The sequence below is a fragment of the Clostridium sp. FS41 genome (genome assembly GCF_000954015.1).
GTDB classification, from domain to species: Bacteria; Bacillota; Clostridia; order Lachnospirales; family Lachnospiraceae; genus Enterocloster; species Enterocloster citroniae.
In genome coordinates this window covers 57,672-115,342 of the sequence record NZ_JYHN01000025.1, presented here as the reverse complement: position 1 = coordinate 115,342, position 57,671 = coordinate 57,672, and the positions used below count along the sequence as shown (strand labels likewise).

At 51.6% G+C, this 57,671-nt stretch carries 47 protein-coding genes (2 of these 47 cut by a window edge); 14 read left to right on the top strand and 33 right to left on the bottom strand.

What is annotated here, in order from left to right:
• From CLFS41_RS28885 to CLFS41_RS03605, 7 genes are all read right to left on the bottom strand, one after another.
• Window positions 1-1,142 carry the 5' portion of a hypothetical protein gene (locus CLFS41_RS28885; protein WP_052665602.1) on the bottom strand. 208 nt of this gene lie to the left of the window's left edge, so the window shows 1,142 of its 1,350 coding nt (coding positions 1-1,142); the start codon lies at window positions 1,140-1,142; the stop codon falls past the left edge of the window.
• Between the two features lie 231 nt (window positions 1,143-1,373).
• Complete coding sequence (locus CLFS41_RS28880) at window positions 1,374-3,467, bottom strand: InlB B-repeat-containing protein (protein WP_052665601.1); 2,094 nt, start codon at window positions 3,465-3,467, stop codon at window positions 1,374-1,376.
• 894 nt (window positions 3,468-4,361) lie between these two features.
• Window positions 4,362-5,750 carry an NADPH-dependent glutamate synthase gene (gltA, locus tag CLFS41_RS03625; protein ID WP_045091480.1) on the bottom strand — a complete coding sequence of 463 codons (1,389 nt, stop codon included), beginning with the start codon at window positions 5,748-5,750 and terminating at the stop codon, window positions 4,362-4,364.
• Window positions 5,750-6,640 (bottom strand): sulfide/dihydroorotate dehydrogenase-like FAD/NAD-binding protein, encoded by an 891-nt coding sequence (locus CLFS41_RS03620; RefSeq protein WP_007868924.1) that lies wholly within the window; start codon window positions 6,638-6,640, stop codon window positions 5,750-5,752. Before CLFS41_RS03620 ends, gltA begins: the two co-directional genes overlap by 1 nt.
• Before the next feature lie 38 nt (window positions 6,641-6,678).
• Entirely contained in the window at window positions 6,679-7,593 is a 915-nt protein-coding gene (locus CLFS41_RS03615) for an aldose 1-epimerase family protein (protein ID WP_045091479.1), read from the bottom strand.
• A 138-nt stretch (window positions 7,594-7,731) separates the two neighbouring features.
• Window positions 7,732-8,223: a dihydrofolate reductase gene (locus CLFS41_RS03610; RefSeq protein WP_045091478.1), complete on the bottom strand. Its 492-nt coding sequence runs from the start codon at window positions 8,221-8,223 to the stop codon at window positions 7,732-7,734.
• Window positions 8,220-8,717 carry a dihydrofolate reductase gene (locus CLFS41_RS03605; RefSeq protein ID WP_007868932.1) on the bottom strand — a complete coding sequence of 166 codons (498 nt, stop codon included), beginning with the start codon at window positions 8,715-8,717 and terminating at the stop codon, window positions 8,220-8,222. The genes CLFS41_RS03610 and CLFS41_RS03605 overlap by 4 nt, the downstream gene beginning before the upstream one ends.
• Window positions 8,718-8,870: 153 nt before the next feature.
• Here CLFS41_RS03605 and thyA point away from each other — a divergent pair, with 153 nt between their 5' ends.
• Window positions 8,871-9,701, top strand: coding sequence for a thymidylate synthase (thyA, locus tag CLFS41_RS03600; RefSeq protein ID WP_045091477.1), 831 nt, complete (start codon window positions 8,871-8,873; stop codon window positions 9,699-9,701).
• 52 nt (window positions 9,702-9,753) lie between these two features.
• Here thyA and CLFS41_RS03595 read toward each other — a convergent pair whose 3' ends face one another.
• The 4 genes from CLFS41_RS03595 to addB are packed head-to-tail and all read right to left on the bottom strand — an operon-like array spanning window position 9,754 to window position 18,564.
• Window positions 9,754-10,278 carry a hypothetical protein gene (locus CLFS41_RS03595; RefSeq protein ID WP_007868944.1) on the bottom strand — a complete coding sequence of 175 codons (525 nt, stop codon included), beginning with the start codon at window positions 10,276-10,278 and terminating at the stop codon, window positions 9,754-9,756.
• Between the two features lie 16 nt (window positions 10,279-10,294).
• Window positions 10,295-11,239: a ketopantoate reductase family protein gene (locus CLFS41_RS03590; RefSeq protein WP_045091476.1), complete on the bottom strand. Its 945-nt coding sequence runs from the start codon at window positions 11,237-11,239 to the stop codon at window positions 10,295-10,297.
• Between the two features lie 19 nt (window positions 11,240-11,258).
• Window positions 11,259-15,032 (bottom strand): helicase-exonuclease AddAB subunit AddA, encoded by a 3,774-nt coding sequence (addA, locus tag CLFS41_RS03585; protein WP_045091475.1) that lies wholly within the window; start codon window positions 15,030-15,032, stop codon window positions 11,259-11,261.
• Window positions 15,013-18,564 (bottom strand): helicase-exonuclease AddAB subunit AddB, encoded by a 3,552-nt coding sequence (gene addB / locus CLFS41_RS03580; RefSeq protein ID WP_045091474.1) that lies wholly within the window; start codon window positions 18,562-18,564, stop codon window positions 15,013-15,015. The genes addA and addB overlap by 20 nt, the downstream gene beginning before the upstream one ends.
• Before the next feature lie 73 nt (window positions 18,565-18,637).
• Here addB and CLFS41_RS03575 point away from each other — a divergent pair, with 73 nt between their 5' ends.
• Window positions 18,638-19,075, top strand: a complete 438-nt coding sequence (locus CLFS41_RS03575) for a hypothetical protein (RefSeq protein WP_007868952.1) — start codon at window positions 18,638-18,640, stop codon at window positions 19,073-19,075.
• A gap of 77 nt (window positions 19,076-19,152) precedes the next feature.
• Here CLFS41_RS03575 and CLFS41_RS03570 read toward each other — a convergent pair whose 3' ends face one another.
• The 5 genes from CLFS41_RS03570 to CLFS41_RS03550 all read right to left on the bottom strand — a co-directional run bounded on the left by CLFS41_RS03570 (window position 19,153) and on the right by CLFS41_RS03550 (window position 24,992).
• Window positions 19,153-19,446, bottom strand: a complete 294-nt coding sequence (locus CLFS41_RS03570; RefSeq protein ID WP_040417322.1) for a hypothetical protein — start codon at window positions 19,444-19,446, stop codon at window positions 19,153-19,155.
• Window positions 19,447-19,451: 5 nt separating this feature from the next.
• Window positions 19,452-21,866, bottom strand: a complete 2,415-nt coding sequence (locus CLFS41_RS03565; RefSeq protein WP_045091473.1) for a ribonucleoside triphosphate reductase — start codon at window positions 21,864-21,866, stop codon at window positions 19,452-19,454.
• 314 nt (window positions 21,867-22,180) lie between these two features.
• On the bottom strand, window positions 22,181-23,458 hold the full coding sequence (gene hflX / locus CLFS41_RS03560; RefSeq protein ID WP_040417325.1) for a GTPase HflX: 1,278 nt from the start codon (window positions 23,456-23,458) through the stop codon (window positions 22,181-22,183).
• A 1-nt stretch (window position 23,459) separates the two neighbouring features.
• Entirely contained in the window at window positions 23,460-24,446 is a 987-nt protein-coding gene (locus CLFS41_RS03555) for a tetratricopeptide repeat protein (RefSeq protein ID WP_007868964.1), read from the bottom strand.
• A gap of 6 nt (window positions 24,447-24,452) precedes the next feature.
• On the bottom strand, window positions 24,453-24,992 hold the full coding sequence (locus CLFS41_RS03550; protein WP_330363696.1) for a hypothetical protein: 540 nt from the start codon (window positions 24,990-24,992) through the stop codon (window positions 24,453-24,455).
• 161 nt (window positions 24,993-25,153) lie between these two features.
• Between CLFS41_RS03550 and CLFS41_RS03545 the strand changes: the two genes are divergently transcribed.
• A complete protein-coding gene (locus CLFS41_RS03545) occupies window positions 25,154-25,402 on the top strand; it encodes a helix-turn-helix transcriptional regulator (RefSeq protein WP_007868982.1) in 249 nt (82 codons plus the stop codon).
• 151 nt (window positions 25,403-25,553) lie between these two features.
• Window positions 25,554-25,880 carry a helix-turn-helix transcriptional regulator gene (locus CLFS41_RS03540; protein WP_007868984.1) on the top strand — a complete coding sequence of 109 codons (327 nt, stop codon included), beginning with the start codon at window positions 25,554-25,556 and terminating at the stop codon, window positions 25,878-25,880.
• Window positions 25,881-26,024: 144 nt separating this feature from the next.
• Here CLFS41_RS03540 and CLFS41_RS03535 read toward each other — a convergent pair whose 3' ends face one another.
• The 6 genes from CLFS41_RS03535 to rbr form a co-directional block, all read right to left on the bottom strand.
• Window positions 26,025-26,648 (bottom strand): manganese efflux pump, encoded by a 624-nt coding sequence (locus tag CLFS41_RS03535; RefSeq protein ID WP_007868987.1) that lies wholly within the window; start codon window positions 26,646-26,648, stop codon window positions 26,025-26,027.
• Window positions 26,649-26,712: 64 nt separating this feature from the next.
• Window positions 26,713-27,501 (bottom strand): SMC-Scp complex subunit ScpB, encoded by a 789-nt coding sequence (gene scpB / locus CLFS41_RS03530; RefSeq protein ID WP_347467485.1) that lies wholly within the window; start codon window positions 27,499-27,501, stop codon window positions 26,713-26,715.
• Between the two features lie 18 nt (window positions 27,502-27,519).
• The gene (locus CLFS41_RS03525; RefSeq protein ID WP_007868994.1) at window positions 27,520-28,314 is read right to left on the bottom strand and encodes a segregation/condensation protein A; all 795 of its coding nucleotides are present in this window, start codon (window positions 28,312-28,314) and stop codon (window positions 27,520-27,522) included.
• A gap of 135 nt (window positions 28,315-28,449) precedes the next feature.
• Window positions 28,450-29,328 carry a metallophosphoesterase gene (locus tag CLFS41_RS03520; RefSeq protein ID WP_007868997.1) on the bottom strand — a complete coding sequence of 293 codons (879 nt, stop codon included), beginning with the start codon at window positions 29,326-29,328 and terminating at the stop codon, window positions 28,450-28,452.
• Window positions 29,329-29,344: 16 nt separating this feature from the next.
• Complete coding sequence (locus CLFS41_RS03515) at window positions 29,345-30,016, bottom strand: HAD family phosphatase (protein WP_045091471.1); 672 nt, start codon at window positions 30,014-30,016, stop codon at window positions 29,345-29,347.
• 185 nt (window positions 30,017-30,201) lie between these two features.
• Entirely contained in the window at window positions 30,202-30,801 is a 600-nt protein-coding gene (gene rbr / locus CLFS41_RS03510) for a rubrerythrin (protein ID WP_045091470.1), read from the bottom strand.
• A gap of 166 nt (window positions 30,802-30,967) precedes the next feature.
• On the opposite strand from rbr, the gene CLFS41_RS03505 reads away from it, so the two are divergent.
• The 6 genes from CLFS41_RS03505 to CLFS41_RS03480 all read left to right on the top strand — a co-directional run bounded on the left by CLFS41_RS03505 (window position 30,968) and on the right by CLFS41_RS03480 (window position 38,425).
• The gene (locus CLFS41_RS03505; RefSeq protein ID WP_045091469.1) at window positions 30,968-31,477 is read left to right on the top strand and encodes a helix-turn-helix transcriptional regulator; all 510 of its coding nucleotides are present in this window, start codon (window positions 30,968-30,970) and stop codon (window positions 31,475-31,477) included.
• A 191-nt stretch (window positions 31,478-31,668) separates the two neighbouring features.
• Window positions 31,669-32,781: an extracellular solute-binding protein gene (locus CLFS41_RS03500; protein WP_007869008.1), complete on the top strand. Its 1,113-nt coding sequence runs from the start codon at window positions 31,669-31,671 to the stop codon at window positions 32,779-32,781.
• Window positions 32,782-33,021: 240 nt separating this feature from the next.
• On the top strand, window positions 33,022-34,122 hold the full coding sequence (locus CLFS41_RS03495; RefSeq protein ID WP_045091468.1) for an ABC transporter ATP-binding protein: 1,101 nt from the start codon (window positions 33,022-33,024) through the stop codon (window positions 34,120-34,122).
• Entirely contained in the window at window positions 34,119-35,783 is a 1,665-nt protein-coding gene (locus tag CLFS41_RS03490; protein WP_007869013.1) for an iron ABC transporter permease, read from the top strand. The genes CLFS41_RS03495 and CLFS41_RS03490 overlap by 4 nt, the downstream gene beginning before the upstream one ends.
• Window positions 35,784-35,907: 124 nt before the next feature.
• Complete coding sequence (locus CLFS41_RS03485; RefSeq protein ID WP_007869015.1) at window positions 35,908-37,635, top strand: histidine kinase; 1,728 nt, start codon at window positions 35,908-35,910, stop codon at window positions 37,633-37,635.
• On the top strand, window positions 37,628-38,425 hold the full coding sequence (locus tag CLFS41_RS03480) for a response regulator (RefSeq protein WP_045091467.1): 798 nt from the start codon (window positions 37,628-37,630) through the stop codon (window positions 38,423-38,425). The genes CLFS41_RS03485 and CLFS41_RS03480 overlap by 8 nt, the downstream gene beginning before the upstream one ends.
• Before the next feature lie 20 nt (window positions 38,426-38,445).
• Here the strand turns inward: CLFS41_RS03480 and CLFS41_RS03475 are convergent, their stop codons facing one another.
• From CLFS41_RS03475 to CLFS41_RS03465, 3 genes are all read right to left on the bottom strand, one after another.
• The gene (locus CLFS41_RS03475) at window positions 38,446-39,219 is read right to left on the bottom strand and encodes a suppressor of fused domain protein (RefSeq protein ID WP_045091466.1); all 774 of its coding nucleotides are present in this window, start codon (window positions 39,217-39,219) and stop codon (window positions 38,446-38,448) included.
• 51 nt (window positions 39,220-39,270) lie between these two features.
• Window positions 39,271-40,416 (bottom strand): diguanylate cyclase, encoded by a 1,146-nt coding sequence (locus CLFS41_RS03470; protein WP_045091465.1) that lies wholly within the window; start codon window positions 40,414-40,416, stop codon window positions 39,271-39,273.
• A 121-nt stretch (window positions 40,417-40,537) separates the two neighbouring features.
• A complete protein-coding gene (locus CLFS41_RS03465; RefSeq protein WP_007869024.1) occupies window positions 40,538-41,365 on the bottom strand; it encodes a MerR family transcriptional regulator in 828 nt (275 codons plus the stop codon).
• A gap of 118 nt (window positions 41,366-41,483) precedes the next feature.
• Here CLFS41_RS03465 and CLFS41_RS03460 point away from each other — a divergent pair, with 118 nt between their 5' ends.
• Window positions 41,484-42,812, top strand: coding sequence for an MATE family efflux transporter (locus tag CLFS41_RS03460; protein ID WP_045091464.1), 1,329 nt, complete (start codon window positions 41,484-41,486; stop codon window positions 42,810-42,812).
• Between the two features lie 57 nt (window positions 42,813-42,869).
• Here CLFS41_RS03460 and CLFS41_RS03455 read toward each other — a convergent pair whose 3' ends face one another.
• From CLFS41_RS03455 to CLFS41_RS03425, 7 genes are all read right to left on the bottom strand, one after another.
• Window positions 42,870-43,646, bottom strand: a complete 777-nt coding sequence (locus CLFS41_RS03455; protein WP_007869029.1) for a response regulator — start codon at window positions 43,644-43,646, stop codon at window positions 42,870-42,872.
• Window positions 43,647-43,708: 62 nt separating this feature from the next.
• Window positions 43,709-45,403 (bottom strand): histidine kinase, encoded by a 1,695-nt coding sequence (locus CLFS41_RS03450; protein ID WP_045091463.1) that lies wholly within the window; start codon window positions 45,401-45,403, stop codon window positions 43,709-43,711.
• Window positions 45,400-46,446, bottom strand: a complete 1,047-nt coding sequence (locus tag CLFS41_RS03445; RefSeq protein ID WP_045091462.1) for an extracellular solute-binding protein — start codon at window positions 46,444-46,446, stop codon at window positions 45,400-45,402. The genes CLFS41_RS03450 and CLFS41_RS03445 overlap by 4 nt, the downstream gene beginning before the upstream one ends.
• 125 nt (window positions 46,447-46,571) lie before the next feature.
• On the bottom strand, window positions 46,572-47,648 hold the full coding sequence (locus CLFS41_RS03440) for an ABC transporter ATP-binding protein (protein ID WP_007869034.1): 1,077 nt from the start codon (window positions 47,646-47,648) through the stop codon (window positions 46,572-46,574).
• 15 nt (window positions 47,649-47,663) lie between these two features.
• The gene (locus CLFS41_RS03435; protein WP_007869037.1) at window positions 47,664-49,376 is read right to left on the bottom strand and encodes an iron ABC transporter permease; all 1,713 of its coding nucleotides are present in this window, start codon (window positions 49,374-49,376) and stop codon (window positions 47,664-47,666) included.
• Window positions 49,377-49,516: 140 nt separating this feature from the next.
• Window positions 49,517-50,713, bottom strand: coding sequence for an ABC transporter substrate-binding protein (locus tag CLFS41_RS03430; protein WP_045091461.1), 1,197 nt, complete (start codon window positions 50,711-50,713; stop codon window positions 49,517-49,519).
• A 130-nt stretch (window positions 50,714-50,843) separates the two neighbouring features.
• On the bottom strand, window positions 50,844-52,151 hold the full coding sequence (locus tag CLFS41_RS03425) for an MATE family efflux transporter (RefSeq protein WP_045091460.1): 1,308 nt from the start codon (window positions 52,149-52,151) through the stop codon (window positions 50,844-50,846).
• A gap of 140 nt (window positions 52,152-52,291) precedes the next feature.
• Between CLFS41_RS03425 and CLFS41_RS03420 the strand changes: the two genes are divergently transcribed.
• The 3 genes from CLFS41_RS03420 (at window position 52,292) to CLFS41_RS03410 (ending at window position 56,753) form a co-directional block, all read left to right on the top strand.
• Window positions 52,292-53,083 carry a MerR family transcriptional regulator gene (locus CLFS41_RS03420; protein ID WP_007869044.1) on the top strand — a complete coding sequence of 264 codons (792 nt, stop codon included), beginning with the start codon at window positions 52,292-52,294 and terminating at the stop codon, window positions 53,081-53,083.
• 185 nt (window positions 53,084-53,268) lie between these two features.
• Window positions 53,269-54,999 (top strand): ABC transporter ATP-binding protein, encoded by a 1,731-nt coding sequence (locus CLFS41_RS03415; RefSeq protein ID WP_045091459.1) that lies wholly within the window; start codon window positions 53,269-53,271, stop codon window positions 54,997-54,999.
• Window positions 54,996-56,753: an ABC transporter ATP-binding protein gene (locus CLFS41_RS03410; protein WP_045091458.1), complete on the top strand. Its 1,758-nt coding sequence runs from the start codon at window positions 54,996-54,998 to the stop codon at window positions 56,751-56,753. Before CLFS41_RS03415 ends, CLFS41_RS03410 begins: the two co-directional genes overlap by 4 nt.
• A gap of 11 nt (window positions 56,754-56,764) precedes the next feature.
• Here CLFS41_RS03410 and CLFS41_RS03405 read toward each other — a convergent pair whose 3' ends face one another.
• Window positions 56,765-57,671, bottom strand: the 3' portion of a protein-coding gene (locus tag CLFS41_RS03405; RefSeq protein ID WP_082082488.1) for a type I phosphomannose isomerase catalytic subunit. Its footprint extends 260 nt past the window's final position; the window shows 907 of its 1,167 coding nt (coding positions 261-1,167); its start codon lies off the right edge, out of view; its stop codon occupies window positions 56,765-56,767.

Sequence of the window (57,671 nt, the reverse complement as noted above, 5' to 3'; positions counted from 1 at the left end):
ACTTCATCTGTCTCTGTATGGATAATCAACTGATCTTCTTTTAATCGGTTTAATCCCATATAAACAGAACTGAGCAGCCCCCTGGATTGTAAACTTGTTATTTCACCATCATTTTCACCTATCTCAAATAATGGCTTTAATACACTTCGTCCAACCAGTCTTCCTACGCTAAATCCACCTGATCCGCCAGATGAATTTCCACGCATATACTTCATATCATCCTTGGTTCCTGGTAACTGATCCGGACCATTCATCCATAATTCATCATCTTCTGTCCCAAATATACCGTCTGGACCAGGCCGGACATTGGTTCCTTCCTGTTTCTCTTTATTATCATAACAATCATCCTCTGTTCCATATTGTCCATCCGGTCCGGGATGAATCAATCGGTCATCCTCTGTTCCCGGCTTCCCATCCGGTCCATTCCAGTACACCTCATCATCCTCCGTACCAAATACTCCATCCAGGCCAGGGCGAAGGTTCGTTCCCGGATAATCACAGCTGTTGTCCACCCAGTCGTCCTTTGTCCCCAGCTGGCCATCCAGGCCCGGATATATCAGCCGGTCATCCTCCGTTCCCGCTTCCCCATCCGGTCCATTCCAGTACACTTCATCATCTTTTGTACCAAATATCCCATCCAGGCCAGGACGCAGGTTCGTTCCCGGATAATCACAGCTGTTGTCCACCCAGTCATCCTTTGTCCCGGATATTCCATCTAAGCCGTTAAAAGCAAGAATATCATCCGCTGTTTCAAATTCATGATCCTGCCCCGGCCTTGTATTGGTTCCATCTTTATTGTCGCGATAATCATCCTTGGTCTGAAACGTTTTATCCGGACCGGAATATATCTTCAGCTCCTTTTCATTCATGTAATAATCATCTTCTGTTCCATATTGTCCGTCCTGCCCCGGATAAATTCTTTTGTCATCCCGTGTCCCGGCAAGGCCGTCTCTGCCATTTAGATAAAATGTATCATCCTCTGTATCCAGATCCCCATCAGGCCCGGGCCTTTGATTGGTGCCATTGCCAATATCGCGGTATATCAGGGTAAAGTATGCATATACCTGAAGATCCCCCGCAACCTGATATATATCTGTTTCCGCAACCTTCTTGAGATTGGATGGCCTTTGCTCCCCGAACATGATTCCTTCCTGATAAATATGACTGTATGGTTCTGCATACCACCCCAAAAACTTATAGGCTTCCATGGACGGCGTGGGCAGAATGCCGATGGCACTGTCATAGGTAACTGTCTTTTTCCTGCTCCCCCAAAAGGAATCCTGTGTATGAAATATAAGATCATACTGATTCGGTGACCACTGGGCATAATAGGTTGTGTCACTGCCTGGAACTGCGGTTTCCTCTGTAATCTTCTAGCCCCCGGTACGATCCGTGCCAAATCCAATCTGGGTATATCCCGGCCTTGTAAAAACAGGGAGTTCTCCTAAATTCAAGGTATACGAGAGAGCTTTTGTTATATTTTGAGTGCCGTCCAAACCGTCATGGTATGTAATATCATATTGATCAGGCTGCCATTGCGCATACAGCTGCAGATTGCCGGAATAGACAGGCGTCAAATTATTTACTGATTCCTTATCATAGTACACTGCTCCTCTTCCGTCCGGCTGCTCAGACCAATTTATAAAGCTGTGGTGATCCTTTTTGAAATTATTCGCCTTTAGGGGCTGAGTGATGTTGTAAACAAAGTCTTGGACTTCTGTCTTTTCTTCCCCATTGTTAGACAGGAATGTCACTGTATATGGATTATTTTTAACATCTGTTTTGGAATTGCACCCGTTCCGTACACATCTCTTGTAATAAGTCCCATTGTCCGCTCCGGTATAATAATTATTTTCCCATAAATGTCCCAATGCTGACGTTACCTGTGTCTCAGCAGTCCCGCAGCCTGCGCATGTCCTTTTCTTTAATCCCGTCTCAGTGCATGTGGCTGCCTTTACAATTGACCAGTCCCCATATGTATGCTGGCGTACCATTGTAAAGTAGTCTGTTTTCATAGGAATAGGGGACCAGGTACTCCCCTCAGAATCGCTGTCATAATAATATCCTCCGGCATTTACCTCTGATATGCTCCAGCTCCAGTGGGAACTGAGATTCATCTTAGAACCGGCATACCAATATGCATTCTCATCAATAGGGGCATAGACCCATTTATGGCCTTCTGCCCAGGTCTCGTGGTAATATTGCAGATTGGTCCAGGCTTTATCTGCTTTGTAAAAAATGATCACCTTGTGTTTGCTATTACTTGCCCCCAGATAATCATTGATCGCCACCTGATTGCCATATTTCTTCGCCAGACCGCAGTCAATGATCAGCCGTCCGCCGTTGGGTATGTCGGAAGCCGTAAATATCGTAACATTACTGCTCCCTGCCAATGTTTTTTCAACTGCCGTCACATCCGCTCCACGGCTGAGGGACAACGGCATAATGCCAGGATCCGGATACTTATAATTCAATGCATTGCCAAGCACCTTCCCCTGCTCATCGCACCGATACCAGCATGGGTCAAGGTCCGCTTTATCTATCTCACTGTTGACAATGGTACCATAAAGATAATAGCTGTCAGAATCCGATCCCTCCTGTACATTTCCATAAATATGCAGAAAATCGTACCTGGTATTATCATAATTAGACCCAGACAAAACTTCTGAACCAATTCTTCCATTTTGTTGTACTTCTATATTCTCTCCATATAGAAATGTCTGCAGTTCACTGTCTGTGATCCCCGCACTTTTGTAACGGTAGGGTGCCAGTACCATATCCTCACTCTGTATATCAACAGCCCGGGAATCCGAGAGATTTCCCTTCTCATCACAGGCATACCAGCCCATAATGCCTGAGGAGACTGTGTATATCCGGTATTGGGGACATCCGGTACGGTCCACAAAAAAGTAAAGATCCACTGTCCCGCGGCTGCCTTTTATATACCATGACGGCACTTGGGACGGCTTCAGCATGTTTACTTTGTCTATTATCACTCCTGATTCCGTACATTCCAGCCACTTGTCTTCCATCTCTGCATTAACAGCACGGCCATATATAAAATATCGGACAGGCGAATTATGTTTTAGCAGATCCTCCCCCAGCCACCACACATCATAAAAAGTGCCGTCATAGTTTTCCCCCAGTTCCGAATCCACGACTTCAAAGTCCATGGAGTTGACAATATGATCATCCACCCCATAAAGCTGGCAGGAAAGCTCACATGTTATATCAATACCCACCTCTGCGCTCTCCCACCGCAAAGGAGCCAGCACCCAGTCCTCCCACAACAGATCGATCCACTGGCTTTCATTTGTAACCCTTCCCCTTTCATCACATTCGTACCACTCTGCATCTGTTTCCTCGTCATAATATCCATAGATTCTGTGCTGGATATTTCCATACCTGTCTTCAAATTCATAGTGGGTCCTTCCCCCAGTAAACGCCCTTTTATTTTTGTATACCAACTGGGCACATCCTCAGGTTCTGCAGACTCAAAATCAATTTCCACCACCGGCGTTCCCATCCGAACCTGCGGTTCGGATGGAGTTGCTTCTGACGGGCTGGCTTCTGACGGGCTGGCCTCAGATGGACTGGATTTTGACACATTTTCCCTCACCTTCCTCAATGCACCACCCCCTGTCCCATCTGAAATCAGACTTCCGGCATAAACAATTGAGTTGGTCAACATTGCCGTCATTAATACAATCATCCCTAATCCTTTTAATTGCATATTCGCTCTCCCCAATCTCCCTTACATTCTTACAAGAAATCATCTGCTTCCCAAACCATTACAGCCTTTAAAACCACCTCCATTTCAGTTATGCCATATATAAAATAAATGTAACTGACAGGACATCCGATGTGAAAACGGATGATACCGTACTCATTAACATACTAAAAATGATTGGATAAAATTTAACACATGGAGTTAGACACATAAACTTAGACACATAAACTTAGATGCATAAACTTAGATACATAAACTTAGATACACAGAGAAAGATTAACAAAGTAAACTATATGACATAAAATACACGGAATTAAATCTTCAACCCAATCATTATAACCTAATCAAAATTTAATACGTGAAAACCGGCCGATTCGGCCAATCAACCAGAACAAACCTGTTCTGAAGAAGCTGACACAGAGAACTCTGTGAGATTGAATATAGAATAGCACATATGTAATTGACAAGTCAAGACCTGTTAAAACTTTTCCTTTCCACAACATCCTCCATCCCCTTTCCCATAGCACAAAAAACCGGTACACAGGCGCCTTCGCAGCACCCGGATACCGGTTCTTTTTCCTTCCGTCAAAGGAAAATCCTTTGCCAGTCCACTTTTTGACTATCTCTTTGTTTATTTACTTCCGTGAAGGAACTCATCAATTCCCCTTGCGCCTGCACGGCCTGCCTCCATTGCGAGGATAACTGTGGCGGCACCTGTCACGGCGTCTCCGCCTGCATATACGCCTTCCTTGGTGGTCTTTCCATTGGACTCATCCGCTATAATGCATTTCCAGCGGTTGGTCTCAAGTCCCTCTGTGGTGGAGCTTATCAGCGGGTTGGGGGAGGTTCCAAGGGACATGATCACTGCGTCCACGTCAATGGTATAGTCGGAGCCGGCTATCTCCACCGGCCTGCGGCGGCCTGATGCATCGGGCTCACCCAGTTCCATCTTACGCACTACCATGCCTTTTACCCATCCGTTGTCATCTGTAAGGATCTCCACAGGATTGGTCAGAAGGTTAAAGATGATCCCTTCTTCCTTTGCATGGTGCACTTCCTCCACTCGGGCCGGAAGCTCCGCCTCGCTTCTCCTGTATACGATATGTACTTCTGCACCCAGACGCAGGGCTGTTCTGGCAGCATCCATGGCCACGTTTCCGCCTCCTACCACTGCTACCCTTTTTCCCAGATAGATCGGGGTATCGTAGTCATCCCTGAATGCTTTCATCAGGTTGCTTCTTGTAAGGTATTCATTGGCTGAGAATACGCCGCTGGCATTCTCTCCCGGGATTCCCATGAACTTGGGAAGCCCTGCGCCGGAACCGATGAATACGGCCTTAAAGCCTTCCTCATCCATCAGCTCATCAATGGTCACGGACTTTCCTATGATTACATTGGTCTCTATTTTTACGCCCAGTTTTCTTACATTATCGATCTCAGGCTGTACCACTCCTGATTTAGGCAGACGGAATTCAGGAATACCGTAGGTAAGCACGCCGCCCGGCTCATGGAGCGCCTCAAAAATGGTCACCTCATATCCCATCTTGGCCAGGTCTCCTGCACAGGTAAGCCCTGCCGGGCCGGAACCGATGACAGCCACCTTCATGCCGTTGGTCTTATCCGGCTTTGCCGGTACAAATCCATGCTCCCTGGACCAGTCAGCCACAAAACGCTCCAGCTTTCCGATGGAAATAGGCTCTCCCTTGATGCCGCGGATACATTTTCCTTCACACTGGCTCTCCTGGGGGCACACACGTCCGCACACAGCGGGAAGGGCGCTGGACTCTGCTATGGTATTGGCTGCATCCTCGAATTTTCCTTCCTTTACTTCTGAGATGAACTTGGGAATATTGATGGCAACCGGACATCCCTGGATGCACTTGGCATTCTTACAGTTGATGCAGCGCTGTGCCTCTTCCTGCGCCTCTTCCTGGTTGTATCCCAGACACACTTCCTTAAAATTAGTTGCTCTTTCCTGTGGGTCCTGCTCCCTTACCGGTATCTTCTTTAATACGTCCATTATTCCTCACCTCCGCAATTTCCGCATCCGCCGTGGTGTGTTGCGCCTTCCTTCAGTCTTAAGAGCGCCCTGCCTTCCTCTGTCTTATACATCAGCTGGCGTTTCATGGCCTGGTCAAAATCCACCAAATGGCCGTCAAACTCAGGACCGTCCACGCATGCGAACTTTACTTCTCCGCCCACGCTGACGCGGCAGGCGCCGCACATGCCGGTTCCATCCACCATGATGGGGTTCAGGCTGACAATGGTGGGAATGCCTAATTCCTTGGTAAGCTTGCATACGAATTTCATCATGATCATGGGACCGATGGCCACGCACACATCATATTTCTTTCCTTCATTTTCAACCAGGTCCTTGATGACCTCAGTAACCATGCCTTTGCGCTCATAGGAACCATCGTCTGTTGTTATGTACAGATTGCCTGCCACTGCCCTTAATTCATCTTCCAGTATAAGCAGGTCCTTTGTCTTGGAGCCTTCAATGACATCCACGTCAATGCCGTTTTCCTTCATCCACTTAACCTGTGGATAAACAGGAGCAGAACCAACGCCGCCGGCCACAAAGAGGTAGCGTCTTTTCTTTACTTCTTCCAGGTCTTCCTTTACGAACTCGGAAGGCTGGCCCAGAGGTCCCACGAAATCCTGGAAATAATCCCCGGCTTTTAAGCCTGCCATGCGCTCGGTGGAAGCGCCTACTGTCTGGAATACAATGGTGACAAGCCCTTTCTCCCTGTTGAAATCACAGATGGTAAGGGGAATCCTCTCTCCTGCCTCATCCATCTTAACGATCACAAATTCACCCGGCTGGCAGGCTCTGGCTACACGCGGTGCTTCCACGTCCATCAGATAGATCTTGTCTGCCAGGCATTCTGCCTTAACAATCTTATACATGGTTCTCCTCCTGATTTGTTATAAATAGTAATTTATAATTAGCCCACTTGAATGGTATAGCTCTTACTCCATGATTCCCATCCAGGCAGGGAAATGATACCTTTCCTGTCTTTTAACTCTCCCTTATACCCTTCTGACGCGCAGATCCCATACCATGGCTCCAGGCAGACAAAGGGGTGGGGATCCTCTATGGTCCAGACTGCCAAATAAGGAAAGTCATCGCACCCCATGGTCACATAGGGCCTGCCGTCCAATAACAGGCTCACACTGCTGACCTGTGCATCATCAAACATATAGGTGAGGGCTGTATCGAAAAACCCCTTTGTCAGTTCCACCCGGCCGTCCTGAAGCGAAAGGGTTCCCGCCAGTTCCTCCGACTCATATCCCCCACTGGTGGGGGCAAGATAGTGAAGTTCCTCCTGAAACTGTCCTTTCCTGCATCCTTCCCGGTTAAACTCAAAGGTGTAATCGTAGATGCTACGCCCCTCCGGCACCTGAAATGCAGGGTGTCCGCCCATCATAAACAGCATTTCCCCGGAATCCAGGTTTGTCACCTTCCACATCACAGTGATGGTGCGGCCTTCCAGCCTGTGCCCGATCTCCAGTTCAAAATGGAAGGGATATTTTTCAAATGTTTCCGGCGTATCCTTAAGCTTAAACCAGCACTCATCCAGATCACACAGGACCGGTTCAAATTCCATGTCCCTGGCAAATCCATGCTGGGTCGGCATCTGATATTCTTTTTCTTCATAAATATATCGGCCTTCATAGCACTTTCCCACAAAAGGAAAAAGCACAGGCGCATGGCGGTCCCAAACAGCAGGGTCAGCGCCCCAAAGTACATCTCTCCCGGCCTTCTTATCAAAAATCCTGGTGAGTTCCGCCCCGTGTCTGGCCACGGTGACCAAAAGTTCATCATTTTCCAGTGTAAATAGTGTTCCATCTGCTTTCATATGGATTCCCCCAATCTGCTTGTGAGAATTTACAGCTGCACAAGCTTTATATTATCATTTTCTGCATCATGTTACAACTGCTTTTTCTAAAATTCCTAAATATTTTTTAGATTTTAGTCGTAATATACAATTTTTTTGTTATTTTATCCGTTGGAACTTCTGAAAGGTGTAACAAAGGTCAAAATATGTCTGTTCATCCCCCTCATCCGTCATTCCCCAATCCCCATCATTTTCCAGATTTTTGAAAAATGTGTCCGCGTCATAGGTGTAGTCAATGCGGGTTACATGTACGGTGTCTGCGTAGGGCAGAAACTGTTCATAGATGCTCTGTCCGCCTATGATATAGATATCATTGGTGTCAAAAGCCTGAAGCCATTCCATGGCTTCCTCCAAGGAATGGCACACATGGGCACCTTTGATCTTATAATCCTCATCCCGGGTCAGCACCAGATTCTTTCTGTTTCCCAGGGGCTGTCCTCCGGGCAGGCTTTCCAAGGTCTTGCGCCCCATAACCACCACCTTGCCTGCGGTCTCCCTCATCAGCGTCTGCTGGTCCGCCGGAATGGTCACCAGGACCCGTCCGTCTTTTCCAATGGCCCAGTGCCTGTCAGCTGCTACGATCAGATTCATTCCTGCTGCCTCCTTGTATAGATCCTGAATTCATAGGCCAGGCCGTTATACTCCTGCATTTCACCCACACGCTCCCACTCCCAGTCCTTTTCCCGGTCCAGATCCACAAACTTTGTATCTGCCTGGAAAATACCGTGGATACAGGTGACATATGCCTTTTTACAGTATGGAAGAAATTCCCCGTAGATCATTCCTCCTCCTATGATGAATATATCCTCCTCCGGATACTGCTTTAATGTCTCAAGGGTTTCATTTACATCATGACATACAGTCACTCCCTCAGGGCAGTAATCCCGGTTCTGGGTCAGCACAATGTTGACCCGGTTCTTAAGAGGTTTTGCGTCAGGAAAGCTTTCCAGGGTTTTTCTTCCCATCACCACGATCTTTCCCCGGGTGGTTTCCCGAAAATATTTCATATCTCCCGGCAGATGGGTCAAAAGTCCTCCGTCCCTGCCGATTCCCCATGCTTCATCCACTGCCACGATCAAGTTCATGTAAGACCTCCTGTCTTTGGTTGCAGTATTTACTGTCATTGGTCCAAACAAAAGAATTATAGCATGAAACCTTGCAGAAAGAAAGATTTTCTCTTTCTAATCCGTATAACCTCTGCTATAATAGGTTCATATTTGACATAAGGAGTAATGTACATGAGTTATGCAGACCAGATATTTATACAGAATTGCAGGGATATTTTAGACCATGGTGTATGGGATACGGACTACCAGGTCCGCCCCGTGTGGGAGGACGGCGCTCCTGCCCATACCATCAAGCGTTTTGGAATTGTTAACCGTTACGATCTGTCAGGTGAATTTCCCGTGATCACCTTAAGGCGTACGGCTTTTAAATCAGCAGTGGACGAGCTGCTCTGGATATGGCAGAAGAAATCCAACAACATCCACGACCTGAACAGCCATATATGGGATTCCTGGGCTGATGAGAACGGTTCCATCGGCAAGGCATACGGATACCAGCTGGGAGTGAAGCATCGCTATAAGGAGGGGGACTTCGACCAGGTGGACCGCATCCTTTATGACTTAAAGCACAACCCTTTAAGCAGGCGGATCATGTCCAATATCTACAACCACCACGACCTGCACGAGATGAACCTCTACCCATGTGCCTACAGCATGACATTTAATGTGTCCGGCCACACGCTGAACGGAATACTGAACCAGCGTTCCCAGGACATGCTTACGGCCAACAGCTGGAATGTGTGCCAGTACGCCGTGCTGCTCCACATGTTTGCCCAGGTAAGCGGCCTTAAGGCCGGAGAGCTGGTCCATGTGATCGCGGATGCCCATATCTATGACCGGCATATTCCCATGGTGGAGGAACTGTTAAAAAGAGAGCCCTATCCCGGCCCCACTCTGGCAATGGATACTTCCATCACTGATTTTTACCAGTTTACCACCTCCAGCTTCCGTCTGGAGGATTACCAGTATCACACCTTTGAGTCCAAGATCCCTGTGGCGATCTAAGACCATGGAGGACGGACCGGTGCCTGATCACGCGTCAGGCACCGGTCCGTTTTTAGGATACATATTGACTGTACTCCCCCTCCGGGATGGGATGCTCCAATCCCAGCACCCTGGGCCACAATCCCGTATCGTCAATGATAAATCCCATGATCATACCCATATGGCTGTGCAGATGTCTGAACTGTGCCAGCAACAGCGTAAACCTGTCATACTCACAATCCGGCGGATGATCCAATAGCTGTGCATCTTTCAGATCCAGAATATAGTTCCTTATCTTTTTGTCGATATCCCCAACATATCCATCCATCTCTGCCCTTGAGATCCGCTTCTCTGATATCACATCCAGGTTGTTCAGATCCTTCTCATGTATCTCTGGTTCCTGGTACATCCGGTCGCGGGGGTTGATGAGCCATAGGTCCAGAGAATGGAGCATGTGATAGATATGCTTCCAGCACGGCATGGCACAGTATGTTTTGTCCCACAGTTCATCCGGCACACAGTCGATCACATTTTTCACTTCCCACAGCGCCCGCCATGTCTGGTCTTTTATGACCGCAGTCAATGGATTCTGGTCCATGTACATCTTTCCTCCCTTAAAAGAGCCCCTCATTCTTTTGCTCCAGCACCTTGATGGCATGATAAAACAGTTCATTATAAGGGGTGGGGACTCCCAGCTCCCGTCCCATGCGTATCATGGCGCCGCCAAACATTTCCACCTCTGTCCTGCGCCCTGCTTCAATGTCCTGAAGGGTGGACGGCTTATTCTTAGGAGGTACCACGGCAAGGCGCTCTGCCTGTTTTTCCATGTCCTCCTCCGTCAGCCTGACTCCCTTTTTGCCGGCCACGGCCACCACCTCCCGCATCAGGGCCTCCCGGATAAAGTTAGCGTCCGCGCTCACACTCCAGGCCCCAAAAGGGATTCCCAACACGGCTGCACTCTGGTTCTCGCTGACATTGCACATGTATTTATACCAGATGGCCCGTTCCATATCCTTTGGGACAATGGCGCAGATGCCCGCGGCTTCCAGCAGATCCTTCACTGACTGGACCCTTGGGGAAATGGTTTCATTTCTCCGCTCTCCAAATTCGATCCTGGCAACCTTAGGGTCAAAGACAGCCTGCCCATCCTTCATGACCACGCTCACCTTTGCAAGGGAATAAAGCAGGTTATCCCATCCGTAAACAGCGGCCACCATATCCTCGGCCTCCACCCCGTTTAGGGGGGCCATAATAAGGGTCTTTGGCCCAATCTGGTTCTTTATATCCTGGATTGCCTGGTTAAGGCCCGTAAATTTTGTGATGATAATGGCCAGATCCGGATAATCACCATTGCAGTCCTCCTCCGGGGACACCAGATGGAAACGGTAATTGACGCCGTTTACAGTTACGCCATCCCGCTCCAGCCTGTCCTTTCTGCTTCCCCCGGCAATAATCCTGAGTCTGTCCCCTAAGATTCCCTGTAGGTGGGATGCAAAAAAGCATCCGATGGCCCCCAGCCCAATAAGCGACACTGTTTTGATCGTTTTCCTTTGATTCATATCATAACCTTCTTTCTGTCTATACTTTGATACTGCGCTGAAGAGCCAGGGAGTAGATCATACGCTCCTTCACCCTTTTCCCGGTCAGCTGGGTCAAAGCCCGCTCATAGTAATCCAGCTGGACCCGGTAGCGCTCAGCCAGCATAGCCGCCCCCTGCTCCCTGTCATTTCCCGGAACCCGGTCCGTCTTATAATCGATCAGCACCAGTCCGTCCGGTTCATCCAGGTAGGCATCGATGATCCCCTGGATCAGCACCAGTTCATCTGAATCCCCCCGGTCCATTTCCCTGGCCGGGATACCGATGATAAACTGCTGCTCCTTGTGGATCCTTCCCTCTTCCTGTGCTTTTGCCATACGTTTTCCCAGCGGGCTTTTGAGAAAGGCCCATATATCCCGCCCGTTGATCAGTTCCCTGGACTCCTGATCCAGGTATCCCTTTTCCACCAGCGCCTCCAGGGCCTGCTCCGTCTCCTCCAGGCTTTGGATATGGATAAAGGAAATGTGTTCCAGGGCGGCGTGATAAGCGGTTCCCCTGAGTGCTCCCCTGCCGGATGAACCGGACATCTCCCTTTCCGGCTCTGCCAGCGCTTCCAGCACAGCGCCCTCCGTGTCCGTGCCGGATGTGCCGATTGCCTCCGGGGCCCGTCCGATCTGGCTCTGCTTTTTAAGTTCGGACACGGAAATCATGGCATACAGCCCGGTATCATCCATATGGGGATATCTGTAGTTCACTGCCTGTTCCAGTTTTTCCCCCGCCTCTTTGTCGTATATCCTGGCGCTATCCACGGCCAGCAGATCCTCCTTGGTCATCCGCCTCATAACCTGGCGGCCGACCTCCTCTCCGATCAGCTCCCTAACCTGGACACAGGTCACTTCCAAGTGGGACTTTGGCACGGCAGGGCAGGCCATAAGGACCCAGTCCAGATAGGAACCGGCTGTGGCCAGCACCGTATAGGGAATCTGTCCCCCCACTGCCATGGAGTCCTTCCATTTGGAGCATTTATTTTCAAGGGACTTGTCCGAAGCTGTCATGATCAGCTTTTCCTTTGCCCTGGTCATGGCCACGTACAGGACTCTCAGCTCCTCACCCATGGTCTCCAGTTCCATACGCCGTTTCAGGGCCTGTTTCTTGAGGGTAGGCGCCTTCACCCGAAGGTCCAGGTCCAGATGGTCAGCCGCCACTCCCAGATCCGCATCCAGCAGTATCCTGCCGTAAGCATCCTGTTTATTAAACCGCTTGCCCATGCCGGCCAGGAACACCACAGGAAACTCCAGTCCCTTACTCTTATGAATGCTCATAATGCGGACCGTACGGTCCTGTTCACCTGCCACACTGGCCTCGCCAAAGTCCGTATCATATTTTTTCAGCTTCTCAATATAGCGCACAAAATGGAACAGCCCCTTATAACTGGTGGCTTCATAGGCAGCTGCCTTTTCCACCAGCATATCCAGGTTTCCCCTTCTGGTCTCTCCCGCAGGCATGGCGGATACATAGTCGTAATATCCGCTTTTTCTGTACACACGGTACAGCAGCTCATGGATGGGTAGATGTCTGGCCTCACTGCGCAGCTCACCGAGAAGCTCCCGCAGATAAGCCAGCTTTTTCCTGATGGAGGCAGCGGCTGTTTCAGGTACAGTTCCGGGATGTTCCCATTCCTCATCCATCCACAAGGTCCAGGCGCCATAAACACCCCGGTCCTGCCCTTTTTTGCTGTTCTTTTTGTAGGCTGCCATCATCCACGCCATCTCTTCATCATCCATTCCCACAATGGACGAGCGCATTACGGCCGCCAGGGGTATATCCTGCATAGGATTGTCGATCACGGACAGCAGACTCAACACGGTCTCCACTTCCACCGTGTTAAAATATCCGGTCCTGGTCTGGGCGCTGGCAGGTATGCCCTCGTTCATCAGAACATTTACAAACACCTCGGACCAGCCGGTCATGCTGCGAAGAAGGATGACCATATCCCCCAGCCGTGCCCTGCGGTATGTCTCCTTTGTTTTATCCCAGACCAGGAGCCCCTTTTCCTCACTTACCAGCTCCCGGATGCGCTTTGCGATCATCCTGGCCTCCAGTTCCCTGGCAGTGTAGTCCAGGGCATCCTCGTCCAGCTGCTTTAAGGCTTCCGCTCCCGTATCCACCATCAGCAGCTCCGTGGGCGTGCCGGCTGACAGGGAAATGCCTTCCTTCCGCTTCAGGGTTTCATCCACATTCTCCCCGCCCACTTCCTGGAAAGATGCTCCGGGATAAAGAGCCGTATCCTTTGTGTAGGTGATCCCGCCCAGATTCTTGGTCATAATCTGGTAAAATATATCATTGACACTGGTGAGAACGGATTCCCTGCTTCGGAAATTCTGCTGAAGTTCGATCATCTGGTAAGGACCATCCTCCGCTGAATAGCTTCCATATTTTTCCATAAACAGTTCCGGCCTGGCAAGGCGGAACCTGTAAATGCTCTGCTTCACATCCCCCACCATAAACACATTGGGATGCCCGAACCGCTCCCTGGATATGCTGGTAATCAGGGCCTCCTGAACATAGTTGCTGTCCTGGTACTCGTCCACCAGGATCTCCTCAAACTGGCGGCTCAGCTCATCTGCTGCCGGGGACGGGCGGCGTTCCTTGTTTTCCTGCTCCTGCGCCTCCTCCGGCGCCTTCTCCAGCAGCACCTCCAGAGCCAAATGCTCCAGGTCATTAAAGTCCAGGACATTCCGCTCCCGTTTGGCTGCCCGGTACGCTTCATCGAACATTCCCGTAAGGTTTAAAAGCTCCGCGATGACTGTCTTGGTCCCCCGGATGCTCTCCACCACCTCCGCCGGGCTCTGGGCTCCGTACAGGTCCCTGCATTTTCCCACTGCCTTTTTCACCCGGTCCCTGCATGCAGTGACAAACGCTTTCTTTTCCCCGTCAATATCCTTGCTGCGTATGGATGCCAGGCGGTCAAAGTTCATGTTTTTAAGGCTCTGGTACAGGGCCTCAAAATTCCCCTGGGACGCAGCCTGTTCAATGGCCTCCAGCTTTCCCACATCACTGAGCAGCATGGGCTCGTATGCCTGTGGTCCGTTCTCTTCCCCGCACACTGAAAGGGCGGACCTAAGCTGTGCCGAAAGCTCCTCCATCTGCCGGGCCGTGTCCTGGAACAGGAACTGCATCCAGGGACTCTGCTCCATTTCCTCCAGGTTTCCCTCCTCCAGTTCAGCCCTGCAGTTGAGCAGCCATTCCCCCGGCCATGGATGGCTCTGGGAGAACTGCCATGCCTGGAGGATCACATCCTCGATTCCCCGGTCCGACTTACCCCGTCCAAAATGCTCCACGAATCCGGCAAATTCCTCCCTGCCTTCCTCATAGCATGCTTCCAGCATTTCCCCCAGAACATCGCTTTTTAACAGGGCCAGCTCCCCCTCATCTCCGATACGGAAAGCGGGATCTATATCCAGACTGTTAAAATGGTTCCGTATGATATTCAGGCAGAAGCTGTCAATGGTGGTGATCATTGCCTGGGGGATCAGGGCTGCCTGAAGCCACAAATGCTCGTCCTCAGGCCGCTCCTTCAGCTTCTGCTCCACGGCCGCTCCGATCCGCTCCCGCATCTCTGCCGCGGCTGCGTTGGTAAAGGTCATTACCAGCAACTGGTCAATATCCAGAGGGTGCTCCCCCTCACTGATCATCCGGATAATGCGCTCCACAAGGACCGCCGTCTTTCCGCTTCCTGCCGCTGCAGACACCAGCAGATTGCGGTTCCTGCTTTCAATCACTTTTTGCTGCTTTTCAGTCCATCTCACTGCCATCCTGTTCCTCTTTCCTGTCCGGCGATATCTCCGCCCAGATCTCCTCGGGCTTTAACCCCTTCAGTCTCCTGTATCCATATCCCGCCGTCTTGGTGTCAAAGCCGCACACCGCATGGTAAGGACAGTAATCGCAGGCAGTCCTGTCCGCCTGCTTACTGGGTTTAAGCTCCACATTCCCCTTAAGGATATCCTGCCCTGCTTCCTTCAGCTTTCGGTTCACAAACCGCCTTAAATCCTCAAACCGCCTGGTACTGGCCACGGATGACCGGCTCTCCTGCACATACCCGTCCTTGATGGCGACCGGTATCACATCTGATTCTTTCCGGATCTCCCTGTCCAAATGATTGATAATATCCAGCTGGCTGTTCACCAGACCGTTCATCCTCAGCTGACGCAGAATCTGCTTTTCAATCTCCTCCGCCGTCATTCCCTCCTGCTTGTCAGCCAGGGGATCGTTGATATGGTAATAGAAGATCCCGGCAGGGACCACTTCCTTTCCCGGATGATTCCTCTCCTCCATCTCCATGGCCGCGTCCATATAGACCACCAGCTGAAGCTGGAGTCCATAGTACAGCGCTGCCAGGTCAAAGGCAGTGGTGCCTGATTTGTAGTCAATAATCTTCACATACACATGCTCCTCATCCTCACACAGGTCCATCCGGTCGATGCGCCCCCGAAGCTGCAGTTCCTCATCCTCGGACAATCCGATGCGCATTGCTTTCAGGTTGTCAATGGAGGAAAAGGACACCTCAAAGCCAACCGGCTCAAAATCGCCTTTTTTTACCTGCTCTGCCAGGGCCCAGATGGTCCTGTCCGTGATCCGCTCGATCCTTCCGGCCAGATAGGCGTTGCGGGCTGAGTTCTGCATAATGGTGTTGCCGTATTCCTCCGTCACCTGGGACACGCATTCCTGCACCAGCCTCCTCCTGGCTTCCTCCGTCAGATTCCTCCAGTCCTGTCCGCTGTTCTTCATGACCTCAAAGCAGCGGTCAATGGACTGATGGAACAGGTTTCCCATGTCCACGGCCTCCAGCTCATACTCCTGGCGTTCCATCAGTTCCAGGCCGTATTTAAGGAAATGTGCATAGGCGCAGGAGGCAAACTGTTCCAGCCTGGTAACACTGCCCTGAAGGCTCTGGCCGTAAAGCGCCCTGGCCGCTGCCCTGCCTATCCCCCTCTCCTCATAGGAGTAAAAGGCAGCTTCCACCAGCTGTTTTACCTGTTCCCTGTGCTCTTTGGAGCAGTAAAAATATCTGTACAGTTCCAGAAAAGCGGCTTCCTCCCCGGTCCGTTCCTGCGGGTTTTCCCCCTGGCCCCCCTCCTTGTCTTCCCGCATCTTCCTCAGTCCCCTGATCAGATGTTCCCGGCCATCCTGCACGGTACGCACCGGCCACTCCACAGCGCTCTCATCCAGGGCCTCCAGTTTTGGAAACAGCTTTTCCACTTCACCGATCAGGCTGGAAGGCCTCTGGCTTTTGCCGTCTGCAGACATGCCTGCAAAGGTGAGAACAAGGCTCAGGGACGGCTTGGCCATCATAAGGTAGAGATAGAACTTCTGGATGCATCCATCCTCCCTGGACGTGGGCGCCAGTTCCATGTCCAATGCCTTAAACGCCTCCCTGTCCCTGTCTGAGAGAAGGCTTCCTCCGCTCTTTCTCTGCGGTACGATCCCCTCATTGACCCCCACAAAAAACAGTACCTTCACTGCCTCCAGGCGGCTTCTTGTAATGTCCCCCACCATCACCTGGTCTATGGTGGCCGGGATCACGCCTACTTTGATCTCCTCAAAGCCGGCATCCAATATCTGGGAATAATTTTTCCGATCCGCCTTCTCTGCGCCCAGAAGTCCTTCCAGTCGTCCAAACAGTTCCAGGACCATATCATATACCTGGCCGTATTCCCTGGCCAGATTCTCATCTCCGGGCATTCCCCTGTCCAGGAAAAACTCCTTGTAATCCTCCAGCTTTTCCTTAAGTTCCATGCGCTCCAGAAATTCCCTGAGGGCCGCTGTCACAGATGCAACCGTGGCGCCTTCCTCCTGGAAAGCCTCCCGCAGGGGACGCAGGGGTTCAAGGATCCACCGGCGGTATGCGTTCAGCTCCTTTAGATTCAGCTTTTCACTGCCCCTGTACTGCTTTTCCCACTGGGATTCCCAGCGTTTCCATCCCCGGATGCCCAGGGCTCTTACATAATTTTCCAGCCGATCTGTCATCTGTTCTACCTGGTCACGGGAACCATCAAACTCCTGGTCATTGTCAGACTTCTGAACGTCATCTAATTCCCGGTCATCCCATCCCTTCCTGGAATAGATCAGCCCTGTTTTCAGATACCGGAACACACTTTCATAGGAAAAGTCCCTGACCGTTTCCAGGGCTGCCCGGATCAGTTCTACCAGCGGATTCTCCATGATGCTCTTTTTATCATCCAGAAAATAGGGGATACCGGCATTATCAAACTGGTGAGCCAGCTCCCTTCCATAGGAGGACAAATCACCGGTGATCACAGCCGCGTCCCGGTAACGCATGCCTTTTTCCTGGACCATCTCCTGGATGCGGCTGCACACATAGGCTGCTTCCCCTGCAGGCCCCTGCCCCCTGTACAGCACAATGCGCTCCACCGGATCATTCCAGGAATTTCCATTGTACCGGTACAGGTTCTGTTCCAGGAAATCCAGCTCCGGGCTGTCCTTAAACCGCACCCCGGGCCGTTTGCCGCAGACCACGTCCTGCTTTTTTTCTATATCATGACGCAGCGCCATGTCTGCCAGGCGGCACACGGTATGTTTTCCCATGTAAAACAGATGCTGAATGCTCCCCTCCTTATAGGCGTTGGCCCTGGGGTCAATGGTCACGGAACACAGCACATCCCTGGCATAAAGGAGGAAAAGCTCCACAAGCCTGTACTGCACCGGTGTAAAGCCCGTGTATCCGTCCAGCAGTATGACACTGTCTTGCAGCGTCTTCCAGCGGGGAAGTTCCCTGCACAGGATATCCAGTATCTCCTCGGCCGTGATATAATGCTCTTCAATATACTCCTTAAACCCGCTGTAGATCACCTCCAGGTCCTCCAGCTTCTGCTCCAGAAGGGGACTGTTAGCCTCCTTCATCACCTGTCTGAGCATGGGAGGAGTGATCCCATACTGGTAAAGCTCGGATATCTGGGATTTCAGCTGATTGATAAATCCGGCCTGTTCCAGATGGTGGCCGTACATGCCAAGCTCTTTTCTCTTTATGCCTGCCACCTTGCGGATGACCATGGATTTGCCCATATCATCCAGGACCACGGGAAGATGGATCCCCAGGTCCTCGAATACCCTGTAGGCCAGACGCTTAAAGCTTAAGATGTCGATATTCATAACCCCGTGCCTGGGGTGAAGCCGTATGATCTCCTTCTGGGTCTGCATGGTAAACTGCTCCGGCACCACCACCAGGTACTGTATATCCGGGTGGGCCATGGATTCCCTTATGGCTGTCTCATACAGATATCTTGTTTTGCCGGATCCGGCCCCTCCTAATATGAACTGTAATGCCACTTTTTTATCTCTCCTCTCATATTTCCCCCTGTACCATCATAAGCTTTAACAAACTATCTTAGAGGTCCTGACTATGAGCTCTAAAACCAAAATTGTGGTGCTTCGGATGAAAGAGATCATCTACACTGCAATCTTCGTAGGCCTTGCTATCCTTTTGATCACTCTCTGTTTCATCATGTTCCGCCCCAAAAAGGACGCCGCTGCTGTCTCTGCCAATGTCATCAGCTATGTCCCCGGCGTGTACAGCGCGGCACTGACTCTGGGCAGCGAAAATGTGAACGTGGAAGTAACCGTGGATGCCGACCGCATTAACTCCATTGACCTGGTTCCCTTAAGTGAAGCTGTCACCACCATGTATCCCCTGATGCAGCCCACCCTGGATGATCTGGCAAGTCAGATTGTAAGCACCCAGTCCACAGAGAACCTTACATATCCAAGCGCATCCCGCTATACCTCTACCGCACTTTTAAACGCCATCAATACGGCTCTGGACAAAGCAAAGGTAGATTAGCAGGCAAAAAAACAGCATCCTGAATATTGCAAAAAGCCGCTGCCCCAAACTTCAGGGGCAGCAGCCCTCTTTTGCTGTCAACTTTCCTTACGGAATTTTTTACTTTTGAAAACATATACATGGGCCACCAGGGTGGCTGCAAACAGGACCAGCAGAGCCATCTCCACCTGCCTGGGCAGACGGTTCATGCCCACTCCAAAGCTGCAGGCGGCATCGATGAGGAAGATCCACTTCTCAGCCCCGTACACCTTATCCAGATCATAATCTTCTTTCTTCGTGGATCCCACAAACATGAGGAAATCATTCCCTGTGAACAGATCGATCCCCTCTGCCAGGCACAGGGCCCCCATAAACATAAACAATAAATCCATTCTCTTTACCCTTGCGCTTTCGCGGTATCTGTATCCTTCTGCTCCACAAACCTGCGGATATTGGAAGCATTGGCAAACTTCTGGATGATACCGTCCCTGACGATCACCAGCGTGGGAGCCTGCATGATTCCAAATTTCTCCGCCAGTTCAGGGCGCTCCTCGGCATCCACCACCTGGTAGTCCCATCCCTTCAGAAATTCCTTGGCCGACCTGCAGTTTGGACATGTCTTGGTTGTAAACAGATACAGCTGAGCCGGAGCAGATGCCTTCTCGGACTTCACCTGACCGGGCTGAGCCGGCTTTACAGCGCTCTCCGCCACGATCCTGGACACTCCGTGTTTTAACTTGGAACGGCCGATATCATAGGAGGTGCGGTCCTTGTATTCCTGTGTCTTGCCCTCGTTCCAGTTCTGGACCGGACGGTAGTACCCCGTGATCCTGCTGTAAACTTCCGCCTTCCCGCCGCAGATCGGACAGGTGAAATGTTCACCGATCAGGTATCCATGGCTCTTGCAGATAGAGTAAGTCGGTGACATGGTATAGTAAGGCAGCTTATAATTCTCGGCAATGGTGCGCACCAGGTTCGCTGCGGCTTTCCAGTCAGGCAGCTTCTCCCCCAGGAATGCATGGAATACGGTGCCGGATGTGTACAGGGGCTGAAGTTCATCCTGGATATCCAGGGCATCGAATACATCCGCGGTATAGTTCACTGGCAGATGGGAGCTGTTGGTGTAGTAAGGGGTCTCACCCTCCCCGCCGGCTGTGATGATCTCCGGATAACGCGCCCTGTCGTGCTTAGCCAGGCGGTAGGAGGTGGACTCCGCCGGTGTGGCCTCCAGGTTATACAGGTCTCCGTACATCTCCTGGTAATCGGACAGACGCTCCCTCATATGGTTCAGCACATCCTGGGTAAACTTCTGGCATTCTCTGCTGGTAAGATCCTTTCTCACCCATTTGGCATTCAGTCCGGCTTCGTTCATGCCGATCAGTCCAATGGTGGAGAAGTGGTTCTCAAAGGTCCCCAGATATCTTCTGGTGTACGGGTAAAGTCCCTGGTTCAGCAGCTTGGTGATCACCTGGCGCTTTGTCTTCAGGGAGCGGGCGGATATATCCATCATATGATCCAGCTTCTCATAGAAATCAGCCTCGTCCTTGGCCAGGTAAGCGATCCTGGGCATATTGATGGTGACCACGCCCACGGAACCGGTGCTCTCGCCGGACCCAAAGAATCCGCCGGTCTTCTTGCGCAGTTCACGCAGATCCAGACGAAGACGGCAGCACATGCTGCGCACATCGCTTGGCTCCATATCGCTGTTAATATAATTGGAAAAATAAGGTGTTCCATATTTGGAGGTCATCTCAAAGAGAAGTTTGTTGTTCTCTGTCTCCGACCAGTCAAAATCCCTTGTAATGGAGTAGGTGGGTATGGGATACTGGAATCCTCGTCCGTTGGCATCTCCCTCTACCATGGTCTCAATAAAGGCCTTGTTGATCATATCCATCTCGGCCTTGCAGTCCTTGTACTTAAAGTCCATCTCCCTGCCGCCCACAATGGCATTCAGCTCCGCCATATCATTGGGTACGGTCCAGTCCAGGGTAATATTGGAAAAGGGAGCCTGGGTGCCCCAGCGGCTGGGGGTGTTCACGCCATAGATAAAGGATTCAATACACTTCTTTACCTCCGGATAGCTTAAATTATCTACTTTTACAAAAGGAGCAAGATATGTATCAAAGGAGGAAAATGCCTGGGCTCCCGCCCATTCATTCTGCATAATGCCCAGGAAGTTGACCATCTGGTTGCACAGCACGGATAAATGCTTTGCAGGGGATGAGGTGATCTTTCCTGTGATCCCGCCCAGTCCCTCCATCAGAAGCTGTTTTAGGGACCAGCCCGCACAGTATCCGGTGAGCATGGACAGATCGTGAAGATGGATGTCCGCATTGCGGTGGGCATCGGCGATCTCCTGGTCATAGATCTCACTGAGCCAGTAATTGGCGGTGACGGCGCCGGAGTTGCTCAGAATAAGACCGCCCACTGAGTATGTAACCGTGGAGTTCTCCTTTACACGCCAGTCTTCCACCTTTACGTAGCTGTTGACCACGTCCTTGTAATCCAGGATGGTGCTGTTCATGTTGCGTATCTTTTCTCTCTGTTTTCTATATAAAATGTAGGCCTTGGCCACATCTGTATACCCGGTCTGCTCAAGGACATGCTCCACACTGTCCTGGATCTCCTCAACGGAAATCCTGCCGTCCTTCATCTTATTCTGAAAATCCGCAGTTACCCTTAATGACAGCAGCTCCAGAATCTCATTATTGTAATCCTTCTTTGTTGCCTTGAATGCTTTTTTGATCGCTTCCGTGATCTTGTTCAGACTGAACTCCGCAATCTCCCCATCCCTCTTTGTTACCTGAATCATACCACTTACTCCTTTCAAACCCTCACTACTGCCTCCCGGCTCAAATAGCCCATTCCACAGTGCCTGACGCCAAATCAGGAGGCATTAACTGAAAATATACGGCCCGCCCCAACCGGAGCGAGCTACGAACTCATTATAGCAGACCGCAAGGAAAAACACAATATCTATGCATAACTTTTTGCATCAAACTAGATATTGTGTCTTATTACCTGTACTTATAACTATTTTATCAAATCCCCGCAAAGCCTTATTCCGCCTGCCTTTGCGGCACAGGGCCGTCCATGGGGGGCGTTTTAAAAATGCGATCCGGGAACTCAGTCGGAATAAAGTCCCGCAAAAAGTTCTGCGGGCACATATGCTTTGACAGCAATGCCGTCATCTCTGTATTCCTCTTCCAGCAGCTGTCCGTATTTGCGGATGGTCTGGATGCGCCCGGCCTGGGAGTAGGCATATACCTTTTCCAGAAGGACGCGCCTGCTTCTGATAATGGTCAGAAATATTTTCTCCAGCTCATCCAGCCCTTCTCCGGTTTTAGCCGAGATCCTCACCTGGTAGTCTGAGGAAAAATCTCTTGGAACCTGCTGCAGGGGCTGTCCCTCCGATTCCATTTCCCTGAACCGGTCCGTCTTGTTAAACACGGTCACAACCGTTTTGTCCACGATCTCCAGCTCCCGAAGCGTCTCCTTGACCACATGCATCTGCATGTCCATCTGGGGATTGGCGCAGTCCACCACATGAAGGATGATATCGCTGTAGCGCGCCTCCTCCAGGGTGCTCTTAAACGCCTCGATCAGATGGTGGGGAAGCTTGCGTATAAAGCCCACCGTATCGGTTAAAAGGATCTGCTGCCCGTCCTCCAGATAAAAGCTTCTGGTGGTGGGATCCAGGGTGGCAAACAGCTTATCCTCCGCCAATATGCCCGCTCCTGTAAGGCGGTTTAACAGAGTGGACTTTCCCGCGTTGGTATAGCCCACAATGGCGGCTGTGAGGGCGAAATTCTTCTCCCGCTGCTGCCTGGTCACTTCCCTGTGCCGCTTTACATCCTCCAACTCTTCCTTCAGCTGCCCGATCCTCTGGTGGATCAGACGCCGGTCTGTTTCCAGCTTTTTCTCTCCCGGTCCCCTGGTCCCGATCCCGCCGCCCAGACGTGACAGGGAGTTGCGCATTCCAACCAGGCGGACGGCCCTGTATTTTAACTGGGCCAGTTCCACCTGGATCTTTCCCTCCCTTGTGTTGGCCCGGGCCGCAAAAATATCCAGGATGACCATGGTCCTGTCCATCACCTTGGTGTCCAGGGCATCCTCCAGGTTCCTCAGCTGCGCGGGTGAAAGTTCATCATCACAGACCACGCCCGTGGCGCCAAGTTCCCAGATCAGGTCCCTTACCTCATCGATCTTGCCCTTGCCAAGATACGTGCCCGGATGGACCCTTTCCCGGTTCTGCGTCACTCTGGCAATGGTCACGGCCCCTGCCGTGGCTGCCAGTTCCTCCAGCTCGTCCAGGGATGCCTCTGTGTGGTCCTCCTCCCCGGTGCTCACCGCTATCAGTATTACCTTTTCCTGTAATTCCTTTAAATCGATCAAATCTGCCATCCTATCTTGTTTTCAGGAACGCGATCTCGTGTTCCGCATCTTCATTGGAGCCAAAGGCGGTTACGTACTCCTCAAACAGCTCCAGGGCCTTCTGGTATTGGTTTAAGTATTCGTAGGCCACGGCCCTGTTATACGTCAGTTCCTTTAAAAGAGCCATATCTGAGGACGCATCCTCGGGCAGGGCTGCCGCTGCCTGGACCGCGGATGTCCCGGTGCCCAGCTCATATCCGGTCACCAGCGTTTCATACCCCTGCTCAAATGAATCAAGAGCACCCTGGTAGTCCTCCTCAGCCATCTGGCAAAGGCCCATCTGGTTATAAATCTGCCCATGCTTCATCCCTTCCTTCAGTGCATCCTGGTAAAAGCCCATGGCCTTTTCGTATTCTTTTGCATCCACATATGCCCCGCCTGCCGCCACCAGCGCTTCCATCTTTCCGGCCGATGCCTTTGCATCCTTTTCCAGAGCCGCTCCCGCCTGGTATTTTGCAACGGCATTTTCCGTATCCCCCATCTGGGAATAGCACATGCTCTGTGCATACAGATAGGAGGCTGTGGATGGCTCCATCTCTAAAAGCAGGTCATAGGTGTGGATGGACGCCTCATAATCCCGGAGCTTATACTCTGCCTCCGCCCTGTACATCAGGACATCGCTGTTAAATCCTTTGGATCTCTTGCCCGACTTTTCCAGGGCCGCGTCAAAGTCCTCAATGGCTCCCGCGTAATCCCCAGAAGCCATCTTCTGGGTTCCCTCCTGGCGCATCTGCCGCTTCTTGGAAGAAGCCACGGAGGAAACCGCCCGGAACGTACCCACGGCGATCAGACCAATGAGAAGGACGCATACCGCCCAGGCAATGACCGCCTTCATCACCCTTATCCTCCTGCGCTTCCTCCTCTTTGCATTGCTGCCCGGCTTTCCCGCCCCCTGGTAATATCCGTTTCCCTGGGGCCTGCGTCCGCTGTAATTTCCCCGTCTTCCCCGATTTGCCATATTCACCTACCTCGCATCCGTGCTTCCAAACCCGCCGTTGCGTGAGTCTTTGCAATCATCATCCACAGTGATCCCAAAGGGAAGAAAGATCCCCTGGGCAAATCCGGTCCCGGCTGAAAGTTCCACGGTCCTGCCCTCATTGGTGTCATTGGTCATCTTGACAAACATATGCCCCTGGTTGTCCGAATAAAAATAATCGCTGTCAATAATTCCCACCGTATTATTCAGCTGCAGGCGGAATTTAAAGCCCAGGCTGCTCCGCGGAAAGATCTGAAGCACCCATCCCTCCTCCATCTGGGCACGCACGCCGGTTGGGATCTTAAGCGTCTCCCCCGGCTTTAAGTTCACTGCCACCGGCGTAAAGAAGTCATATCCCGCAGAGCCTGACGTGGCGCGGCGGGGAAGCCTGATATCCTCATAGATCTCCCTGATCCGCTCCGCCGGTGTGTCCGGAAATGTATCAGCCCAGTCAGCCTGGAACTGTTCAAAACTTACTTTATAAAATTTAGCGATTCTCTGCATGATGCCTCCTGTTTTATATTTCATGAATAAAATGTCCTTATCAGTCTATCATAATCCCATGGATTTTTCTACTTTATTTTTCCATGCTTCAGTATTAGAATCCCCTACTTATATAAATTCATTTACAATGAGATGGATACTTCATTTTTAGAAGTATACGATACTGACATAATAGAGGGAACTTCATGAAAATCTCGTATAACTCTGAACCGAGAAAGAATCTCATCGGCGAGCAGATTTGCAGACTGCGCAAAGAAAGGCACCTGTCGCAGCGGTCCCTGGCAGCAAAGCTGCAGGTCCTTGGATACAGTTTCAGTGAGCTTACCATTTTAAGAATTGAAAAAGGCCAAAGGCTTGTCACTGACATTGAACTGAAGATACTCTGCAACTACTTCAACGTCAAACCAAATCAGATGCTGGGATTCGATGATTGATGCCGGTCCTTGTTACTGTTATTAAATTGTGCGGCCATATTCACTATATAATGCATAATTTATACATTGTTTTTCAGCCTAATGTTTTTTTCACCGCTAGGATACAATAATACAAAAGATTTCCTAGAATTCAGACAATGGTGGTGAGAACATGAGTTTTGAGCTGGAACGCATTGAAGAACTTTGCCAGGAACGCGGATGGAGTCATTACCGCCTGGCCATTGAGATGGATACATCCCCTAACAACATAGGCAACCTGTTCCGGCGCACAACGGTTCCCAGCATTCCTACCATCAGGCGTATCTGCGATGTGATGGGGATTACCATTGCCCAGTTTTACAGCACGGACGGTGTGCAGATGACCCTGAACCCGCAGCAGAAACGGGTGCTGGACCTGTACGATAAGCTGGACCAGACGGACAAACTGAGGGCCGAGGCTTACATGGAGGGCCTGTCAGCCAAGGATCAGTCCCATTAGAACAGACACGTGCGCCGCCGGGCGCACCACCCAATAAGGCATGGCTCCGGTTCCCACCAAAGCCATGCCTTAAATTTATATTACCTTATTTGTAACTGTTCAGGACATCCTATTTTCCCGCGGTCCGGAACTGTTACCTTTATTTTAAAGCACCTTCATCAGGGCTAGGATCATAAGCAGTACCCCGCTGATCCAGGACAAGTCGCATTTCCATTTGGACGCCACTTTACCGCCCAGCCACAGTCCGGCATACATCATGCAGACGCCCACTACAAAGGACAACCCCAGGGTGGCGCCTGTGGGGAGGTTCAAAAAAGCGGCCATGGTCCCCGCCACCAGGCTGTCGATGGACATTGCCAGGGCAAGAAAAACAGTCTCCTTCCATCCAAGTGAAAGGGATCCGTCCACATCCGCCGCCATGGGATCCCCGTATATACTCACAATCACCTTTAGCCCGGAAAGGTTAAAACTCAGGTTTCTCCTGATATGGCAGTTGCGGTTGATAAACGCTTTGATGCTGTAATCCAGGAGCTTGACAAATCCCAGGGCAAACAGGCATACAAAGCAGATGATCTTGGTAAGATCCTCAGGCATAAAGGCATCTATCAGACTCCCCATCCCCAGGGCCAGGCCCAGACAGCCGCTGCAGATCCCATTGAGCAGCGCCACCTTTCCCCATGTGACATGGACCCGGTTTGCACCATAGGCCAGGCTTGCCACAAAGGTATCTGTACAGAGAGCAAATACTAAAATCAGACTTCCAAACATGATCTCATCTTTTTCTTTTTATTTTATTATATTCCTCAAGTCCATGTTTGGGAATCTCACTTCCTCACTCTTCTTTTGTGGCAGCCGCCTCCTCCAGGGCCGACAGCCCTGTCTCCTCCAGCTTAAGCTGCAGCTCTTCCTCCACCTGTGCCTTGATCTCCGCTTCCTGTTCCGGGTTTATGTCAGGCAGGTCCTGGACTGAACCGACCCCAAACCGTCTTAAGAATTCCTCCGTGGTGGCAAACAGTGCCGGCCGGCCCGGGGCATCCAGGCGGCCCACCTCATACACCAGATTATACTCCACCAGACGGTTCACCGCATGATCCGACTTTACGCCCCTTATCTTCTCTATCTCCATCTTAGTCACCGGCTGTTTATAGGCAATGATGGAAAGAGTTTCCAGCACTACCTCGGTCAGTACCTGCTTTTTGGGCGTGGCGGCTACCCGGATCAGGTTTTCATAATAGTCGGATTTGGTGCACATCTGGTAGCTGTCCTCCAGCTGGGTGATCTCCATCCCGCCTTTGGATCTTCGGTACCGCTCCATCAGACGCTCCACCGCCCGTTTTGCCACTGCCTGATCCTGGCCGATGGCCACTGCCAGCCGGCGCAGCTCCACTGAATTTCCCATGGTAAAAAGAACAGCTTCAATAATGGCTTCCTGCTCTTTTTCATTCTCAGTGGGCGGAAAGGTAAACTCCATCTGTTCCGGCCCTTCCTGGGGCTGCGCGCCTCCATCCCTGCCGGCAGTGGCCGCTCCCGTACCCGCTGTGCTGATCGTCTTGCCGGCCTTTGTCTTAAGGCTCCCTGCAGCTGCTTCCAATGCTTCCACTTTATCCTTCTTGCTCATCATTCACCCATCCACTTATCATTAAAAATCGTCCATTCCCTCCAGGTCCAGATCCATGTCCCCGTCATCCTGATCCAGGGCCTCTATCTCCATATCCCCGAAGGTTTCTTCCTGCTTCAGCTGGATCTTGCCGATCTTCATCAGTTCCAATACGGCCAGGAAGGTGACCACCACTTCCAGCTTGTCCCCCTGCCCTTCCAGTAGCTGCCTGAAGCTGAAATGCCTCCTGCCTTTTGCAAAGGTGAGAAGCTGACCGATCTTCTGCTCCAGACTGACCGGCTCCCTTTTTATAGTACCGAAATTGCTTCTGATGGGGTCGATCTTATCCTCCTTGCGCTTCATCACCTGCTCAAAGATCCTCTGGAGCTTGGCCAGAGTGAGACCGTCCAGCAGTCGGTCCAGATCCACGGGCGGCTCATATTTTGCCACCTCAGGCGGCAGGGTGGAGGGCTTATACAAATGCTTCTGAGCCCCATCCTCCCGGTCGGCCAGTTCGTCCGCCATCAGCCTGTACCGCTTATATTCCAATAACCGCTGTACCAGTTCAGCCCTGGGGTCGATCTCTTCCCCTTCCTCGTCCACTTCCTTGGGCAGCAGCATTTTCGCCTTGATGTCTAACAGCGTGGCTGCCATGACAAGGAACTCGCTGACCACGTTCAGGTCCTCCCGCTCCATATGGCGCACGTAATCCAGGTACTGGGCCGTAATATCCACAATGGGGATATCATATATATTTACCTTGTTCTTTTCAATGAGATGGAGCAGCAGGTCCAGAGGGCCCTCAAAATGCTCCAGCTTGTATGATATGGTCTCCATGTGTCCACCTGTTCCCATTTATTGCTGAATTGCAACTGTTCAGGACGGCTCATCTTTTTGACCGGAAAAGCCGTCCTGGACTGTAACGCTGAATTTTATATTATCACAAATCCCTCTCTGTTTACAAGGGTCCTGTTATTTCCGCTGTTTTTTAAGGTACACCACCACCAGCTGTGGCCGGTTGTTTAACCGGATATTGATGGAGTGGGTCCCCAGTCCCCGGCTCACCACCATCCGCTTTCCCTGCTGTTCAAAATCCCCGGCGCACCAGGGCAGAAAAAACTGGTACTGGGGCGTCATGACTCCTCCCAGCACGGGAATCCGTATGGTTCCCCCATGAAAATGACCTGCCAGGGTCAAATCGGCCCCCCAGGCCGCATAGTCCGCAAAGTAAAGAGGTGAGTGGGCCAGAAGGATCCTGAACCTGTCTTTTCCTTCCACATGGTCTGTCCGCCCCAGCTTCCGGTCCAGATATTCCTTTCCCATGGAGGGCATTTTCTGGTACAGGGCCTTCCGGTAATAGCGCTTGCCCAGATCGATCCCAGAAATCAGGACATCTGTTCCCAAAGCCGCGGTTTCATCCTCCAGGTACACCACTCCCATGCGTCTTAAAGCGCTTTTGTATTCCTCATACAGAGTTCCGTATACGTCCCGCTCCCAGGTCATACGGTTTTCGTGGTTGCCGTTTCCATAATAGACCGGATACCGGTCTGCCAGCTGCGAAATCAGTTTTATGGGGACGCCCACATCCCCCGTCCCCTTGCACACCATCATATCGCCGCCGCACAGGACGGCGTCCGGTTTTATGCCGCGGACCGCCTCCACCAGCTGGCAGTTGTCCTGCCCGAATTCATTGTTATGTAAATCCGACAAAAACACAAGGGTCCTGTCCTGATCCAGTTTATCTGATCCCATGGTCACTGCTTCCACGGAAAAATGTTTCTTCTCATATTCTGACAGGGCCAGGCAGGCGCAGCCCAGCCCGGCCATCCATGCTGCCGCTTCTTTCCACATATAATAGTTCTTCCTCTTAATACTCAAATGTTCCGTTTTTAAACAGACCGATGACATCGGACAGCACATCACACCGGGCTGCCAGCAGTCCGGATAGTTCCTCATCCGGCTCATCCTGGTCCGGCACCATCACGGGAAGGAACCCGCCCGCGAAGGCTGCCCTGATCCCGTTAAAGCTGTCCTCCAGTACCATACACTCCTTCGGATCTTCCCCCAGGGTGCCGGCTGCCAAAAGGAAGATCGCGGGATTTGGCTTCGCCTCCTCCACCATGTCTCCATATATGTAATGGTCAAAATATCCTTCCACCCCTGCACTTTTTACATTTCCCTGGGTCCACTCCCGTCCGCTGGCCGTGGCCACTGCGGTCTTTATATTATGGGACTTCAGGTATTCCAGCAGTTCCTTAAGCCCCGGCTTAACCGGCGCCCCGTTTTTTTTCACCCAGTGATAGGAATACAGCCGCTTTTCCTCGCATATGGAATCAAAATCAATGTCAGGGCCATACTGCCTGATGAACGCCTCTTTCACCTTATCCGGCTTCGTCCCCCTCAGATCCCTGAAAAAATCCTTTTCAAATGTTATATTGTGCTTTGCCGCCGCTGTCTCCCAGCCCTCAAGCACAAGCCGTTCCGTATCAAACATAAGACCATCCTGGTCAAATATGACCGCCTTTACTTTCTTTGCCATGGTTCATTCTCCTTTTGCTCCGGGCGCCTGTCATCATAAGGGACTGGACAGGCCACTGCCCAATGCCAGTCCCTTTGTCTATGATATTCCTCTATCATGTCTGCCGACATTATATCATCTGCACCCGGCTTTGTAAAATCAAATTTCGCGGGGGAATATGCGCCAGAGCGTGTTTGGATACGGTTCTAAGCCTTGAGGAACCAGGGTGAAAGCTCCTGCCCTGCAAAATATCCCTGGTCATGGTGGCAGACCGGACAGAACTGGGGCGGTTCTTCCCCTTCATAAATATAGCCGCAGTTGGTACAAACCCAGCTGTTCTTTTCCTGGCGGTCATAAAGCCTTCCCTCGCCTAACAGGCCGGCCAGATACTGAAAGCGTTCGCCGTGGGTCTTCTCAATATCCGCGATCATGCGGAAGGATGCTGCGATCTGGGCAAATCCCTCCTTTTCAGCAACCTCTGCAAAGGATTTGTACACCACATCATGCTCCTCATACTCATTGTGGGCAGCGGCATTCAACTGGGCCAGGGTATTTTCCTCCAGATCCACCGGATAACCTCCGTCAATGAATATGGTCTCCTTATCCAATGGCTTCAGATAGTTGTAAAAAATCTCGGCATGTTCCTTTTCCTGGTTTGCCGTGTATTTAAATACCATCTCCACCATGGGCATTTTCTGCTTTTTTGCCAGCCCTGCCGCAAAGGTGTAGCGGTTCCTTGCCTGGCTTTCGCCGGCAAATGCCCTCATCAGATTTTTTGCTGTTTCGCTTGTCTTAAAATCCGTCATAAAAATTCCTCCTTTTCTCAGTCGTGGTACCTGAATCTATGTTCACTCCTAACTATGCCCTGAAACCTTCTCTTTTATTCCCATTTTTACCAATCATTCTTGTAATTATAAGGCCCCCATGATATAATCCATTTATTGATAATAACGATTTAAGGAGGAGTACACTATGATCCGCTATGACCGCTTATGGGCCACCATGGAAGCACGTGGAATGACCCAGTACAGACTGATCAAACAGTACAGTTTCAGCGCCGGACAAATCGGCCGCCTGAAAAAGAACATGCACGTATCCACCCACACCCTTGACACCCTGTGCTCCATCCTGGAGTGCGATATCAGCGACATCATAGAGTATGTCCCCGATGAACTTCCCCAGCCAGAGGAAGTGCCGGCCGGCCAGAGCGCAGACACCCCGGATGATCGTGATCAGGCAGAGGGTCCCGGTCAGGAAGGGGATTATGACCAGGGAGAAGATTCCGGCCAGGGAGAGGATTCCGGCCAGGAGGACACGCCTCCGGCCAAGCAGAAAAGGTCCGATCCGGCCAAGGGTGACAAGCCTGAAGCGGCCAAGAACGACAAACCCAAAAAAGCAGGCAAGTCCAAAAAGGGCGAAAAGGGTGATAAAAAATCATCCAAAGACGGGAAAAAGGGAAAAGACAGCAAGAAAAACAAATAAACATTCAGCCATATCCGCAGGCGGTCCGAGAATTTTCACTCTCTTCAGACCGCCTGTTGTTTATTTTCCACCTTTTTGATGTATTGTCGGATTTACTTTCCACGGACAAATGCTAGAATTGAGATATGAGAAACAACTGTTGATAAAACAAAGAACTGTTGATCAAGCAAGAGAGGGAGGAGCGATTTAGAATGAGGAAGTTTCAGAAAGTATCAGCATGTATCATGGCAGTAGCCCTTGCAGCCACAGGCTGTTCCGGCGGCAGTACCGGCACAAAGGCACCGGCTGAGCCGGCCAAGACAGAGGCGGCCGGGGAGGCAAAAGCACAGGCGGCAAGCGGTGAAGCGGCCGGGGAAGAGGATCCCGTACTGGTGGTTTACACGGCCCGCAGCGAGGCCCTGAACAATGCTGTGATCCCTGAGTTTGAAAAGGATACGGGCATCAAAGTTGAAGTTGTGGTGGCAGGGACCGGCGAACTTCTTAAGAGGGCCCAGTCAGAAAAGGATAACCCTCTGGGCGATATCTTCTGGGTAGCTGACCAGACCATGCTCTCCGCTTCCAAGGACCTGTTCATGGAGTATGTCTCCTCCGAGGACGGCAACATGCTGGAGGCATTCCGCAATACCACCGGATATTTCACACCTGCATTTGCAGACCCAACGGTCATGATCGTAAACAAGGACTTAAAGGGCGACATGAAGATCGATGGCTTTGAGGATCTTCTAAATCCTGAGTTAAAGGGCAAGATCGCTTTCGGCGACCCTGTAAACTCCAGCTCCGCATTCCAGTCCTTACTGGCCATGCTTTACGGCATGGGAAAGGACGGCGATCCCCTGTCAGACCAGGCCTGGGATTATGTGGACCAGTTCATCGCCAACCTGGACGGCAAGATGTGCAACAGCTCCAGCCAGGTATACAAGGGCGTGGCCGAGGGCGAGTATGTGGTAGGGCTTACCTGGGAAGATCCGGCAGCCAACTATGTTAAGGAAGGCGCAGCTGTAGAGGTTGTATTCCCGGAAGAGGGAGCCATATTCCCCGGAGAGTCCGTACAGATCTTAAAAGACTGCAAACATCCGGAAAACGCCAAAAAATTTGTGGACTACATGCTGTCCGAAAAGATTCAGAACGCAGTGGGCTCCAACCTGACCGTCAGACCCCTTAGAAAGGACGCCAAGTTAGCTGACTATATGACACCACAGTCTGAAATTAAACTGTTTGATAATTATGATGAGGGATGGGTTGCTGAACACAAGACAGAAATCACCAATCTGTTCAGCGAGCACATGGAGACATCCATGGATTAATGATTCCCGTCTGTTAAAAGGACTGCCCTGGACCTGACCACCACTCTGCCGCGGTGCCGTACCATGTTTGCGGTACGGGACCGCGGCACCAACCGCCTCCCCCGGCGGGAGTCGGTCAGATATGGCAGTCCTTTTCTGTTCCCAAAATAAGCTTTTCTGTTCCCAAAATCAGGACAATATCCGCCCGGGCGGTCGGGAGAAAGCCGGACGGACGCTTAATATTAAGGAGGATTTACAGGTATGAGTGTAGCGATCAACATTGAAAATGTCATCAAACGTTTTGGCAAGGACACTATTATAAACGGCCTTTCCCTGGACGTGCGGCCCGGTGAATTTTTTACTCTTCTGGGCCCTTCCGGGTGCGGAAAGACCACTCTGCTGCGCATGATCATCGGCTTTAACTCCATTGAAGGCGGCGAGATCAAAATCGATGGCAAGGTCATCAACAACATTCCCACCAACAAAAGGAACATGGGCATGGTATTTCAGAACTATGCCATTTTCCCCCACATGTCCGTGCGCGACAATGTGGCCTTTGGATTAAAGAACAGGAAAATGCCTCAGGCCCAGATAGAATCCCAGGTGGACGAAATACTGAAAGTGGTAAAGATCGATCACCTGAAAAAGCGTATGCCCTCCAAGCTGTCCGGCGGCCAGCAGCAGCGTGTGGCTCTGGCCAGGGCCATTGTCATCCATCCGGAGGTCCTTCTCATGGATGAACCCCTGTCCAACCTGGACGCAAAGCTGCGTGTTGAAATGCGCAATGCCATCAAGCGGATCCAGCAGCAGGTGGGCATCACCACCCTTTACGTGACTCATGACCAGGAGGAGGCCCTGGCCGTATCAGACCGGATCGCTGTCATGAACGGAGGCGTCATCCAGCAGATCGACACCCCAAAGAACATTTACCAGCGCCCTGCCAATCTGTTCGTGTCCACCTTTATCGGACTCTCCAACATCCTTGACGGCGCCATTGAAACCTCGGGCAATACCACCCTGGTGCGCATGGGCGATTACGCGGTTGCCATGGATAACCTGAGCAGCTCCTGTGTTAACGGCCAGCCTGTCAAGGTGTCTGTACGTCCTGAGGAATTTATCCTGAACAGGGAGGCGGACCAGGGCATACCTGCCATTGTGCGAAGCAGCGTATTCCTGGGAGTCACCACCCACTATTTTGTGGAAACAGCGGACGGAAAAGAGATGGAGGTTATCCAGAATTCCGATATATGGGATATCATCCCTGACCACACCCCGGTACGCCTTGGGGTTCAGCCGGCTAAGATCAATGTATATAACCAGGACGGCAGCGAAAGCCTTATTGTCAGGAGGGAGCATTCATGAGGTATGCAGGAGAGAAAAAACTGAATATATGGATCGTCATGGCACTGGGAATCCTGGCCCTGTTCCTTCTCTTCGTGGTCTATCCCCTGGTCCTTGTGCTGTATAAAAGCGTGCTTACCGAGGAAGGTAAGCTGAGTTTTAGCTACTTTACAAAATTCTTTGCAAGAAAATATTACTGGAGCACCCTGGTGAACAGCTTTAAGGTAACTATTGTCTCCACCCTGGTGGCCGCGTTTTTAGGCCTGATCATGGCCTATGTGCTGCGGAGCGTAAAGATCCGTGGCAGCAAGTACCTGAACATCCTGATCGTGATCTCCTATCTCTCACCGCCATTTATCGGAGCTTACGCATGGATCCAGCTGCTGGGCCGCAACGGTTTTATCACCAAGATCCTCAACAGCCTGTTCCAGGTCAAACTGGGAGGCATTTACGGGTTTGCCGGCATTGTGCTGGTATTCTCACTCCAGTCCTTTCCATTGGTATACATGTATATTTCAGGTGCATTAAAAAACCTGGACAATTCCTTGAATGAAGCCGCGGAAAGCCTGGGATGCACAGCGTTCCAGCGTGTCATACAGGTCATCATTCCCCTGGTCATGCCCACCATGCTTGCCAGCTCCCTGCTGGTATTCATGAGGGTGTTCTCTGATTTCGGCACCCCCATGCTCATCGGCGAGGGATACAAGACCTTCCCGGTGCTGGTCTACAGCCAGTTTATGGGGGAGGTGAGTACGGATGACCATTTTGCGGCAGCTCTCTGTGTGATCGTCATTGTCATAACCCTGGTATTGTTCTTCTTCCAGCGCTATTTGGGAAACCGGTTCACCTACTCCATGACCGCCTTAAAACCCATGGAAGCGGAACACTGTACAGGGACCAAGAATATCCTGTCCCACCTGTTTGTGTATGCAGTGGTGTTTGTGGCCATCCTGCCGCAGCTGACCGTTATCTTCACCTCCTTCCTGGCAACAGGCGGAGGCACGGTTTACACCGGAGGCTTTTCACTGGAAAACTACAGGAATACCCTGTTCTCCAAGAACAACAACGGCGCTATTTTCAACACCTACCTGTTTGGCCTGTGCGCCATTGCCATTGTGGTGGTGCTGGGAATCCTTATCTCCTATCTCACCGTGAGAAAGAAATCCTTCCTCACCGGCATACTGGACACAGTGACCATGTTTCCCTATATCATCCCTGGATCCGTACTTGGTATCTCCTTCCTGTATGCATTTAACAGCAAACCCATGCTCCTCAGCGGCACGGCCATTATCATCATCATTTCCCTGTCCATCCGGCGAATGCCCTACACCATCCGCTCCAGCACGGCCATCATCGGCCAGATCAGCCCCAGTGTGGAGGAGGCTGCCATCAGCCTGGGGTGTACGGAGACAAAATCCTTTGTAAAGATAACCGTACCCATGATGATGTCCGGCGTGCTCTCAGGCGCTATCATGAGCTGGATCACCCTGATCAGCGAGCTCAGTTCCTCCATCATCCTCTACACCAGCAAGACCCAGACCCTGACCGTGGCCATCTACGCGGAAGTTATCAGGAGCAATTTCGGCAATGCGGCTGCTTATTCCACCATACTGACATTGACCAGTATCGTATCCCTGCTGGTGTTCTTTAAGGTAACGGGAAGCAACGATATCAGTATATAGAATCAGCATATAGAAGGATCCCTGTCTGGAACAGGAACTGAAACTATGGTATAATTAAGTTTACGGCCGCTCTCCTGGCTAAAAGAAGGGCGGTCGGCAGACAGAAGCTTAACAGGAGGCACTTATGGCAGCCAGCAATCAGTACAGGGATTATATTAAACGTTCCTTTCTCAGATATTCGTTTTCCATTATCAGCCTGCTGTTTGTGCTGGTGGGACTGTTTCTGTTCATCAATGTGGAATGGATCAGCGCCGGAGGAAATAAAAAGAACAACGCCCTGCTGGCAGAGATCCTGGACCGGCAGGTGGGCGATTATGAGAAAGGGCTGGTCCGGTTCACCTCGGATTACAGGATCCTGGAAGCCCTTAAGGACAAAGACAGCGGCCGGGTTACCGAGGTAAACCGGCTGCTTTATGAGTTTTCCACCCGGCAGTCCATCCGGTGCAGCTTTGTGCTCACGGACAGCGGCGGCACCATCGTTAGCTCCAACCTGTTTGAGGGAAACCGGGACATCTTTTTAAACAGCACGGTTTATCAGAGTTTATTCGAGAAAATGGCCCTTGAGCCGGATAAGATCTTCACCCTGCCAAGCAGGCTCAATTATGCCCATGGACAGGAGGGGGATCTGATCTTGTCCCGGGCTGTTTCAGACTCATCAAAGGTACTGGGGTATCTTTTTTTTGATCTGTCGGACGAACAGATCTATGAGACGGTTAGGAACTATCCCCTGGATGACGTGATCCTCACGGACCGCTATGATAACCTGATCTTTTCCATCGGCAGGCAGAGCGCCGATCCCATGGAGAAGTATCCGGCAGGCAAGTACAGGATGGAGTGGGAAAAGGGAAATGTGGTCAGGGTAAACGGCAAGCACTACCACGTACAAAAGGAAATGCTTCCGGAAAGCACCCTGGTGCTGTACACCCTGGTGTCCATGGAGTTCCAGAGGACCCTGGTGTCCTACGGCATGCTGTTTCTGGGCCTGGTGGGTATACTGATGCTGGTCATGATACCGCCGCTGACCTTTCGGATCACCAGGAAGAATCTGGAGGCCATTGATGAACTGCAGACCTCTGTGGCCGAGATGGGCCGTGGCAACATGGACTATAAGCTCAAGGGTCAGGTGTTTGATGAGTTTAAGGTACTGGGGGACGCGTTCCGCAAAATGGTCCTGCAGCGGGAGGAGCTGATGCTGCACAACAGTGAGCTGGCCGAGCGCAAGCGGGTGATGGAGATCAAGCAGCTGGAGGAACAATTTAACCCTCATTTTATCTTTAATGTGCTGGAGACACTGCGCTACGAGATCGTGATCGATGGAGCTAAGGCCTCCGACATGGTCATGGCTTTTGCCAACCTGATGCGCTACAGCATCTATTACGGAAGCACCATTGTCCCTCTTCAGACCGATATTGAGTACATCAACGACTACCTGCTCCTCCAGAAAATGCGCTATAACAGACGGCTGAACTATCATATCGACATACCGGAGGAGCTTTTGGGGTGCAGGATCCCCAAACTTTTACTCCAGCCCGTGGTGGAAAATTCCCTTGTCCACGGGATGAAGGATATACACTCTGTTTCCGTCACCATCAGCGCATGGATGGCAGAGGGGAATTTAAAACTCTGCGTGGAGGATAACGGCAGCGGCATCAGCAAAGAGAAACTGGAGGAGCTCAGGGAAGGCCTGGAGCAGGAGGACATTTACAGGGAGCATATCGGGCTGTACAATTCCCACCGGGTGGTAAGACTGCTCTACGGGCCGGCTTACGGTATGGCCATTGACAGCAGCCCGGGCAAGGGTACAAGGGTGGTCATCACCCTTCCCGCAGAGATGGAGGATGGTTATGTATAAAGTCCTGATCGTGGAAGATGAAGATATCATACGCAAAGGCCTGATGTTTATGGTGAACTGGCAGCAGGCCGGCTGTGTGGTGGCCGGTGAAGCCGCGGACGGCCTGGAGGGACTGGAGAAGATCAGGGAAACCAGGCCCGACATCGTAATCGTGGACATCAACATGCCGGTCATGGACGGCCTGGAAATGCTGGAAAAAAGCATACGGGAATACGGATTTGACGCCATCATTGTGTCCGGGTACAGCGAATTTGAATATGCCAGAAAAGCCATCACCCTGGGGGTGACAGAGTATCTGCTAAAGCCTGTAAACTTTAATGAACTGTATGATGCCCTTGGAAAGATAATCCAAAAACAGATGGCTGCCGCCAGGCTGCGGGATGAGATGAAGCAGATCGACATGGAAAAAAAGAAACTGGGGATCCTGGACTCCCTGTCCCCGGAGGAGCTGGCCGAGGGTAATCCCCATGTGGAGTTCATGATGGATTACATCAGGGAACACTACTACTCCCGGGTATCCCTGACAGATGTAAGCGAACAGTGCGGCATGTCCTGCACATATCTCAATGCCAAGTTCAAAAGCGGCACGGGCTACACCTTTAATGATTTTCTTAACCGCTACCGGATGCAGAAGGCAGTGGAGCTTTTAAAGGAAAATAAATACAAGGTCTACGAGATCGCAGACCTTGTGGGATTTTCTGACTATAAATATTTTATCAAGGTATTTAAAAAATACATTGGCTGTTCCCCTGTACGCTTTATCGAGGGCGGGGGGAATCCTCCTGAATAAGGGCCGGGACTTTCAGTGGGTCATGAAACCTTAAAATCCTCGCAGTAATTGGGCCGGCGGATATCCAGCACCATGGGCAGGTTTCCGTCACAGAACCGCTTATCCAGTGCTTCCATGCCGTATTCCAGCTTGTACTCGATCTCCTCCTTGTAGGCGGGAACCACCATATAGAAGTTGATCTCTCTCCCGTCTTCCGCCTTCATGGAGCCCATGTCACCGCCGGTCTGCACCAGGACCACCCCGCCCATCCGGGTATCCTGGCATAAGGGTTCATAATCCGGGCCGTTGGGTATGGTGTGGCCCCAGCCCAGCCAGGTACCGTACTCATGGGGAAACCGGGCCAGGTACTTGATCAGCCGTATGGGCCAGTACTGGGAATCCGGTATGTCGGAGTCCAGCTGCCCTGTCTCCCCCGGGTTCCATTCCTTTGGAAGGAACATAAAAAGTTCCCCATATTTTAGATCTTCCCTGTGGGCGATCTCCTCAGGCAGGGTCATGGGCAGGTCGCTCATACCGGTGGTGTACATCACATAGTAGGGTTTGTCCTCTCTGGGACGCATGATATTCACGTCAATGTGGACCAGATCCGACAATATCTCATGAAACACAAATTCCTCCCGGTCCGGAAACAGGGCGCCAAAATGTCGGGTGATCTCCTCCCCGTACTCCCCGTAAGCCTGGGGGGGACGCCACTCCTTGTCTTTCTTTTCATCATAATGATAGATCGGGCTTCCTCCCTTTGATACCGAATCAGCCTTTGGTCCCTTTTTCAGAAGCTTGTCCAGCAGTCCCATTATTATCCTCCTATTCTTTTTCGTGTACTCTCGGAGTCTCCCGGGGTACACTTACGTCTTTTTGTCTTCATAATATTTCTGCTTTTTCATATACATGTTCTTATCCGCCCTGCGGCATGTACTGAACAGGTTGTCATCCGCCTCCTCATCAAAGATGGCCGAACCCCAGGAGAATGTAAACTCCGGCCGAAAGGCCAGCTTGTCAAACTCCTTTTTAAGACGCGCCACAAAATCCTCGATCCCGGCCTGGGTGGCTTTTGGCATCATCACCACAAACTCATCACCGCCAATACGGTACATGACCCCTTCCCCGGTATGCATGTTCAGATAGGCCTTGGATATACATGTGATGTACCGGTCTCCCACATCATGGCCCAAGGTGTCGTTAATATGCTTTAAGCTGTTCAGATCGATCAGGATAAAACCGATCCCGGATTCCATCTTTTTGGCTTCCAGGTTATTCATATCCAGCTGATAAGCATTCCTGTTCTTAAGCTGGGTCAGATAGTCCATGTTGGACATGTCCCTGTAAAATGGGTTGGAAATACGCCGGAACAGGAACCTGGATACCAGGCAGGCGATCAGGCTGAACAGCAGGATAAACACGGGAAGGGCACGCCTTAAGTTCTGGTACGTCCTGTACTGATGGTCTGCCCTGAACTCAATCCCGATCACTCCGATCACTTCATCCCCCTCATAGATGGGCATATATGTAATGAAGATCTTTCCCCAGTCTGTTTTCTTGATCTCCTCCGGCATCACGATTTCACCCTGCATGGCGCGCTCCATGTCCGGATAAATCTCCCGCTCAATGGGGTCTCCGGGGTACCTGAAATCCTCTGCTCCCGGATCTAGACAGTCTATGACATACACAAATTCCCCGTTCTCGTCCATCTTAGCAGTGTAAAGGTACATGACCCCTGTGATCTCCCTGACCCGCTGGAACCTGTCATGCATCCTGGTATAGTTTTCCTTGAGCACATCCTCCCGTGTGGAAATATGCTTAAATGTATCCGGTTCAAAGCGCTCCCCGATATAGGTATAGATATGCTCCGCCTGGTCATTCAGGCTGCGCAGCATATCCCGGTAGGTAATCTTATACTGAACCATAAATATGGAATAAGATAAAAGAGCCACTATGACAGCGGTAAATACGGAAACCTGGATATCCACTCTTCTCCACATGGCTGATCTCATAATAACAGTTTCTCCTTTGCAGGCATCTGGCAGCATTCCCCTGCTTTTCCCAGTAATCTACTGTTATTATAACCTTCTGCTCCTGGTTTGTCCATGTGTGTCAGGAGACTTTTATATCTCTTTAACCTTCTGTTCCCTCCACCGGGACCATTACTTTCACAATATAATCCTCATAATCTGTCACGGTCAGCTCGTCCACCATCAGGTCCTCATACCACATCCGGCCGGTGGACAGCCCCCTATGCCTGGCAAAATCCGAGATCAGCCTGTATGGTATCTCCATATTCCAGTTATACCCCTTGTGGCACATTTCCACATAGTCTCCTCCCGGCCGCATCATGACCTTGGAGGACGAGGCTTTTTTCTCCAGCCTTGTATAAACTTTTACATACCGGTCATAGATCCCCTGCTCCAAATCCTCCCCCAGGCAGATGGAGCCCACGGCTCCCATGGCTCCGTGGTATTTCTCCTGCATCCTCACGTGTTCCGCTATGTCCACCGCCACCTTCCGCTCATCCTGGGCGCTGACATCGGATACCAGAAGGAAGTCCGCCCTGCGCTTCACCAGACTTGGGGTATCCAGGCTGGTGGTCAGCGCTTCCCTGATATTCTGCTTCTCATTGCGGATAAACCGCTTCATGTTCTTAAGGCGTTCAATCTCCTCATCGATCTGCGCCTCCTTATTATCCATCATGGCCATGAACCGCTCCGGGGAACGGTTCTCCATGTATTCCTTGATCTCCTCCAGGGGCATGCCCAGCTTCTGGAGGGCCTTGATCACCTCGAACACATCCATCTGCCAGACAAAATAATACCTGTATCCGTTTTCCCCCTTCAGGGCCGGGGACAGAAGGCCGATTTGGTCATAGTGGAACAAAGTGTGTTTTTTCACTCCCAGTATCCTTGCAAACTCTCCTGTTGTAAAATATAATTCTGAATGATTTTCCATATTCAATCTCCTCTTGACTATCGGGTAACCCTATACTATATGATAATACCTGCGGCTGAATTTAGCAACCTTTTAACAGCTCTCTTGTTGGGAGCCAGTTTACAAACAGGAGTTTATTATGAGTCATTCGTTATCTAAAAAATTCACATTCGGGTCGCTGCTTATGTTTGCCCTTCCCACTACCATTATGATGGTGGTCATGTCCCTGTATACCATTGTGGATGGTGTGTTCGTGTCCAGGTATGTCAGCACCAACGCCCTGTCATCCATCAATATCGTATACCCTGTGATCAACATTGTCCTGGGTATCAGCGTGATGCTGTCCACGGGAAGCAGCGCCATTGTAGCAAAAAAAATGGGCGAAGGACGGCCGGACAGCGCCCGACAGACCTTCACCACCATTATTTTATTAAATATCGGGCTGGGGCTGGTCATTGCCCTGTTTGGGAATCTGGCGGCCGTCCCCCTGTCCCGTCTCCTGGGTGCCAGCGAACTTTTACTGGAGGATTGCGTCACCTATCTCCGCTGGCAGCTGGCATTTGCGCCGGCCCTTATGCTCCAGATCCTGTTTCAGATGTATTTTGTCACCGAAGGCCGCCCCGGGATCGGGCTGTTCCTCACCCTGCTGGCAGGAGTCAGCAACGCGTTACTGGACTATCTGCTGATCGTGCCCCTTGGACTTGGGATCGCAGGAGCCGCCATTGCCACGGTGACCGGATATATGATACCGGCTGTCATCGGTCTTCTCTACTTTGCGTGTTCCAGAAGGTCCTTGTGGCTGGTACGTCCCCGCATGGAACGGGGAGAACTTAAAGACACCTGCATCAATGGTTCCTCCGAGATGGTGACCAATCTGTCGTCCGGCATCATTACCTTTCTCTTTAACCTGGCCATGATGCACTTTGCTGGGGAGGACGGTGTTGCGGCCATCACCATCATACAGTACTCCCAGTTCCTGTTAAACGCCCTGTTCATGGGATTTTCACAGGGTGTGTCACCGGTCATCAGCTTTAACTACGGAAGCAAAAACCACAATCAGCTCAAGCAGGTGTTCAGGACCTCCCTTATATTTACAGCGGTGACCTCCCTGGCCACATTCCTGCTGGCCCAGATCACAGGAAGCCTGGTGGTGGGAGTCTTTGCCAGGCCCGGTACAGCGGTCTACACCCTGGCCCGACACGGATTTACCATTTTTGCCTTCAGCTTCCTGTTCTCAGGCCTGACCATCTTTGCCTCGGCTCTGTTTACAGCCCTTTCAGACGGACGCATATCCGCTGTCATCTCCTTTGTGCGCACCTTTGGCCTTATTATCACAAGCCTTCTGGTGCTGCCGTTCCTGATCGGTATTGACGGAGTTTGGCTGGCCATCCCCATTGCGGAGTTCGGAGGAGTGATACTGAGTATCTATTATATGAAGAAACTGAAGGACGTCTACCGCTATGCGTAAATCATCTGATGTCACCCTACACCCATCGATCTGACTCCGTTGTTCAGACTCTCTTGTTCAGATTCCCTTGATAAACTTAGTGGGTGACTTCAGCGTATACTTCTTAAACACGGAGCAGAAATGCTTATAATCCGTAAAGCCGGTGGCTTCGGAAATCTCACTGATGCGGTACTGTCTTGTGTTCAGCAGCATGACCGCCTGCTGTACCCTGTATTTGTTGAGGAAGTCCAGAAATGTCTGTTCTGTGACTTCCTTAAATTTTCGGCTGAGATAGCTGGCGCTGACCCCCAGATCCTCTGAAATCCCCTCAATGCTGATCTTTTCGGCATAGTGCTCCTTGATGGTTCCGATGGCCTTTGACACATACTGATTCTCCGAAAGATCCAGCTGCATGTAATATTCCAGGTTCATGCTTCCCCCCTCCAGCTCCGCCTGTTCCAGCACATACTCCGCCTGCCTGGTACTGGCAATCTCCTCCCCCAGCCGTTTCATGATGTCTGCCAGCGCCTCCTCATCCACGGGCTTTAGCAGGTACTCACACACCCTGGCCTCAATAGCCCTTCTGGCATACTCGAAATCAGCATAACTGGTCAGAAGGATACTTTTAAAACGCACCTGTTCCGAAGCCTTTTTTATCATCTCTATCCCATCCATAAACGGCATACAGATATCTGTGATCACCACGTCCGGACGGCACTCCAGTATCTTCTCAAACCCTTCTTTTCCATCTCCTGCCTCCGCCACCACCACACAGCCCATGGAAAGCCAGTCCGTGGTATACACGAGCCCCTTCCTGATCATATCCTCATCTTCTGCAATTAAGACGCGCAGCATGCTTCCTCCTCCTGCTCATCCCACAGGGCCTAATATAGGACACCCGGGTACTGTATCTGATTCTACGTTTCCTCCCGGACCACGGGCAGGGTCACAACCAGGGTGGTCCCATGCCCCTCCGTGCTCCGGATCTCCACCCCATACGGCCTTCCGTACAGGATCGTAATCCTCCGGTGTATGTTGTAAAGGCCTGAATGCCGGCTGGTATTTTCCTTCTGCTCCAGCATGGCGTTCAGTTCACTAAGTGTCTCCTGGGGAATGCCCACCCCATCGTCACGGCAGATCATCATCAGCTTTCCCTCATGGATATACACCTTCATCTCCACCTTCAGGTTCAGCTGGTTCCCGAACCCGTATTTTACCGAGTTCTCGATCATGGGCTGAAGGACCAGCTTGGGGATCCTGCACTCCATGGCTTCCGGCTCGATCTCCGCCTGGAATCCAAGACGGGGGCCGAACCGGCGCTTTAGAATGGTCAGATAATTTTCCAGATGCTCCATATCTTCCTTCAGGGTCACCTGGTCCTTGCTGCCGTCCAGGCTGTAGCGCAGCAGGTTGGACAGGGAAAATACCATTCGCTCCGCTGTGGCCGGTTCCAGCTTACACATATAACGTATGTTCTCCAATGTGTTGTAAAGGAAATGGGGGTTGAACTGGGACTCCAGCTGCTTGTTCTGGGCCATTGCCACCAGTTCGGTCATCTTCCGGTTATTCTCCATCTGCAGCTTCAGGCTGCCGATGGTCTCGTTGAACGCATCTGCAATAATGCGGAACTCATTGTCGCTGTCGATCTGGATAGAACTTTCCAGGTCGCCGGACCTGGTATTTTCCATCACATCCAGAATCCGGTAAAAGTCCTCGGTCTTTGTCTCCGTCACCTTCCTGGCCCGGAACAGCATCCACAGTGTCATCAAGATCAGGGCCGTGATCACCAGCATGCTGCTGAGAGACAGGGAAATAACAATGTTCTGTATGTCCGAGATGGAGTAGATGTTGAACAGCCGGTGGTACACCTGGCTGCCGGACACCAGGTACATCTGCTTGTCATAGGACAGATAATGTCCGGCCCGCTCCAGAACCCCCAGGACCTGGTTGCTTTTGCTGATAAAGTTATAATTGCTGCCAGCAAACACCCACCCATAGGAGTCCGTAATAATGGTCTGGGTCTCCAGGCGGTCCAGTATCTGCTGTATCTGGCTGCCTGGAATGGCGCACACCACATATCCCACGGTCTGCCCCTCCCGCTCCACGCTCCGTCCCAGGGCAATGGTGCTCTGCTGGCTCCGCCATCCCTCCACCAGCTTTACCGCGGTCTGTCCCGGACGGCTGTCCATATACCAGAAGATCCCCCACGACACCCCCTCCGGCACGTCCAGGTAAGCCGGCCGGTCCCCACGGCTGGACAAAAGGATATTCCGGTCCCGGTCCATGACAAACAGGTCTCCCTTTACATCCAGGCTGTTGGTGATCCCATAGAATTCCTCAAATATTCCGGCCCTGCTCCTGGTGTCCATGGTTTCCCCAAACATTTCCGGCCTGGCGGACAGCTGTTTGATCCCGTCCTCATACCGCTTTAGGATCTGCTCCAGCTGTGCGGCCGCATAGGCGTTGTTCTCCTCCGTGATGCTCCTTCTCCCGTGGAGAAGGGCCGCCATAAAGAACAGGCCGCACAGAAGGGTGAAGATCACAGCCGGCACAATGGCATAGGAGATGAACATGTGCTGGAGTTCATCCCTGAAATATTTCTCCTTCTTCATCCGGCCTGCCCTCCATCGGACACACGCCGGAAAATCTCTGCAAACCGTTCCAGCCACTCCATTTTCCTGCTGTTGACCAGGTCCAGGTCATCATAGATGATATGTACTTTATCCTTGTCCGGCAGATACTCCGGCTCCTCCACATCCTTTCTCACCGAACGGCGGACCAGTCGGTCCGCGATCACGGTCTGGGCATCCTTTCCCGTGACAAAATCCACAAAATCCTTTGCGTCCGCCATATTGCGGCTGCCCTTGACAATGCCCACCACATCCGGGGTGGAAATGACGCCCTCCTTCATATAAACCAACCGGACCGGTTCCCCCTGGGCCACATAGTGGGCCCCTCCCTCCTCAAAGGTAAGCCCCACCGCAAACTGTCCCTCTGCCACTCCCTGGTAAACCTGAGCCGAGCCGCCAAGGAGGGTTCCGTCCAGGTTCCGGCAGAACTGCTCCACATAATCCCATCCCTTTTCCGGGTCCCCGTCCCCCATGGCATAAAGCATGTTGATCAAATGCTCATAGGCAGAGGATGAGGTGGAGGGATTGCACATGGCGATCCTTCCCCTGAGCTCCGGCTTCAGCAGGTCTTCATACCCCTCCACCACCGTGTCCCCGATCAGATTGGTATTCACCATGATCACGCTGGGCATGTCCGTAAAACGGGTCAGGCTGCCTCCCGGGTTCTTAAATTCTTCCCGCACCATGTCCTCATTTTTACTTACATAGGGTTCAAACAGCTCCTGCCTGGGGCTGGTGGTGGAAAGGGAACCTCCCCAGAAAATGTCGCAGGCCGGCTCCCGGTGCTCCTCCACCATCTGAAGCAGTTCCCCGGTGCCCCCGGTCTGTACATAGGTCCTCACCCCGGTCCTGTTCTCAAATTCCGACACAATGGGGTTTATAAACTCCAACGGATGAGGGCAGTATATCACCAGCACCTCATCCGTCTCACCTTCCGCGGCCGCGGATTGCCCGCTGCCTGCGCATCCCGCCAGGCAGAGGACAATCCCTATGGCCGCCATATATATGTTCCAATTCTTTTTCATCGGTTTCACGATCCTCACTGGTATGATACGAACATGTGCCATAACGTAACTGTTCTGAAAGGCTTATCTTCTTGACCGGAAAAACCGGTCCTGAACTGTTCCATCATTTTATTGTATCAACCGGCTTAAAGAATGTAAACCCCCTTGGGGTCGAAATCCAGATACGCCTTCTCACCCACCTCGTAGATGCGCCGGTTCACCGGATTATAGTCCGTGATCTCCAGCAGCATGGCTCCCACCATAACCTCATAGTACTGATAAGAACCCATGAAGGTGGACAGACTGACCGTTGCCTCTAAAAGCCCCTGTTCCGCCAGGGTTGCTCCCTCAGGCCGGATCACCAAAGTGGCATCCGCCCCCGGCTCTGCGTGGGCAAAGTTGTTAACCTCCAGCTCCTGTCCCACCACATCGATCACAGCCTTTTCACCGTTCACGGTTTTCACCTTTGCATCCAGGAAATTGGCCTCTCCGATAAAGTCAGCCACAAACTTGGAGGAGGGATGATAATAGATTTCCCTGGGCGTGCCGATCTGCTCCACCTTGCCCTGACTCATGATAATGATCTTATCGGAAATGCTCATGGCCTCGGACTGGTCGTGGGTTACATAGATGGCCGTGATCCCCACCTTTTGCTGGATCTTTCGGATCTCCGTTCTCATGGTCACGCGCAGTTTGGCATCCAGGTTGCTCAACGGCTCGTCAAACAGCAGAACGCTGGGTTCGATCACCAGGGCCCTGGCCAGGGCCACACGCTGCTGCTGGCCGCCGGACAGCTGGTTGGTCATACGCGATTCCATTCCGTCCATCTCCACCAGCTTAAGGATATTCATGACCCGCTCATGGATCTCCTCCTTGGGAAGCTTGCGTATCTTAAGGCCATAGGCCACATTGTCAAACACATTGTAATGAGGCAGAAGGGCGTAGCTTTGGAACACCATGGCCGTATCCCTTTTGTTGGGCGTCAGGGCATTGATGTTCTCATCCCCCAGGAAGATATCCCCCTCGTCCGGGCTCTCAAACCCGGCGATCATACGAAGGGTGGTGGTCTTTCCGCAGCCGGACGGCCCTAACAAGGTGACAAAGGATCCCGGCTCTATGTCCAGCGTTGTGTCCTGCACTGCATAGAACTCTTTTCCTGTTTTTGGATCCGTATATATTTTGGAAATGTGGTCCAGACGGACGCCTTTTTTCTGTTTTTCCATGTTATCTTCCTCCCTCTATTCCTCTGCCTTAATTTTCCTGCTGACACCAAAGAACTTCATCAGCGTATCCATCAGCAGCACAGCGCCGTATGTAATGATGATCAGCACGGTTGCGTAAGCACAGGCCACGCCGTAATTGCCTTTTTCCGCCTGTTCATTGATCTGGCAGGTGATAAGCAGAAAGTCCGGTGTCACCAGCAGGATAATGGCGGAAATTGCCGTGATGCTGCGCACAAATGCAGTCACAAGCCCGCTGAAGAATGAATCCTTGATCAGCGGCAGGGTTACGGTCATAAACACCTTGGCGGAACCCGCTCCCATGTCATAGGCGGATTCCTCAATGGACTTGTCGATCTGGCGCAGGGCGGAGATACCGCTTCTGGTGCCGGTGGGAAGGCTTCGCACAATGAACACAATGATCAGGATCAGACCTGAGCCGTAGAGGCCGCTCATGATGCCTGTTCCGAACAGCCCCCTCGCATAGCCGCGGATATATCCGATGCCCAGGACCGTACCGGGAACCGCCATGGCCAGCATGGATACAAATTCAATGAATCCCTTGGCCTTGAATTTTTTCTTGACCACAAGGTAAGAGATCACCATGGATAAAAAGGCGGTCAGCGGGGCCGCAATGGCTGAGAGCACGAAGGAGTCCTTAAACGCCTTTAACCCGCTGGTCTTAAACATATACTGGAACCATTTAAGGCTCAGGCTGTAATCCCTGCCCCACAGGGTGAACATGGCTCCAAAGGGAACCATGATGTACATCAGAAGGACAAAGGCCGCCACCAGTCCGCAGAATATGGTCAAAGGCACGGTCACGCTCCTGTCCTCGATCAGCATCCTCATGCGGGATGCCTTGCCGGTCAGGGTAGCCGCTGTCTTCTTTTCCAGATAATACTTCTGGATCAGGAACAGCACCACGGTCAGGGAAAGCAGCACCACGGCCATGGCAGCCGCTCCGGTGGAGTCATAGGCGCCTGTGACCTGGAGATAGATGGTGGTTGCCAATGTATCGTAGGAACCTCCGATAAGCATGGGGTTTGCAAAGTCGGCCACAGACTCGATGAAGGTGACCAGAAAAGCATTTCCCAGTCCGGGGAGCAGAAGGGGGAATGTCACGCTGGTGAACACTTTCCACCTGGTCGCTCCCATATCCCTGGTGGCTTCCTCCAGAGAGGGATCGATATTTTTCAAAAGGCCTTTTAACATCAGGTAGCACACCGGGAAAAAGGTCAGGGTCTGCACAATGGCGATCCCCTTTAACCCGTACACATTGGAATCATAGATTCCCAGCAGGGACCGGGTGATGATGCCGCTGCGCCCGAACAGCATGATCATGGAAAGGGACAGCACAAAAGGCGGGGACACTACGGGCAGCATGGATACCAGGGAAAACAGCTTTTCCAGTATCTTTGTTTTCAGCTTTACATAAACCTCCACATAGGCGAATAAAAGTCCGATGGCAGTGGACGTAAACCCTGTGATCAGGCCCAGCACCACCGTATTCTTAAATGCCTTCTGAAACCGTTCCAGACTTAAGACCCGTTTGAACACATCCAGAGTGACACCGCCCTCCTCTGTACGGAAGCTGTCAACCAACAGCATAAAAAGAGGATACAGGATAAACAGCGCCAGGAAGATGAGCAGTACCACGATCATGCTCACCAGGATGGGGTCTGAGAAAAATTTCTTGCGCTCAAGCTCTGCGCTTTGCTTTCTGGCCACGATGAGGCCCCCCTTTCTGTCCGGGAACGCCTGTGCGCTCCCCATTTACATGTCTGTTAAAGCAGAGAATGCTGCGTAATGTACGTTTGGCGCATTACGCAGCACTCCCTCAATAACCTAAACTATCATTCTCGGATCGATTACTCAGTCAGGAAACGGCTGCTGTCTGCGCTGTCTGCAGAGCTTCCCAGTGCCTCAAAGAAATCTTCTACATATTTGGCGCTGTTCTGTTTTGCATCCTCGAAGTCATAATCGATGGTATTGTTCATGTCCAGACCAAACTTGGTTGCTTCCTCTGGCTGGGTCGCATTGCTCAGAACCAGGAACTGGTAGGAGCCATTTTCTTTTGCATGGTCCACACAGTCAGGAGACAGTGCGTATTCGATCCACAGCTTGGCTGCGTTTGGATGGGTGCATCCGTTAAAGATCGCAGTTGCGCCAACCTCAAAGGAGGTTCCGTCTTCGGGTACGATCAGCTGGATATTGTCATATCCCTGAAGGATCTGATAAATACCGTCATGGAGGAAACCGATACCGATGACACACTCACCTGGGCCTACCATCTTGGATGGGCCGGAGCCGGACTTGGTATACTGGGAAATGTTCTTGTCCAGTTTCTTAAAGTATTCCATTGCCTCGTCATGGCCCTTCATCTGAACCATGGTGTTGATCAGCAGCTTTGCTGTTCCTGCGGTATTGGGGTTGGACAGCATGATCAGGCCCTTGTACTCTTCCTTTGTAAGGTCATCCCATGTCTTGGGAGCTTCCAGGCCAAGGCGGTCCAGTTCTTCGGTGTTCACCATGAAGCCCAGGATTCCTTTGTAGATCCCATACCAGCAATTGGTAGGATCCTTGTAATTGTCATTGATCAGGTTCTTTGCATTGATGGCATCGTACTCCATCAAAAGCCCGTCTGCTACCGCCTCGTTATAGGGATCGGTTGTTCCACCGAACCATACATCGGCAGAAGGTTTGCCGGCTTCCTCAGAGATCTTGGTGTAAACTTCTGAGGTGGAAAGCCTCTGGTACTTGGTTTTGATTCCATACAGGCTCTCAAAGTTCTTGCATGCCGCTGACAGATATTCCTCCTCACAGGAACCGTATACGGTCAGCTCGCCCTCGGCCTTTGCAGCCTCGATCAGAGCGTCCATGTCACCGCCTGCCGCCTCCGCCGCTGTGGTATCTGCTACCGCTTCCTTGGTCTCCTCCTTGGATGCCTCTGTTGCCGCAGTTGTTGCGGGAGCTGCTGTGGTTGGAGTCTCGGTCTTTCCGCCGCCGCATGCGGTAAGGCTCATTGCCATGGTGCATGCCAACAATAGTGCCAGTTTTTTCTTCATAATAAATACCCCTCCTATCTTTTCTGATGTTTTCATCATATCAGAAAAGATGGAGGGGAAAAACCGTGTTTCGAGTAATATTGTCGTGATTTCTGAACTTGTTCTGTATTTTTTTATCTATTATCCACAATCATTCCGCTACATAATTGCTGCAAAGGGATTGTTCCTTTCGCAAAAGCGCCATGCCGGCAGCTGCCAGCACCGCCTGGGTCAGTGGAACCGAGAGCCACACCCCATAAAGTTCCATGACGGGCGGCAGCCCAAAAAACAGAAGCAGGCATAAGACCACAGGTTCCCCATACACCATGACATAGGAGAACAGGTTCCGCTTGGTGGCATAAAAATAGGAGGTTGTTGTCCTGCAAAAGGCAATGAAGATAAACCCCAGGGAAAACACCGGCAGGCTTCCTGCCACTATGGATGAAACCAGGCCGGACGCTCCGAAAAACCCGGGTATCATTTCCCTTAGCAGGTACAGCGTTGCCGCGTTGGCCAATGCCACTGAGACGGCAAAAATATACGCCATGTTTCTGACCTTTCCGGCCAATTCCGGCTTTCCGATCCCAAGATAAAAGCTCATAAGGGGCTGGCTGCCGTCACCGATCCCCTGAAGGAGCAGCTGTACAATGGCCACCACATAGGAGACCACCGCATAGGCAGCCACAGCCGCCTCCCCGCCGTACACGGACGCGCTCCTGTTGATCAGCATGATCACAATAAATGGGGAAATAGTAAGCCCAAAGGGTGAAATACCCGTGCCTATGATTTTTGCAGCCTGGCTCCCCTTTAAGATAAAGTCCTTCTTTTTCAGCCCGCGGATCCTGGACCACATAAAGACCAGGCAGGGAACCACGGTCACCCCCTGTCCGATCACCGTGGCCGCGGCCGCTCCCGCAACTCCGTAATGGTACACGGCCACAAACAGGTAATCCAGCACAATATTGGTGACAAACCCGGCGATCATGGAGATCATGGCGGTCACCGCTCCGTCATAATTCCTGATCAGGGGCGCAAACCCGGTTGCAAAAAACTGCAGCAGGGAGCCGCCTGCCAGGATCTGAATGTAGATCATGGCCTCCTGGTATACCCGTCCCTCTGCCCCTGATATACGGAGCACTGGACCGCATACCCCAAACAGCAGCGCCATCACAAGAAGGCCGCCTGACAGCAGCAGGGTCATGGTATTTCCCAGGCACTCCATCTCCTGCCCTTCCTCCTGTTTTCCCCTGTGGAGCGTGATCCAGACAGCGCCTCCCATCCCGATCCCCGTGCCTGCCGCCTGAACCAGCGCGGCCATGGGATAAGCGATATTTACAGCCGCCAGCCCCAGGTCACCAATGTTCCTTCCTATAAAAAAGCCGTCCACAATGGTATATAGTCCTGAAAATGCAAATGCAAGCATGGACGGCAAAACCGCTTTAAAAAAACGTTTTAACATGACAAACCTCCATTTCTCTGATACACTTACACCAGTATAAACCTTAAAGTTACTTGAAAGTCAATTACATTATTATGAGAATACCCTTTTATGAGAATACTTTTTATGAGAGTACACTGATACGAATTGGAGGCAAATGAATGAAACAAAACATGAAGCAGATCAACCGGATTAAGGAAGTATCCGAACTCTTCCACATCCCCTCCTCCGCCCTGCGGTATTGGGATGATGAGGGACTGGTCCGATTTGAGCGCACCGCTGATAACAATTACCGCCGTCCCACCTCCCAGACCATGGTGGATATCTGCGATGTAATGTTTTACCGGAGCCTTTCCCTGTCCATTAAGGAAATAAAGGCCATTCCCGGAATGAGCGTGGAAGAGGTGGGCAAAACCCTGGACGCCAATGCAAAGCACCTGGAGGAGCAGATCGTCCTGATCCGCCGGACCCTGGACAAGCTGCACACACGGCAGGCCATGGTCCGCCACATCCTGGAGATGGACCACTCTCACTATGAGACGGCCACGGACCGGCTCCCCGCCATGAAGCTGTTTGCATCAGATGATAAGCATGCCCTTGAGGTCTATGTAAACGATCCCTACCAGACCGCGATTCTGATCCGTCCGGAGACATCACAGGAGACACAGTACGGGGTATTCCTGGACCCGGCACCATCCGGCATTTTACCTGACGGTCCGGATACGGCCATTACCGGCACCATCCTCCGCCCCGCAGATGCCGTTCCCTGCCTTTATCTGAAAGGTATCCTCAAGGTAAACGCAGCCCTCCCCTCTGCCCACAATGCCCGGGACTTTGTAAAGGCAGCCCGCGGGATGGGATACCAGACCGGGGCTCTGGCCGGCCGGTATCTTCTCACAGCCAGCGAGGGATACCGCTGCGACTACTATGAGGCATGGCTGGAACTGTTGTGAGTCGCGGCCGGAGCTGTTGTGGGTTGCAGCTGGAACTGTCATAAGCCATTGACGGAACTAAAATTCCAAATGGTAAAATTCCAAATATCCTATTGACTATCGGGTTACACTATACCTTACAATAGTACGGTTATCCGGAGCAGTAAAGCAGATCCGGCTGTTCCAACTGAAAGGAGAGTGTCCAGATGTATCTGATCCTACATTATCTGAAACGCTATAAAACTTATGTATTTTTTAATATCCTGGCCATCCTGGGCTTTGCCGCCGCGGAGCTTGGCATTCCCACCATTGTATCCAGGATGATCGACAACGGCATTGTGCTGAATGACCGCGCCTATATTTACAAAATGGGAGCCTCCATCCTGGCCGTGGCCATTGCCGGAGGGATCGGGAACGTCCTGTTGGCTTACTGCAGTTCCCAGGTGAGTACCAGGATCACCAGAGATATCCGCAATGACATCTTCAGAAAGGCCCAGGAATTTTCCCACACGGAATATAACAAGTTCGGAATATCCAGTATGATCACAAGGACCACCAATGATGCATTCATCCTGATGCAGTTCATTAATATCATACTGCGCACCGCACTGCTCACCCCTATTATGATCATCATCAGCATGTTCATGGTCATCCGCACCAGCGTGACCCTGTCCATGGTCATAGGGGGATGTGTTCCTGTCATCTGCCTGGGCGTGTATCTGGTTGCCAGGACCAGCAACCCCATCAGTACCAGACAGCAGAAAGGGCTGGACCGCCTGAACAGGATTACCAGGGAAAACCTTACCGGTGTCCGTGTGATCCGCGCATTCTGTAAGGATGAATATGAGACGGAGCGTTTTTCCGATGCCAATGAGGATTATGCCAAAAATGCCAGGAAGCTGTTTAAGCTGATGTCGGTGACCCAGCCATCCTTCTTTCTGCTGCTGAATCTGGCCGTATCCATAGTATTTATCCTCTCCAGCAGGCTCATTGACATGGGCAGCCTCCAGGTGGGCAATCTGGTGGCCTTCCAGGAATACATGTTCCATGCCATGTTTTCCATGATGCTGTTCTCCCTGGTGTTTGTCATGTATCCAAGGGCCGAGATCAGCGCCAGGAGGATCAAGGAACTTCTGGATGAACAGCCCCTGATCCAGAATCCTAAAAATCCCGTGCTCTCAGGGGATGAAAGCGGCACCCTTGTCTTTGACCATGTATCCTTCCAGTACCCGGACGGGGAAGCCCCTGTTCTCAGGGACATCACCTTTGAAGCCGGACGTGGGGATACCGTTGCCTTTATCGGCAGCACGGGCAGCGGGAAAAGCACGCTGATCAACCTGATTCCCAGGTTCTATGACATCAGCTCAGGAAGCATCCGCATTGACAATGTGGATGTGCGCAAATATGATTTAAAGGCCCTGAGGGAAAAGATCGGGTTCATTCCCCAAAAGGCCCTGCTGTTTACAGGAAGCATCACGGAAAATATCCGCTACGGCAAACACGATGCAGTGCGGTCCGAGGTGGAGCACTCCGCAAAAGTGGCCCAGGCCTATGATTTTATCACGGAAAAACCTCACCAGTTTGATGAAATGATCGAGGAAGGCGGCGGCAATGTGTCCGGCGGCCAGCGCCAAAGGCTCAGCATTGCAAGAGCCGTGGTGCGTAAGCCCGATATCTATATATTTGATGATTCATTTTCCGCCCTGGATTTTAAAACAGACGCAAACCTGAGAAAAAAATTAAAAGAGGAGACAAAGGGTGCCATTACATTGATCGTGGCCCAGAGGGTCACATCCATTATGGACGCCACCAAGATCATTGTCCTCAACGAGGGGGTCGTGGTGGGCATGGGAACCCACAGGGAACTTCTTAAAAGCTGCAGTATTTACCATGAGATCGCCACCAGCCAGCTGTCAGAGGAGGAATTAGCACAATGAAACAAAACAATACAGGAATGAAACGCCTGATTCCATATTTGAAAGCATACCGTTTTAAAATAACAGGAGCCATCCTGCTGATCATTGCGGCCTCCTGCCTGATCGCCATCAGTCCAACCCTGGAGGGCATGATCACCACCCAGCTGTTTAACGATGTGACGGCCGGACACGGGGTCAACTTCGCTGTCATTTACAGGATCGTAGCCACTCTGCTGGTAGTTTACCTCACAGGAGCCCTGTGCAACTGCTCCTACCAGTTCCTGCTCACTGATGCCATCCAAAGCGCCATGGTGGACCTGAGGAATGATGTGGAGAGCAAGATCAGACGCCTGCCCATCTCCTATTTTGACCAGAATCCCCTGGGGGATACCATGAGCCGCGTATCCAATGACATGGAAACCATATCCAATGCGCTGCAGCAGAGCTTTGCCCAGATACTCAATGCCATCCTGGGGCTCACCCTGGCTGTCGCCATGATGTTTTCCATTCAATGGAAAATGGCCCTGGCCTCCATGCTGATCATCCTTGGCTCTGTTGTTATATCCAAGCTGATCGTAAAAAAATCCCAGCCCCTATTTGAGAAGCAGCAGAATGCCCTGGGTGCGCTGAGCGGAGTGGTGCAGGAAAGCTTTACGGGATTTAATGAGATCAAACTCTTTGGGAAGCAGGAGGATGCCCTCTCAGACTTCATGAAGGCCAACAACGAACTCTGCCGCAACGGCTTCCAGGCCCAGTTCATCAGCGGCCTGATGTCCCCGCTGGTATCCTTTATAACCTATGTGGGCATTGGATGTATCGCCATCATGGGCGCCCTGTATGCCCTGTCCGGAGTCATCGCGGTGGGACAGCTCCAGGCATTTATCCGTTACATCTGGCAGGTGAACCAGCCGCTTTCACAGATGACCCAGCTGTCCTCCGCCCTCCAGTCCTCCGCCGCGGCCGTACACCGTGTATTTGAATTCTTAAATGAGCAGGAGGAAACAGAGGATGACAATTGTATCCCGGCGCCGGAGCATGTTGAGGGAAATGTAGTCTTTGATGACGTACATTTCTCCTACACAGCAGAAAAGCCCCTGATCCAGGGGCTGAACGCCAATGTAAAAAGCGGGCAGATGGTTGCTATCGTGGGACCCACCGGTGTGGGAAAAACCACCCTCATCAATCTTCTCATGCGTTTTTATGATGTAACGTCAGGCGCCATTCTTATTGACGGCATTGACATCCGCCATATGAAGCGGAAGGACCTGCGTTCCAAATTCGGCATGGTGCTTCAGGACACCTGGCTCTTTAAGGGCACGATCCGTGAAAATATTGCCTACGGAAAGGACGATGCCACGGACGGGGAGATCATCCGGGCCGCAAAGATAGCCAATGTACACCATTTCATAACCACCCTTCCGGAGGGCTATGACATGATACTAAACGAGGAGTCCAGCAACATTTCCCAGGGTGAGAAACAGCTTCTCACCATTGCCAGGGCCGTGCTGTGCGACCCGCCCATCCTTATCCTGGACGAGGCCACCAGTTCGGTAGACACACGTCTGGAGCACATGCTCCAGGATGCCATGCAGAATATCATGAAGGGCCGCACCTCCTTTGTCATCGCACACCGTCTGTCCACCATCCGCAACGCCGACCTGATCCTTGTGATGCGGGACGGCAATATCGTGGAGCAGGGCACCCACCATGAGCTGCTGGAAAAGAAGGGTTATTATGAGCAGCTCTATCACGCGCAGTTTGCCGAGATCCTGTGACATATCCTAAGTCAGCCGGGGCCGAAAAACCGAATCAGTTTCAGAGTCTCTCCCCCTGTCCCGCTTAGGGTAAACCCATCCATGGCAGCGGGGAGAAAGAACTGCTCACCCTTATCCAGTGTCAGAACGTCTTCACCGATCCTTATGACGCCCTTTCCTTCCAGCACATACAGGCCGGAACAGTCCCCATTTTTGGGGATCCGTAAGCCGTCTTCCCGGAGGGGCAGGCCCTCTCCCTGTGGGGGGATGGTCAGGCAGTCCATGGAGAAAAAGGGCGTATCTTCATATCCCACCAGGGTATCCACCCTTCCCTCCCTGCAGTCTATCTTTTTTCTTCTCTTTAAAAACCAGCGCTTCTTTGTCTCTTTCCGGGACAGACCTTCATAATGAAAGCAGTCAAACATCCGCTCAAATCCCAGGCCCTGATGGCACATCGCGTCCTCCACACTGTACCCGGAGGGTGTCACCCGCTCCACCCATATGGTGTAGTCCGTTGGTTCCTGGATTTCTGTCAGGAAGCACCCTGCCCCAATGGCATGGGGAACGCCGCCCTCGATCAGTACCGTGTCCCCTGGCTCCACCTCAAACCGGTGCAGGCACTGAAGCATCCCGTCTATATCCTGCCGGTCAAACAGGCCCATCCACTGCTGTCTTGTGACGCCTTCCTTAAATCCCATGTATACACACGGTTTTTCTCCATTGACGGTCCGGCCGCCCAGAATATGCCAGCACTCCGTCTTTCCGTATTCGGATCCGAACAGCTCCCTTGCCTTATCCCTGTCAGGGTGCACCTGGACAGCCAGCCGCTCCGCGGAATCAATGAGTTTTACCAGCACGCCCATGGTAGTTCCCAGGCGTTTCACATGGTCTGTACCAAGGAACGAAGACGGATCAGACTGGATCACTGATCTCAGCGTG

Excerpts from the sequence above, each read along its gene's own strand:
- CLFS41_RS03565 (WP_045091473.1), bottom strand. The coding sequence starts at position 21,866 with ATGATTCAGGTAACAAAGAGGGATGGGGAGATTGCGGAGTTCAGTCTG.
- CLFS41_RS03455 (WP_007869029.1), bottom strand. The coding sequence starts at position 43,646 with ATGCTGCGCGTCTTAATTGCAGAAGATGAGGATATGATCAGGAAGGGG.
- CLFS41_RS03615 (WP_045091479.1), bottom strand. The coding sequence starts at position 7,593 with ATGAAAGCAGATGGAACACTATTTACACTGGAAAATGATGAACTTTTG.
- hflX (WP_040417325.1), bottom strand. The coding sequence starts at position 23,458 with ATGGCAGATTTGATCGATTTAAAGGAATTACAGGAAAAGGTAATACTG.
- CLFS41_RS03570 (WP_040417322.1), bottom strand. The coding sequence starts at position 19,446 with ATGGATTTATTGTTTATGTTTATGGGGGCCCTGTGCCTGGCAGAGGGG.
- CLFS41_RS03415 (WP_045091459.1), top strand. The coding sequence starts at position 53,269 with ATGTATCTGATCCTACATTATCTGAAACGCTATAAAACTTATGTATTT.
- CLFS41_RS03540 (WP_007868984.1), top strand. The coding sequence starts at position 25,554 with ATGAGTTTTGAGCTGGAACGCATTGAAGAACTTTGCCAGGAACGCGGA.
- CLFS41_RS03465 (WP_007869024.1), bottom strand. The coding sequence starts at position 41,365 with ATGGAAAATCATTCAGAATTATATTTTACAACAGGAGAGTTTGCAAGG.
- CLFS41_RS03430 (WP_045091461.1), bottom strand. The coding sequence starts at position 50,713 with ATGAAGAAAAAACTGGCACTATTGTTGGCATGCACCATGGCAATGAGC.
- CLFS41_RS03605 (WP_007868932.1), bottom strand. The coding sequence starts at position 8,717 with ATGAACTTGATCGTGGCAGTGGATGAAGCATGGGGAATCGGCAGGGAC.
- CLFS41_RS03610 (WP_045091478.1), bottom strand. The coding sequence starts at position 8,223 with ATGAATCTGATCGTAGCAGCTGACAGGCACTGGGCCATTGGAAAAGAC.
- thyA (WP_045091477.1), top strand. The coding sequence starts at position 8,871 with ATGAGTTATGCAGACCAGATATTTATACAGAATTGCAGGGATATTTTA.
- CLFS41_RS03545 (WP_007868982.1), top strand. The coding sequence starts at position 25,154 with ATGAAAATCTCGTATAACTCTGAACCGAGAAAGAATCTCATCGGCGAG.
- CLFS41_RS03460 (WP_045091464.1), top strand. The coding sequence starts at position 41,484 with ATGAGTCATTCGTTATCTAAAAAATTCACATTCGGGTCGCTGCTTATG.
- addA (WP_045091475.1), bottom strand. The coding sequence starts at position 15,032 with ATGGCAGTGAGATGGACTGAAAAGCAGCAAAAAGTGATTGAAAGCAGG.
- CLFS41_RS03555 (WP_007868964.1), bottom strand. The coding sequence starts at position 24,446 with ATGGCAAATCGGGGAAGACGGGGAAATTACAGCGGACGCAGGCCCCAG.
- CLFS41_RS03520 (WP_007868997.1), bottom strand. The coding sequence starts at position 29,328 with ATGTGGAAAGAAGCGGCAGCATGGATGGCCGGGCTGGGCTGCGCCTGC.
- scpB (WP_347467485.1), bottom strand. The coding sequence starts at position 27,501 with ATGATGAGCAAGAAGGATAAAGTGGAAGCATTGGAAGCAGCTGCAGGG.
- CLFS41_RS03480 (WP_045091467.1), top strand. The coding sequence starts at position 37,628 with ATGTATAAAGTCCTGATCGTGGAAGATGAAGATATCATACGCAAAGGC.
- CLFS41_RS03505 (WP_045091469.1), top strand. The coding sequence starts at position 30,968 with ATGATCCGCTATGACCGCTTATGGGCCACCATGGAAGCACGTGGAATG.
- CLFS41_RS03500 (WP_007869008.1), top strand. The coding sequence starts at position 31,669 with ATGAGGAAGTTTCAGAAAGTATCAGCATGTATCATGGCAGTAGCCCTT.
- CLFS41_RS03425 (WP_045091460.1), bottom strand. The coding sequence starts at position 52,151 with ATGTTAAAACGTTTTTTTAAAGCGGTTTTGCCGTCCATGCTTGCATTT.
- rbr (WP_045091470.1), bottom strand. The coding sequence starts at position 30,801 with ATGACGGATTTTAAGACAAGCGAAACAGCAAAAAATCTGATGAGGGCA.
- CLFS41_RS03535 (WP_007868987.1), bottom strand. The coding sequence starts at position 26,648 with ATGTTTGGAAGTCTGATTTTAGTATTTGCTCTCTGTACAGATACCTTT.
- CLFS41_RS03450 (WP_045091463.1), bottom strand. The coding sequence starts at position 45,403 with ATGAAGAAGGAGAAATATTTCAGGGATGAACTCCAGCACATGTTCATC.
- CLFS41_RS03410 (WP_045091458.1), top strand. The coding sequence starts at position 54,996 with ATGAAACAAAACAATACAGGAATGAAACGCCTGATTCCATATTTGAAA.
- CLFS41_RS03550 (WP_330363696.1), bottom strand. The coding sequence starts at position 24,992 with ATGAAATATAAAACAGGAGGCATCATGCAGAGAATCGCTAAATTTTAT.
- CLFS41_RS03590 (WP_045091476.1), bottom strand. The coding sequence starts at position 11,239 with ATGAATCAAAGGAAAACGATCAAAACAGTGTCGCTTATTGGGCTGGGG.
- CLFS41_RS03445 (WP_045091462.1), bottom strand. The coding sequence starts at position 46,446 with ATGAAAAAGAATTGGAACATATATATGGCGGCCATAGGGATTGTCCTC.
- CLFS41_RS03595 (WP_007868944.1), bottom strand. The coding sequence starts at position 10,278 with ATGGACCAGAATCCATTGACTGCGGTCATAAAAGACCAGACATGGCGG.
- CLFS41_RS03475 (WP_045091466.1), bottom strand. The coding sequence starts at position 39,219 with ATGGGACTGCTGGACAAGCTTCTGAAAAAGGGACCAAAGGCTGATTCG.
- gltA (WP_045091480.1), bottom strand. The coding sequence starts at position 5,750 with ATGGACGTATTAAAGAAGATACCGGTAAGGGAGCAGGACCCACAGGAA.
- CLFS41_RS03620 (WP_007868924.1), bottom strand. The coding sequence starts at position 6,640 with ATGTATAAGATTGTTAAGGCAGAATGCCTGGCAGACAAGATCTATCTG.
- CLFS41_RS03490 (WP_007869013.1), top strand. The coding sequence starts at position 34,119 with ATGAGGTATGCAGGAGAGAAAAAACTGAATATATGGATCGTCATGGCA.
- CLFS41_RS03485 (WP_007869015.1), top strand. The coding sequence starts at position 35,908 with ATGGCAGCCAGCAATCAGTACAGGGATTATATTAAACGTTCCTTTCTC.
- CLFS41_RS03420 (WP_007869044.1), top strand. The coding sequence starts at position 52,292 with ATGAAACAAAACATGAAGCAGATCAACCGGATTAAGGAAGTATCCGAA.
- CLFS41_RS03470 (WP_045091465.1), bottom strand. The coding sequence starts at position 40,416 with ATGAGATCAGCCATGTGGAGAAGAGTGGATATCCAGGTTTCCGTATTT.
- CLFS41_RS03575 (WP_007868952.1), top strand. The coding sequence starts at position 18,638 with ATGAGCTCTAAAACCAAAATTGTGGTGCTTCGGATGAAAGAGATCATC.
- CLFS41_RS03495 (WP_045091468.1), top strand. The coding sequence starts at position 33,022 with ATGAGTGTAGCGATCAACATTGAAAATGTCATCAAACGTTTTGGCAAG.
- CLFS41_RS03525 (WP_007868994.1), bottom strand. The coding sequence starts at position 28,314 with ATGGAGACCATATCATACAAGCTGGAGCATTTTGAGGGCCCTCTGGAC.
- CLFS41_RS03440 (WP_007869034.1), bottom strand. The coding sequence starts at position 47,648 with ATGGAAAAACAGAAAAAAGGCGTCCGTCTGGACCACATTTCCAAAATA.
- CLFS41_RS03515 (WP_045091471.1), bottom strand. The coding sequence starts at position 30,016 with ATGGCAAAGAAAGTAAAGGCGGTCATATTTGACCAGGATGGTCTTATG.